The sequence below is a fragment of the Collinsella aerofaciens genome (assembly GCF_028206795.1).
Classification (GTDB): Bacteria; Actinomycetota; Coriobacteriia; order Coriobacteriales; family Coriobacteriaceae; genus Collinsella; species Collinsella aerofaciens_AX.
The window spans coordinates 1-44,943 of the sequence record NZ_JAQLFJ010000014.1 but is presented as its reverse complement, the minus strand read 5'-3'; the positions used below and the strand labels follow the sequence as shown (position 1 = coordinate 44,943).

The following is a 44,943-nucleotide window of genomic DNA, read 5'->3' as shown; positions in this document are numbered from 1 at the left end:
TTTCTCGGGGCCGCCTCTCGGCGGCCTTGCGAAAAACAAATCCAAGTTAGACCATTTCAAATGGTTCGATGTCTGCCTGGATGCGACACTTGAAGTGTCCATCCTCGCAGTATCCGGTTCTCAAGGTGCACGCTTTGCGGCTCATCCGGTTCCACCGGGCCGCGCGGCAAGGAGATATATTGCCAGACCGGAGGGGCCCCGCGGGCGGGAATCGCGCACTCCATAATTTGTTCACAAACGAATATGTCCCTCAGTCGCGTCCCTGAGGTTATAACTGAAGCATTGGCTTCTGATATTGGCGATGACCAGCTGGTTTATAGGTGTTAAGGCATCGGTCATCTCTGGAGCGCCACTTTACTCCAAAAGCATCAGCTATTTGTTTCCCGTCGGTAAAAGGCAGGTTTTGTTCGCCAAGCGTTCTTATATATAGAGAAGTTCGGGTTCGAACCCATGCACCGGCAACAAAAAAGCGATCAACCGGAGTTGACCGTCTCAACAATCTTTGGGTGGGCCGTCAGGGGTTCAGCCTGCTTCGCAGGCGGCCGCTGCGGCGCTTTCGCGCCTTGCGCGCTGCGCTGGCAAACGCTCACGCGTTTACTCAGCTCCGCGCCCCGACGGGTTCGAACCCATGAAAGGGCGACAAAAAAGACGGCCAACCGAAGTTGACCGTCTCAACAATCTTTGGGTGGGCCGTCAGGGGTTCAGCCTGCTTCGCAGGCGGCCGCTGCGGCGCTTTCGCGCCTTGCGCGCTGCGCTGGCAAACGCTCACGCGTTTACTCAGCTCCGCGCCCCGACGGGTTCGAACCCATGAAAGGGCGACAAAAAAGACGGCCAACCGAAGTTGACCGTCTCAACAATCTTTGGGTGGGCCGTCAGGGGTTCGAACCCTGGACCTTGGGATTAAAAGTCCCCTGCTCTGCCAGCTGAGCTAACGGCCCGCGGGTGGCATTGTACCACGGTCTGGGACTATTCCCAACTCCATTGGCCGTTCTGGAAAATCACAACTTCACGTCCATCAGGCGTAATGCCCGCAATATCGATGTCGTCCGTGCCGATCATAAAATCGACGTGCGTGCTCGAGACGTTAACGCCATGCTCCAGGAGCTCCTCCTTGGACATGTCATACCCACCCTCGATGCATTCGGGGAAACCGACACCTAGCGCGAGATGGCAGCTAGCGTTCTCGTCATAGAGCGTATCGTAGAACAGAACACCACTTTCGCGGATCGGCGTGTTCTTGGAAATGAGCGCGACCTCTCCCAGGTGAGCAGCGCCCTCGTCAGTATCGATGATACTTGCGAGCGTTGCCTTGCCCACGCGGGCGTCGTAGTCCACCACGCGGCCGCCCTCGAACTTAATCCAAAAATCGTCGACTTTATTGCCGTGGTGGATGAGCGGCATGGCCGAGTACACGATACCGTCGGCGCGCATGCGATCGGGCGAAGTGAAGACTTCCTCGGTGGGAATGTTGGGGAAGAAGGGGTGCCCATCGGGCGTCTTGCCCTTGCCGCCGGCCCACTCGTGACCTTTCGTCATGCCAATCGTCAGATCGGTTCCATTTGCCGCGGTGTAATGCAGGCAGTCGAAACGATTGTCGTTCAGGAAACGCAGGTTCTTTTCGAATGCGGCGTCATGGAGTTCCCAGTCGCTCTCTGGGTCCTGGCCATCGGCGCGCGCGGTGTGCAGAATCGCATTCCACAGCTTATAGATTGCAACCTCATCGGCGTCTCCCGGGAACACCTCGTGCGCCCAAGCCACGACCGGAGCGCCGGCGATGCACCACGGATTGATGTTGTAATCCAGTCCACGGCGGAAAACTTTGCACTGCGTATTCCTCGCCTTTGATGCCGCGGCCGGCTTGGCTGGATCGATGCCCTTGAGGGCCGCGGGATCCGCACCCTCGATAAAGACAAAGCAGGCACCATCCTGAGCCAAGGAATCCAGCTGCATGCGCTTCCACTCGGGTGTCTGCTCAAAATAGCTTTTCTCGACATGCTCGTACGTGAGCCTCGTCACGGCATCATCGGCCCAAATGACCGTCACGTGGCCAGCGCCGGCGGCATAGGCCTCCGCAACCACCACGCGGGCAAAGGGCGCGCACTCGACCGGAGACTGAACGACGACCTCCTGGCCGGGTTTGACGTTCACGCCCTTGCGGACGACCAGGCGCGCGTAGTTTTTAATCTTGGGCTCCAGGGCCTTCATGCCCTCCAGAGCCTCTTCGACCGTCAGGGCAGCTCGAATCATGTGCCACTCCATCTATCTATAGAACAGTAAAAAGGCGCGCCGCGAAAACGACGCGCCTTATATCTTAGCGATAAGTATGGATACAAACGCTACTTCTTCTTGGAGTCCTTTTTGTCCTCCTCGGCAGCCGCGCGCTCAATAAGAGCGTTGAGCTTGTTCTCGGACATGCCCTCGGCCTGCGTGCGGTACATGTTGCGCAAGGGACGAATGCGAACGAAGTCGTAGATAAAGTCACCCAGAATGATGACATAGGACAAAACGATGCCGACCATCTGGACGGGACTGGACACCGTGCCGCCGGGAGCGAAGTAGAGCGAAGCCCAAATTGCCACGACGAGCACCATGCCGATGGCGAGCACGGCCCACCAGATACGACGGCGCTTGGTGTAGTCCTCATCCTGCTTGAGGAGAATATTCGACACCGTGTAGATACGATCCTCGCGAGCACGCTGCTTGGCCTTGCGGGCGCGCTTCTCCTCCTTGGAAAGGCCGTCCAGGTTTTCACCCTTCTCAAGCTCTTTGCGGCGAGCTTTAGACGAAGCCGGCACGACGCGAACGGAGCTCGCTGCCTGGCGGGCGGGCTTAGCAGATGCGGCGGACTTGCGCGCAACCCCGGTAACTTCGTGGGATTGCGTGCGCTTGTTCGTGGCGCTACGGGTACTCACTTATGCGTTCTCCTTCATGCTTGTGAACTGGGAGCCCGTGATGATCTGGAAGGCTTCGCGATAGCGCTCGGACGTGCCATCGATGACCTCGGCGGGCAGGTGCGGGGTCTCCCCCGTCATATCCCAGTTGGCTTTGAGCCAATTGCGGACGAATTGCTTGTCGTAGCTGGGCTGAATCTTGCCCTCCTCGTAGCTGGCGGCAGGCCAGAAACGGCTGGAGTCGGGCGTGAGGCACTCGTCGATCAGCGTGACCTTGCCATCGATGACACCAAACTCAAACTTAGTGTCGGCAATGATGATGCCACGGGTCGCTGCATACTCGGCGGCAGCCTTGTAGATCTTAAGAGACAGATCGCGGATCTGCGTGGCGATGTCCTCGCCAACGATCTCGCAGCAACGCTCAAACGAGATATTCTCGTCGTGATCACCGATCTCGGCCTTCGTGGACGGGGTGAACAGCGGCTCGGGGAGCTTGGAGGCCTCGGTTAGGCCCTCAGGCAGCTGGATGCCGCAGACGGTGCCGTTCTCGTCATAGGTCTTCTTGCCCGAACCGGTCAGATAGCCGCGGACGATGCACTCGATAGGAATCGTCTGGGCCTTCTTGACCAGCATGGCGCGGCCTGCGAGGTAGTCACGATACTCGGCAAACTCCTCGGGGAAATCCGCCGGGTCGATGGAAACGAGATGGTTGGGGACGATGTCGGCAAACTTATCGAACCAGAATGCCGAGATGCGGTTGAGCACCTCTCCCTTAAACGGAATCTCGTCGGGAAGAATGAAGTCGAACGCAGAAATGCGGTCGGTGGCGACCATCAGCAGGTTTTCACCGGCATCATAGATATCACGAACCTTGCCACGGGAATCCGGACGACGCTCCATCGTTGTCACGTGAGTCACTCCTTACCAAAATACGACAGTAATGCGGGTTCTTTCCCGCACGTTTTCGCAAACTCGGAGCGGCAGGGACGAAACCCCTCCTTCACCGAATAGCGAAAAGCTAGTGCTCCATTGTAGTAGATGCCGCGTCCGCCGTGTGCTCGCGAGGCAGATGAATCGTAAAAGTCGTACCCTTTCCAAGCTCCGACTCCACGGATATGTAGCCGTGATGACGCTCGACAATCTGCTTGGTCACGGCGAGGCCCACGCCCAGGCCACCCGCCTCGCGGGCGCGACTGGCGTCGGCGCGCCAAAAACGACCGAAGATGCGCGACAAATCATCCTTGGCGATACCGATGCCCGTATCCGAAACCGCGATATCGACGTGCTTGCGGTCGCTGAGTACCGACACCACGACCCAACCCCCCTCGGGGGTATAGCGCATGGCGTTACTCAAAAGGTTGATGACGCATTGCGTGATCATGTCGGGATCTGCCTCGACAACGTCATCGTGGCCCTGCGTCTCATCTGCAAAACGCAGGCGCAGATCGCGGTCGACAAACAGGCGCTCCTGGGCATTGACGATGGAACGCACGAACGGAACCATGTCCACCGGTTCGAGATTGAGCGGAGCCGTGCTGTTTTCCATACGCGATAGGTCGAGCATCTGCTGCACCAGACGAGCCAGGCGACGCGTCTCGGAAGCGACCGTCTCCAGGTGTTCGTCGTCGGTGGGATACACACCGTCCTGCATGGCCTCGACCGTTGCAAGCATGGCCATGAGCGGCGTGCGCAGCTCGTGGGCAACATCAGAGGTCAGGCGCTTCTCGTGCTTCATATCTTTCTCGAGTGAGGTGGCCATCTCGTCGAAGGTCTCTCCCAGCTGATCGATTTCGTCATCGCCGCGCAAGCCCGTACGAGCGGACAAATCGCCGTCGCGAATCTGCTTGGCGGTACTGGTAATACGATGAATCGGCTTGGTGAGCATGCGCGACACGAACGATCCGATAACAACCGAGATGCAGACCGCAACAACCGCGGCAAGGGCCATGGCGTTAAAGGTCTTCTCCCTAAACGCAGAGTCCGCCTTGGTGAGCAGAGCGTCGGAGCCGATAGCCCACAGCTTTACCTGTCCGACGTGCTCGCCGGAAGACGTTACGATCTCGACGTTAGCAACGCTATCGGAGTCGGTTGGAGCAGACGAGACCGGGCTATGCGACGCCCTCTTGCCGCTCGTGTCGTCGGTCGTAGCCTGGTTTTCGCGTACATCGGCGGTGGCGCTTGCCGAGGGCCAGGAATCGTCATAAACGATCACACCCTTTTTATTGACGACCTGCATGCCCAGATCGTCGGAAACCAAACTCGACGTTGCGACCGTGCGCAGTTCTCCCGCGGTCCAAGAGCCGTTTTCCTCATATGAGGTCGCCAACTTCTCGGCAGCGGAATTTGCGATTTCGACGATATTGGAGCGTGTGTAATCCGAAAAGACCGTGCCCCACACAACAGAGACAACGCCCACCAGCACCAATACCGTCATGAGCGATGTCAGAGCAAAAGCAAGTGCCATGCGCGAGGGATAGCTCATCGTTGGCCGTGAATCGGAACGAGGCGTGTTCCAACTAGCCTTGGAACCCGCCTCGCTCTCCTGCTTGTGCTTTTGTCCGATTTCAAAGCGCGCAGGTGTCATATGTGATTTCCCTATTTCTCGTCCGACTTATCGGTCTTGGCCGGAGCCTCGAAGCGATAGCCGACACCATGGACGGTGTAGAGCCACTTGGGCTTCTTGGGATCATCGCCCAGCTTGGCGCGAAGATTCTTCACGTGGCTATCGATGGTGCGCTCATAGCCCTCAAAGTCATACCCGAGCACTTTCTCGACCAGCTCCATGCGGTTATACACACGGCCGGGATGACGGGCAAGTGTGGTGAGCAGCTTGAACTCGGAAGCCGTCAGATCGACTTCCTTGCCCTCGACCAAGATCTTGTGGCCCGAGATATCGATGACCAGATCGCCGAAGTCGAGTACCTCGACGGCGGGCTCGTCGGCCTGATGGGCACGGCGGAACAGAGCGCGAACGCGGGCGACGAGCTCGCGCGGCGAGAACGGCTTAATCAGATAGTCGTCGGCGCCGAGCTCAAGACCGATAATACGGTCCTCGATCTCGCCCTTAGCCGTCAGCATGATGATGGGGACATCCGAGGTATCGCGAATGGTGCGGCAAACGCGCTCGCCGGGGATCTTGGGGAGCATAAGGTCGAGCACGACCAGGTCGAACTGATGCTTCTCGAACTCCTCGATCGCGGACTGGCCGTCGCCGACGCCCACAACCCAGTAGCCTTCGCGCTCGAGATAGGCAGCGACGGCGTCACGGATTGCCTTCTCATCCTCGACCAGCAGAATCTTTTTTGCATCTGAAGCCATAACACGGCCCCCCTGTCTCAATTAGCTAAGAACAAGCCCATTTTAACGCACCTGAGCCCGCCAGATGCCGCTATGACGCGGCAGCTCGGCGGGCGGTACTCACAATTACAACGCGTTTATTCCCCTGTTGGCGCCTTTTTAACCCCTCTAAGCTTAAAGAGAGAATAGGCGTGCAGTGACCGTCTCTGGTATACCCTGGCTGTTGCGCACCGTGGCGTACGTAAGGAATGAGTCCGATTTTCCCGCCGTAGCTGGATAATCGCCATACTCCAAAGCGCGGTCGGGCGACAGCAGCGAGCCATAGGTCTTGGCAGAGGTGTCGATCAGGAAATGCGACGCCTGTACCTTAACAAGGTATTTATTCTTCTTGCCAGCCGCACATGCGAGCGGCTCGCGTGACAGGAAGAGGTACGGCCCTCCTTCATTACCGATATACGTGCCCATATTGCCCAGGCTGCCCACGCCACTATAGGCCGCCTCGATAGAAAACACGAAGGTATCGCCCATATATACGGCCTCGAAAGGCAAAACTGACGAAGGAAGGACCAACTGGGCACGCTTGGTGTTGTTGCCGTCGGTCAGATCGATTGCCGTTATGCCGTAGTAGACGCCCTCGTCGTTGCGGACACGCGGCGAGATGGTCAAAATGCCGTCGCTCGCGCGCGGGGCCGATGCAAAGCGGCCCGTCGATTTCCAAATTGTCTCGGCCTTGGATTCATCAAGTGAGCGACGATAGCAAAACGAATCGCTACTCGTTTTATTGCCACCTGCCGAGGGCATTTTATACCAGATGACTGATGACCCGAACGCCGTAAACAGCGGCGGATCATAGTCCTTGCCACCTCGATCGAGCTCAACCACGTCGCCAGAGAGCGAAGCGCCCGACAGATTTTGACCGTAGAGCTTCCACGATGAATTGGCAAAGTTCATCTCAACCCACGCGAATACGCTGTCGCCGGCACGGACATCGTAGAATGCATATCCCGTGCCCTCGATAGGATCCTCGATTAATGTGGTAAGCGAGCCATCGCCCAGGTTGAGCACACCGAGTGTGTTGGCGTGCAGTGCCGATGCGGGCGCCATCATCGCCGCGGCGTAATCGCCGTCGCAGTAGTACAGCAGCGTACCCAGAGGCAGCGTCCATGACGCCGCCGGCTCAAGATCGATGTCGACTGCCTCGTACTCATCCGTAATCGAGATGATTTTGGAATCATCCTTGATAACCTGCGGCTCGCCGGCGGCATCATCGCTGGTGCCCGTTTTTTTCGAGCATCCGGCAAGCACCGTGGCAGCGCCCGCGGCAGCCCCACCGAGTACAAAGCCGCGACGCGATATTCCGTTCTTGATGTGATCGGCGATACCCATTAGGCGATCTCGGTGCGAGCGGCCTCGATAGCGCGTGTAAGCTGGTCGGCGCAGGAGGTCTTTTTCATACCGCAGGTATTACCGGCGAGAACCTCGATTACGCGATCGGCAGGAGCGCCCTCGACCAGCTTGGAGATAGCCTTGAGATTGCCGTCGCAGCCGCCGGTAAACTCAACGCCCATCACCTTGTTGCCGTCATCGGAAAGATCAAGGTGAATATTGCGAGCACACACGCCCTGAGGCTTGTAATCAAACGAAATCATGCGATCCCCTCTCAGAATGTTATTCGAGACGACTATTATCCCCGTCTTTCCCTAAATGCAACGAGGCGCTTTGCCGGCAACACACATTACCAGCAAAGCGCCCTAAAAAGCTAACGTTATGCCCGAACCTACTCGAAGCTCAGCTGCTCCAGACGATCAAAGACCGTGTCGATACGGGTGAGGAAGTCCCACGGATCAAAGATCTCGTCGAGCTTCTCCTGACTGACGGTGCAGCGCGGGTCGGCCTCGAGACGCTCCTTAAAGGTGGGGCCGGAGACACAATCCTGTACCTCGTGCCAGGTTGCCATAGCGTTCTCCTGCACAATGGCGTACGCGTCCTCGCGGGTGATGCCCGTGTCGACGAGGGCGAGCAGTACCTTGGAAGAGAAGATGAGGCCGCGGGTCTTATTGAGGTTGGCCATCATGCGGGCGGGATACAGCTGCAGGCCGTCGATAACGCGGATGAGGCACTGGAACATGTGGTCGAGGGCGATGAAGCTATCGGCCTGGGCGACGCGCTCGGCAGAGGAGTGCGAAATGTCACGCTCGTGCCACAGGGCGACGTTATCGAAGGCAACCTGGGCGTTGGACTTCACGACGCGCGACAGACCGCAGACTTTCTCCATGGTGATGGGGTTGCGCTTGTGCGGCATGGCTGAGCTGCCCTTTTGGCCCTTACGGAACGGCTCCTCGGCCTCGAGCGTATCAGTCTTCTGCAGATTGCGGACCTCGGTAGCGATGCGCTCACAGGTGGCCGCTGTAGTGGCAAGCACGCCGGCAAGGTAGGCATGGTGATCGCGGCTGATGACCTGCGTGGACAGAGGATCGTGGACCAGGCCCAGGTGCTCGCAGACGTACTCCTCGACGAACGGCTCGATGGAGCTGTACGTGCCGACAGCGCCCGAGATGGCACCGAAGGCAACATTCTTGCGGGCGTCCTCAAGACGATCCAGATCGCGCTTGAGCTCCCAGGCCCAAGAGCCAAACTTCATGCCGAAGGTCATCGGCTCGGCGTGGATGCCATGAGTGCGGCCGGCACAGAGCGTGTTGCGCTCCTCAAAGGCGCGACGCTTGCAAATCTCGCCGAGCTTCTTGACGTCCTCGATGATCAGGTCGCAGGCCTGGGTGAGCTGGTAGCACAGGGCCGTGTCGCCCAGATCCGAGCTGGTCATGCCATAGTGAACCCAGCGGCTGGGCTTGGGGTCGCCCTCGGGAACATCGGCATCGATGTATTCCTTCATGTTGGTCAGGAAGGCAATGACGTCGTGGCGCGTGACTTCCTCGATCTCATCGACCTTCGCCTTCTCAAAGTTGGCATGGTCGCGGATCCACTGGGCCTCGTCTTTGGAAATACCGATCTTGCCGAGCTCCGCCTGGGCCTCGCAGGCCAGAACCTCGATCTCCTGCCAAATGGCGTACTTGTTCTCGAGGGAGAAGATGTGTCCCATCTCCGGGCGGGTATAGCGATCGATCATAGCGGCTCCTTTTTGGTTATTGGCACGTTGGTCGTAACCCAACCATTGTACCGTGCGCAGGTGCAAGTATGGGCAGCAGGCATTAACCTAACATTTTGGAATTGGAGCGGGCATGGGGACGTCCGCGTATTTGCTTCGCAAATACGCACCGGCTTCAGTGGCATACCGAGATCCGGGGAAGTGTGGGAGCAAAGCAGGCTGAATCTACCATTCCCGAAATCTTCCTTGCTCCATGGAGCGGGCAACGGGACGTCTGCGTATTTGCTTCGCAAATACGCACCGGCTGCGGTCGCCTATCGGCGACCTTGCCTGCTCGCTATAAACGCTTCGCGTTTATTTAACGCTCGCACCCTGTCGGGTTCGAGTCCCGGCACTTTATTGAAAAAGGCACGGTAACGAAACGTTACCGTGCCTGAAATTCGAATGGAGCGGGCAACGGGACTCGAACCCGCGAGTGTCAGCTTGGGAAGCTGATGCCTTACCACTTGGCGATGCCCGCATATGTGGGGGATAGTATAACGCGGTTGTCTTGTTCGATACAAGGGTGTCGATGCTTGTTTTAGCTGTGGAGAATCGTTTGAAAATCGCGCCAATTGTGGAGATGAGGACCTTTGTCTTTCTTTTCTTACCATCTTCTACCTGCACTTTTATCTGATTGTTGTATTTGAGCTCGATTTGTCAGAAATCGGGCAAGCTTTTGGTCAGGCTCCGGTACTTACCCGCATGAACCTCGGGGGTAGCCTCATCCTACGCGTCGCAACCTCCCCATGCGGCGCACGAGGGATAAGGAGCAGCCATGTCCAACGCACCCACGCACTCTGTCCACAGCGCAATCGCAACAGGTCCGCTGCTCCTGCTCCTCTTCCTGCTTTTCGGCTGCCTGGCACCAGGAGCCGCATTTGCCGTCGATGGCTACGACCAGCTCGGCTTCCGCACTATTAGCGATGATTGTGGGCCCTTCTTCATCGGCAAGTATGAAGCTCAAGACACCTCGATTGCCTACTGCATGAACCAGGAGCGCCCCGGCCCCACCAAACCGGGCGGCCCATGGCTCAACTTTGATCAAGGCTGGGTGTGGCTCGACGACGAGTTCGCGGCAATCGTTTGTCACGGATATCCCACCACCACGTCGTTTGGCGGTTACCATCTTTCACCCGATCGCGCCCGCGCCGCCACCCAGCTTGCCGTATGGATGCTCAACGGCACTACCCATGTCGACGGCACCTACTCCTACACGACCGCTCAGGGTAAAACCAAGAGCGGACACTTTACCGCCGACAATGAAGTCGTGGCGGCTGCGCGGTGGCTCCACGACAGCGCAAAATCAGGAAGCATCAAAGCCGCTCCGCACCGCGCGCGACGCTATCTAGGGGCCGTATCGGGCGGCAGCAAACGTCAAGACATGCTCTATGTACTGCCGGCGGTCTCTGTTTCCTTCCAAAAGCAGTCTGCTGACACCGTTATTACCAGCGGAAACAATACCTATCAGTTTACCGGGGCAACATTCGATATTTTTGAGAGCGCCAGCGGCGCGCGTGTCGGCACCATCAAGATGGACAGCAACGGTCGAGCGCAAGCAACACTTCTGCCCGACACGGCATACTACCTAGTTGAAACGAAGGCGCCGGCCGGCTATGTCCCCCGCCACGATCGTATTGCCTTTACCACGGGGAATGACGGCGGGCGGGTCGCCATTGATGAACAGCCCGGCACCATCAACCTGCGTATCGTAAAACTCGATGCCGCGACGAATGCCGGCCCCCAGGTGGGATCTTCACTCGCAGGAGCAGAGTTCACGTGTGTGTCGCAATCAACCCCTGGATGGGCGCAAATTCTCACGACTGACGAAAGCGGTCGGGCTACCCTCGTCGATGTCCCCTTAGGAACCTTTACCATCTACGAATCAAAAGCCCCCGAGGGCTACCTGCCATCCAACGACAGCTGGACCTATACCGTTGGAGCCGACCAGCTCGGCGATTCAGGCGTAGTCGAGATCGAATCTCGCATTTCCGATATCCCCATTGCGTTTGACCTTGAGATTTCCAAATTCAAGGATTACGGCAATAGCGACCAATCCGGCCTGGAGCAGCCGGCGGGTGGTGTTGTCTTTGAAGTTGTCAGCAACAGCTCTCAGCAGGTTGTTGGCACATTGACCACAAACATCTATGGCTTTGCCTCCACCAAAGATCAGCCCGAAGCATGGTTCGGCACAGGCAAGCGACCCGCCGGTGTCCACGGAGCCGTCCCATACGACCGTGCCGGCTACACGATTCGCGAGGTTCCGGAAACCGTCCCCGAGGGTTTTAAACGTGCAGGGGAATGGACCGTCGGGGCCAATCAGATTTCCAACGGCGCCGAGCTTCAATATATCGTGGACAACCACGCTCTGTCGACGCATCTCCAGATTGTAAAACGCGATGCCCAAACAGGCGCTTCTGTTCCACTAGCCGGATTCACCTTCCAACTCCTCGACAGCAATCACGAACCTGTCTCACAAACTTGCTGGTATCCAGCACATAACGTAATGGACACCTTTACGACTGACGCGACCGGGACCGTCACACTGCCAGAATCGCTCGTGCCGGGCACCTATTATGTACGCGAAGCCTCGGCCAAAGAGCCCTATCTTGTCGGCGAAGAGATCGAGGTAAACATACCCGCCGACATGAACCTAACGCCCGTTGTAATCGCCTCGTATTATGACCACGCCGCGACCGGAAACATCAGGATCGTTAAAACCGATGCCGTAGACGGCAGCAGCCTCGCGGGCGCCGTCTTTGAGATCCGTGCCTCGGGTGATATCGTGCGCCCCGACGGTAGCATTGCCGCGCTCGACGGTGAGACTGTCGCTGCCGTCACGACGGATGAAACTGGAGAAGCACGCGCGGACGACCTCCCGCTGGGATCTGGCACCGCACGCTACGAGGTTGTCGAGACTCAAGCGCCGGCAGGCTTCTTACTCGATCGGACATCCCATATTGTCGACCTTACTTATGCCGACCAGAAAACACCCGTTGTAGAAGCACGGCTTAACGTATCCGACGATTACACCAAGGTAGATATCTCCAAGGTCGATGCAAGCGGCGAGCAGGAAGTGGAAGGCGCACAGCTCACCTTATATGGTCCCGATAAAACCGAAATAGACTCCTGGACCTCATCCGACAAGCCACACCGCGTCGAACATCTTGCACCCGGCACCTACTCGTTGCGCGAAATGATGTCTCCGCGGACCTATGACCTTGCCGAGGAGATAACGTTTGAAATAAAAGATACGGGAGAAGTCCAATCCGTCGCGATGAAGGATGCGCCCATCGAGATCAAGGGGCAGGTCGACAAGCGTCAGGAACTTGTCCAGCCTATCGAAAAGGGCCTGTTGGCTAACGGCGATGGTAAAAACCGCGCCACGACGCAAACCAATAGTGATGGGCTTTTCTCCTATACCATCGATGCTCGAAACGATTCCGCTACTTGGGTTGATGAGTTTACGATTACCGATGATCTTGAGTGCGCCAAAGACGGCACGGCGAGATTCATCTCAATCGAAACCCCCGTCGCCATCGGCGACCTCAATGGTCTGTGCAACGTGTGGTATCGCACGACGCCGTTGGACTCGACAGACGTCGATGAGCCGGCAAACGCGACACTTGACGATGGGCACGAAAATCCTTGGCTTGAGTCCGACGAAGTAAGGGAAAGTCTGGGTGAGGATTGCCGCCTCGTCGATTACGACGGCTGGCACCTCTGGAAGGCGGATGTCTCGACCACGGAATCCACCACACTCGAGGCGAAAGAACTCGACCTTGCGTCCAATACCGTCGTAACGGGCATTCGCATTGAATACGGTGCGGTAGCCGCCGGCTTTACGACTCGAAGCGATGCGGATTCTTGGACCCGCGATGATCTCAAAGATGAGCACGACGACCTTGACGATGCCAAAGCAATCCTTGGCACAGACGCTCGGGGCGCAATCGTGCACATGCAGGCGACGTCGGCTTATACGCCCCAAACCGCACTCACCAACAGCGCACGCGTCGATCTTTGCCGCAACGGCGGCGGCGATAAACTTGAGTCACATGACGAGGACCGTGTCATTCAACGCTGTACCCTACCGCAGGACCTACCGGCAACAGGATCAGTTCCCATCGCCGCTTGCATCACCGCGCTCCTGACCTCGGGTGCCGCAGCCCTATGGTTCGCTCGCCTTAGGTCGACCCCAAAGAAGCGCTAGCGCGATGAAAAAGCGGGCGAGCCAGTCCCCCTGGCTCGCCCGCTTTCAATCATGTAAATCGCCGTATCTACTCTGCAGACGAAGATCCACCATCAACGATTGCCTGCTCGGACTCAGGAATCCCATCGGCACCCGTACTCTGTTCTTGCTCCACCTCTTCGCTGATTGCGGAGGCGGGGGTCGAGCCCTTTGCACCCACGATGTAGGCAGCCCCAAATCCTAACGCAATGGCAATCAAGGTCAAAATCACGTAGACAGGCCAATGGCGCTTAATATACGAAAACACGTTGACTCCTTAGAGCTCCGTCTACGAACGGCGGATAACCTCGGTCACGACCTCGGATACCGTGGCAATGTTCGTCGGGTTGACATTGTGGGGCAGGTCGTCCTCGGTACGAGCGCAAGCCAGACGCGTGCCGTCCACGCCGGCGATGGTGAGGGCTCGGCGGCTCGCCTCGAGCGCGGCATAGGCATCGGTCTTGGCATAGGGCATCTCGAGCGCGCCACAATCGACATGGAACGACTTGCACACCTTGCTGACCAGGTTCATGATGCGGCGATCGCCCTTGAGCAGCTGCTGTTCGCCCTCGACCGTCACCACCGAAAGCCTACCGGCGCCGACGGATTCAAGATTGATGAAGAATACGCCGCGGAGCTTATCGCGATGCGAAGCCAAGAAGGCCTTCATGCCGGCGCCATCACAATCCGAGGCGCCCGTTGCCACAAACCAGATATCGTGACCGAGCAGCTCATCATCGCCCATAGAAGCGACAGCCGAGAGCATATCTTCGGAAGAAGCGCCATCGGAAGACGTAGCGCCGCCCTTCCAGCCATCGTTATCGTCCTCGAAGTTATCCCACGAACCGATACCGCGACCGGACTTCTTGGCATCGTAATCGTCTTCGACGCCCAGCCAATCACTCATGCTGTCCTGCTCGTTTTTCCTTTTACGACCGAACAGGCCACCCAGGCCGCGTTTGCGAGACTTGGGTGCCGCTGGGGCGGGAGCCGAAATGGTCTCGATCGGCTGCGCGCCCGACGCAACGGGCATAGAAGGCGCAACGGGTGCCGATGTGGGTTCGGGACCCTGGGCAGTAGCAAAGGGGTCGTTGACCTGGGCAGAGGGATCGGGAAGGTCGAACAGCGACGTGCGAGACGCAACGTTTGCCTGCTTCATCGACGGTAGCGACGGATCGGGAACCGAAGCCAGCGGAGACGAGGAAGGTGCGGGCAACGGAGCCGACGCCGGATCGGGAACATTCATCTGCGGACGCGGTGATGCCTGGGAGGAAATCTGGGCCATAAGGGAATCGACCGTTTCGTCCTGGGTGGGAGCAGCATCGGCAACCGTGGCACCGGAACCGCTCGGGGTCGGCATGGTGAAAATCTGCGTGGAGTAAGGCCTCGACTCATCCGTCTCGGGAGTCTCGGAAACCGCAGGCACTTCCTCCTGCTCGACCTCGGTCGAATCATCTTGCTCGGCTGCCGCGTATTGCTCTTCGTCAGAGTTGGCCTCGACGGACTCGTCCTCGGCAGCATCCTGAATTTCGGCAGCATCAATGGGCTCGTCATCGTCTGCCGCGCCGCCCTGCTCATCGGAAACAGGAAGGGGCTCGGCAATCGCGGTGCCTTGCTTTTCAAACGTTATCGTGGAATCGAACTTCGCGGCATCAAACGACATGGTGCTATCGACGTGCTGCTGGGGCTCGAAAGACGTCGTCGCCTCAACAACATCCGCGGACGCCGGTTGCTGGGACTCAAAGGACGTTGTGGCTTCGGCGACGTCGACGGGCACGGACTGCATAGCCTCGTTCTGCTCGAACTCTTGCGCCGCGAGCTCACGTGCCGCCTCAGCTGCCTGCTGCTGAGCGATAGCCTCCTGCTCGGCAGCCTCGCGTGCGGCAGCGCGCTTCTCTTCGAAATCGTCGACAAATTTCTTGCCCTTTGCAAGCGCGCCCTTAAAGAAGTTGGAAGCGCTGGCGCCAATCGAAGAGAACGCGGATGCAATATCGGCATGAGGCGTTGCCGCGGGAATCTCGGCCGAGAAATCAGTATCGCTCTCGTAAGACACGCGCCTCGGCTGTTCAACGTAATCGTCGTCAGACTCGTCCGCAACGTCTTGCGCCGGCGCGGCGGGAGCCAAAATGTCCAGTCCTGCCGCGGGATCGATCGCAGACACCGCCTCGGGCTCGGCAACGGCAGCGGTAACCGCGGCAGACTCATCATCCGCAGCGACAACGGGCGCAGGCTCGGGCTCAAACGTCGGCTCCTCGCCCTCCTCGTAATCGAGCGTGCAGGACTCGGGAAGCATTCCGAGCGCACGGATGGCATCCGAACCAAAGCGGATGTTGCCGGCGGCGTTGCGATAGAGCTTGGGCTCGGGCTCGGCCGCGGCAGGCTCCTCCGCCGGCTCAGCAGCGGGAACCTCCTCATTGAACTCTTCGGCCTGGACAGCCTGATTCTGATCCTCGGGCACGATGGCGCCAATCAGCGTCTCGTCGGCAGACGCACCCTCAAAGCCCTCGATCTGCTCGTCAAAAGCCTCGCCCTGTTCGGGCTCGGTTTGAGCGTCGGGAGCAATCGGCTGACCGAACTCGTCCTCGGCGTAGGTAGGCTCTTCGTACTCGATGGTGTTGCCGTAGTCGTTTTGCTGCTGGGCCGCGGCATACTCCGCCGCCGCGCGCGCCATTTCCTCGGCACGACGTTTCTGCTCCCCAAAATAGGTATCGAACGGAACATCGTCGGGAAACTCGTTCTCGCCCTGGAAGGGAGCAACGTTGTCCATAACGCCGAGCATAGCGGCGACAGAAGACTTGTTGCACACCGCGCCGGACGTATAGGGAAGAATGTGGCGGTTAGAGATGATGTTTGCCGCGTTGGCAAGTGCAACGAGGGAAGCGAGGATCGCGACAATCCACAGCAGAACCTTGAGCGCGCCGGGGAGCGGCAGGATACGCAGGATGGCAACGGCAGCAGGGGCAACCGTGGCAACGGGCAACAGCTTGGCGATGAGCGCACGATACGAAGCATAGGGCTCGCGGGCGAGCAGCTCAGCACGGGGAGAGTCGTAGTGTGCGACAACGACCACCGGGCGGTTGCGCGGAGACGCGAGCGGGCCCGAGGCCTTGTGGTAGGCGATGACATTTTGGCTCACGCCCGTTTTGCCCAGGCGCGAAACCACGGGGTGGCCCGTGCGCTCGAGCACGTAAAGAACGGCGCCGACAATGGCCAGCAAGGTGCCGACCAAGCCGATACCGCCGCCGATGCCCATCAGCAGGGCGCCGGCAAACGCAAGAATACCGGTAACGGCAAATGCCAATCTACTGGGCGCCGGGGCATTGAACTCCTGAACCTCGGGGTCAAAGCCGTGGTTGCGGAAGATCTGAGCGATATCCTCGGCAGCCAAGCGCTCTTCTTCGCTGCATGCCGGCGTAATGCCGGTGTTCTGCAGCAGGTGGTTAATATAGTTCTGGGTGTTCGCCATGTGCGCTCCACATCCATAATCCGACAAATAGGCCCAATGCATGCACATTAGAACCGTATATAGTCGAAAGTATACCCCGAGCGAGCGCAAACGACCGAATTCGGGCCATCTTAACGCCTCGAGCGGACAAGGATATAGCCTAATCTCCATATCGGACTAAAATCATGGCAGCAAACCACCTTCTCATGCGAGGACTCTATGACGGCAAGCGACGCGACCGCAACAATTAAAAAGGGGAATTCGGAGCCCGGTTTCGATAAAACGGCTCAGCGCATCCTCAATCTTTTCTTTGTGCTCAACAGCTCCCCCGAACCGCTGACGACCGAGCAGATCGTCTTGGATTCTGACCTGGGATATGGCTCGGGCAATATCGACTCGGATAAGCGCAAGTTTCGGCGCGATCGTGACAAACTGCTCGAGCGTGGCATCTTAATCAAGGAGGTTCGCCCCGCCGGTGCGCAGGAGACCGAGGAAAGCTCGTGGACAATCGACCGCGAGCACACGTTTGCTGCAGGCGGCCTCATCACCGCAGACGACGCCGATATCCTACTCAACGCCATCGACCAGACGCTAGCGGCCGGCTCTTCCACCTTTGCCGCGCCGCTTGCCGATATTCGCTCCAAAATTGCCTACCTCACCGGCATGTCGGCGGTGGACGAAGTACCGATCCGCCGCTCTCCCACCGTCGATGCGGTATGGAGCGCCTTTGCCGAGCGATGCGCGCTGCGATTTTTATATCAGAACGGACGCGGCGAGCAGAAAGAACGTACCGTCTGCGTATACGGCATGTTCGAGCGCGAGGGCGTGGCGTACTTCTGCGGCCTCGACAACGTCACCGACGACATCAGGACATTCCGCTGCGACCGTATCGTTCGCGCTTGGCGTCCTTCGAAGGCCTACGTCACCCCCGCGGACTTCAATCTCAACGACTATCTGTTCTTTGAATTCGATTTTGCCGACCGACCGACCGTTGCAGCCACGTTCTCGTTCGCCCCTCAGACGCAGATCGATATGATCAACGGCCTCACGCGCGGGCGAGGCCAACTCACGCACGCCGAAGAAGGATGGACTTGGACCGTTGACGTGCGCAATCTTGAAGCCGCCGCCTCATTTTGCATGGCCCACGCCATGGACGGCATGAGGCCCATGGCCCCCAAATCGCTCAAGCAGGCGTGGAACCACCTCATTGAAAGGACGGTGCACGAGCATGCCCGTGCGTAAACTCACCAGCGAGCAGAGACTCTCGCGCGCCATCGACATCATGGAGGCCCTCTACGCCGCCGGCGAGAGCGGCATGACACGAACCGAAATTTGCGGCCGCTTTGACATCACGGGAGTATCGCTCGACGAGATTCTCGAGATCGTCTCGACGCTCGCGGACCGAGAATCGGGTGCGCGCATCATCTGCGAATGCCACGGCGAGCGTGTGGTCCTCACCGGTGACGCCGGACGTGTGCTACCGCTGCGCCTGAGTGCCGCCGAAGGCGCTGTGCTCAACCATGAACTTGAATCGTTGGGGATCGAGCCGCAGACGGCAGCTCGGATTCGACATGCCCTTCTGCCCGAAGAGCTCGGCTATAACCAGCGCGTCTTTGACACCGTCAACCACGGGTCGCACTGGCAGCAGCTGAGCTGCGCCATTCAGGATGGCGTTCGCTGCCGCATCTCGTATCGCTCGATGGACGATGCACGGCCACGCGAGCGTCTGGTCGACCCCTTGCGCATTACGGCAAACGGCGACCAAACATACTTGATTGCCTGGGACATCGCAGTCGATGAGCAGCGCATCTATCGCATGGATAAAATCGAGGGACTCACCTTGACGGAAGAATCCGTCGTGTCTCACGCACCGGACGTCGCATCCCTCCACGATTCCCTTGCCCGGACGCAGCGTAGCGCAAAGCTCTTGATGCCATTCGATATGGCGGAGCATCTGGACTGGGCCGGCATCACCCTAATCGAGCACAGCGGGGCAGACATGGCAACGGTAACCGTGCATTATGGCTCCGAGCGTTGGCTACTGAGCCAGATAATCGCAGCGGGCGGAGCCATCCGCATCTTGGATGACCCCGCCCTGTCAAAGCGTCTGTGCGATATGGCAAAAACCCTCGTCTGTCCGCTTTAGCGCCGCCGCTCGTGGTGTGCGCGCCACAGTTGCAGATAGTGACCGATCTGCGCCGATTCGATGCGCTGGTAGGAGCTCGTGGGCAGCGACGTTAAGAACTTCTTCCCGTAGCCCTTCGTCACCAGGCGCGGGTCGGCCAGAATCAGCACGCCGCAATCGGTCGACGAGCGGATAAGGCGGCCGGCCGCCTGCTTGACCTCGAGCACCGCCTCGGGCAGCGAATAGCGCGCCCAAGCGCGGTCCTCGCGCAGGTTGCGCTCGCACGAGAGCGGGTCCGTGGGGCTCGAGAACGGCAGCTTGGGAATGATGACGCAACGCAGCGTCTCGCCGCCGGCGTCAAACCCCTCCCAGAAGGCCTTAAGCGCAAAAAGCGACGAGGTCGGCTCATTGATAAACCGGTCGCGCAGGCGACGAGGAGATGAGTTGCGCTGCTGGCAGTTGAGCTCCAGACCCGCACGGGCCATCTTGGGCTCAACGCGGGCGTACAGGTCTTCCATGTCGCGCCGATTGGTGAACAACGTGAGCACCGATCCGCCCATGGCAAGATGGGCGTCGACCAGCACGCGCTCGAGCGCCGTAAGATAGCTCTCACGATCGCGCGGATCGGGGATATCGCCCGCAACGACTACAGCCATGTTCGAATCGAAGTCGTAGCTCGAGTCCAAGTGCAACGATGAGGATGTTGAAGCACCGATGCGATCGAGGCCGACCGCGTGGTTAAAGTGTTCAAAGCTTTTGGACACCGTCATGGTCGCCGAGGCAAAGATAGCCGTGTGAACCTCGGGCAGCCACTCGGTCGCCAAGGCCTCGCCAATGTCGATGCGCTCTGCGGTCATCGACTCTCCGCCGGCACGCAGCCTGCGATTGACCTGCAGCGAATACACGTAGTGTTCATCGGTGCCATCAATGATGAGTTTGAGGTTCTCGGCCAGCTCGTGCAGGCGGCGCGAGATATCACCCAGGTCGACAACAACCTCGGGCTTGTCGGCGGCGACGGCTTGCACCAGCGCTTCGACGCTCTTGTCAGCCTGTTCCAATGCGTCGATGGCAGCGTAGGCCGACTGTAAGAAATCATGCCAGTCGTCAGATTCGCGCAGCTCGGGGCCAATCCATAGATTGGCATTGTCATAGCCCCCACGGGCACGGCGACCGAGCTCGCGAACGCCATCGAACACGTCGGCGATTGCCATGCTCGCGCGCGCAACCATCGACGTTGCCTTGGCAGTAAGGCCCAGATAGAGCGTAGAGCCCTCGGAGGTTGCCAAATCACGGGAAACCTGGCTTAGCGCGCCGGTGCTCGAGCCACCCAGGCGCTCAAACAGAACGCGTGATTCGTCCGCCGACACCACGCGCGCCCACTGGCGGCGCGCCTCGCGCTCGATGGAATGGGCCTCGTCGATTACCCAATGACGAATCGGAGGTAAAATCCTACCCTCAGCCGCGACGTTGCGGAACAGCAGGGAATGGTTGGTGACCACCACATCGGCATGCGCCGCACGACGGCGAGCGCCGTGGACCAAACATTTATCAGGGAAAAACGGGCAGAGGCGACGAGCACACTCGCGCGAGGCCGTCGTAAAGTCGGGGCGGTTGACGCTGCGCCACCGAATGCCGAGCGAGTCGAGGTCGCCATCGGCTGATTGGCAGACGTACGCCATAATGACCGCGACCGCTGTGAGCGTGTCCGCCGGATCGCGCTTGGTGGTAATCTCGACCTGGCTGCGGCTCATGCGCTCAAGCTTGCGCAGACACGGATAGTGGTCATATCCCTTAAGAGCGCAAAATGACAGGCCACCGTCCAGTTGCTCGGCAAGTTTTGGCAGCTCATGGTACATGAGCTGGTCGGCAAGATTGTTCGATTTGGTCGCAATACCAACCGTGATGTTGTTACGGCGTGCTGCCTCGGCAAAAGGCACCAGATAGGCCATCGATTTGCCGACGCCCGTGCCCGCCTCAATTACGCGATGTGTGCCCGTGACCAGCGCATCGCGGACCTCGAGCGCCATCGCGATCTGCTCATCACGCGGCTCGTAAGTGGGATACATGCGATTGACCAGGCCACCCGGCGCATAGTCTGCCTCAATCTCCTCACGACTCGGCATCTTGAGGACCGGCAGTTCGTCGGCGTCCACCCGATCGTCGGCGCGATCGGCCTTGAGAACGTCAGCACGAGCGGCGCTGAGAGAGAAGATAGAACCAGGGTTCTGCCCCGCCAAGAATGAGAAGATAGGACGATAGGACCAAGGCACATCCGGATGCATGTCGGCTAGGCGCGCCATGAGGCCCTGGGGCAAGTCGGTGAGCGCCACGAGCAACACACGCCATACGCCACACAGGGCGTCGACGTCGGCATTGGCACGGTGTGATACCGAGTCACAGCCAAACAGATCGGCCATAAAAGACAGCTTGTGCGAGGCCAGGCGCGGAAGCGCGATGCGCGACAGCGCCAGCGAATCGATCCAAATATCGCTCACGTTGACGCCGCCTTTGACCGACTCGATAAACGAGCGATCGAACGTGGCGTTATGTGCGATCACCGGGCAACCACCGACAAAATCGGCGAGAGCGGCGACGGCCTCAACGGCCGACGGGGCATCTGCCACATCGGCATTTGTAATGCTCGTGAGCTCGGTAATCTCGGCGGGAATCAGTTGCTTGGGATGCACGAAGGTATCGAAGCGGTCAACGACCTCGCGGCCCGAAAGGCGGGCCGCCGAGATCTCGATCAGCTCATTGTCCTGCACCGAAAGACCCGTGGTCTCGGTATCGAGGACGATCACATCTTCCTCGATAAGGCCGAAGGACTGCGTTTTGGCGCGCTCGGCAAGCGTGGCATAGGAGTCGATGACAAACTGCGGCGTTCCTGACGAAACCGCGTCCTCGATTAGCATGCAATGCCCGCTCGACGAAGACCCATACGGATCAGGCTGTCACAGACCTGCGGGAACGTCATGTCGTCGGTGTGGCGGATCTCATCCGGATACAGCGACGTATCGGTCATGCCGGGAATGGTATTGGTCTCGAGGATAACGGGGCCATCCTCGCTCACGATAAAATCGCTGCGCGAGATGCCCAGGCAACCGAGGGCCTTGTGAGCGGCACAGGCAAGCTCCTGGGCACGAGCATAGTTCTCGGGTGAAATCTGCGCCGGAATGCGATGGATGTCCGTAGGGTCGACATATTTCACGTCCAGATCGTAGAACTCGCAGTCCTCGGGCTTACGGATCTCGACAATCGGCAGGGCGCGCACGTCGTTCTCGCCGTACACGCCGACGGTGATCTCGGTACCCTCGATGCACTTCTCGACCAGCACTTTGTCGCCGTACTCAAACGCCTTGGCGATTGCCGCGGGCAGCTCGGAGGGCTCATGGACCAGGGAAATGCCATAGCTGGAACCGTTGACGGCCGGCTTCACAAAGCAGCGCTCGCCACAAACCTCGACGATATGATCGATATCGACTTCATCGCCCACCTCGAGCGCAAGGCCGGGGGCAATGGGAATGCCCGCCTTGGCGTACAGGAGCTTAGAGACCTCTTTGTCGGCACCGCAGGCGCTAGCAAGCACGCCCGAGGCCGTGTAGGGGATACCCAGGGTCTCCATGGCGCCCTGCATGGCACCATCCTCGCCGCCGGCACCGTGCATGGCGATAAACGCCACGTCAAAGCCGCCGGTTGCCATGGTTACCATAAAGTCATCAGCGGCCGTATCGAGCAGCTCCACCGAGGTGTAGCCGGCTTCCTTCAGTGCCACCACAACGTTCTTTCCCGAATTGAGCGAGATCTCGCGCTCAGCGGAATGACCGCCCGCCAAGACCGCTACGTGCATGTTCTCTAGGCTTTTACCCGGCATGGGCAGACTCCTCCTCTATAATTTCTGCAGCTGATACCATATTGTAGCGATACCCTCTACGTTTCCCCAAAATCGAAAGGCTTCCATGAATCCCAGGACTAAATCTCAGGACATTCGCGACTTGAGCCAAAACGATATTCGCGAGCTCGTGGCCGAACTTGGCCAGCCCGCGTTCCGCGCGAAGCAGCTCATTGAATGGGTCTTCGAGAAGAACGTTTGTTCGTTTGACGATATGACCAACCTTCCCAAGGCTTTCCGCGAGCAACTTAAAGAGGCTTTTGCCTTTGACACGCCCACTGAACTCACCAAGCAGGTTTCCAAAGATGGCTCGCGCAAGTATCTGCTCGAGTACCACGACGGCGTTTCCGTCGAGACCGTCGGTATGCCCCGTCGCAACAAGCTTTCCGTCTGCGTGTCCACCCAGGCAGGCTGTGGCATGGGCTGCGCCTTTTGCGCTACCGGCCTCAACGGCCTCAAGCGTTCTCTGACCGCTCAAGAGATCGTCGACCAGGTACTTCATGTATCCAACGACTTTGGTGAGCGCGCCACGAGCGTTGTCTTTATGGGCCAGGGCGAGCCGTTTGCCAACTACGACGAGGTTCTCAAGGCGCTGCGAATCCTCAACGACTCCGACGGCATCGGTATCGGCGCTCGTCACCTCACCGTCTCTACCAGCGGCGTTATTCCCGGTATTCGCAAATTTGCCGACATCCCCGAGCAATTCACGCTTGCCGTTTCCCTGCATTCCGCCATCCAGTCGACGCGCAATAAGCTCATGCCCGGTGTTAAGAAGTACACGCTGCTTCGCCTTCACGAAGCGCTTCAGCTCTACACCGAGAAGACCGGCCGCCGCCCAACCTATGAGTATGCCATGATCGAAGGCGTCAACGATACGAATCCCGAGATGCAGGCGCTCTGCGACTTCTGCGAGGGAACGCTGTGCCACGTTAACCTCATTCAGCTTAACGACATCGAGGGCAGCCCGCTCAAGCCGTCGCCGATTCATAAGGTTGAGGATCTTCAGCGTCGTCTAGAGTCCCGTGGCATCGAGACCACGATTCGTAACTCCCGTGGTAACGATATTGACGCCGCTTGCGGACAGCTGAAGCAGCGCTTCAAAGTTCAGAAGAACGCATAGGGGAGTCGCACCCCAAAACGTTTCATGTGAAACATCGAACGGCCCCGGTTACAGGAGATGCAACCGGGGCCGTTTTATTTATTGTCCTTAATTTTGAATATGCTGCTACCTGTCCCATGTTTTACGGCCAAAATAAGAGGCCCTTGTCTCATGAATTAGACAAGGGCCTCTCAAAATATGCTGAGTAATTGTTAGGTACCTAATAGCCTACATTTTCCCATTGGTTGCTAACCCAACCTTGATTAATCTTGGGATTCTTCGTTACCTGAGCAGTACGTATGGCAACATCTTCGGTCATGACATCCATTTTCTTTTTGGAAGTATCGACGATATCTTGCGCACCACGAAGCAAACGACCTCGAAGTTCATCGTCTGTCGCGATCTTATAGCCGGCAAAGGCACCAGCTGCGACAGTCGTCGCCAATGCAATCGCTGTTAAAATCTTATTCCTCATCCTGGCCTCCTTGATCAAACTGAATCATTTCGCCAAGAATACGAGAGAGCTCTTCCTCGTCTTTAAACTCAATCTCAATCTTATTCTTTCCACGCGAGCTCTTCACACGCACGTTGGTATTAAATACCTGACGAAGCACACGGGCAGCCTTTTTAAAAGACTGAGGCGTTGCAGGTCTAGGCGTTTTAGGTGTCTCTCCGGCAGAAAACAACGGAGCAAGATTTTCTGTCGCTCTTACGGAAAGGCCCTCCGCAACAACTTTCTCTGCTAGTCGAATTCGTGCATCCTCATAGGGAACTGCAAGAATCGCACGTGCATGACCAGCAGTAAGTTTGCCCTCAAAAATCATCTGCTGAACAACTTCGGGGAGATCGAGAAGGCGTAGCGAGTTTGTAATTGCAGAGCGTGACTTGCTTACTGCCTTCGACAATGCCTCCTGGGTCATACCGCTGGCATCGATGAGCTGTCGATAGCCCTTAGCCTCTTCGACGGGATTCAGATCAGAACGCTGAAGGTTTTCGATAAGAGCAAGAGCCAGCATCTCTTCATCATTAACGTCTTTAATGATGACAGGCAGTTCCTCAAGACCAGCAAGCTTTGACGCCTGGTAACGACGCTCGCCAGCGATGATCTCATAGCCGTTTCCATGTTTGCGAACCAAAAGCGGCTGCAAAACGCCATGTTCTTGGATTGACTCGCTCAACTCACGAAGTTCAGTTTCGTTAAAGTGAATTCGCGGCTGATTAGGATTGGGAACGATATCCTCAATTGGTAGTTTTGTTTCAGATGCGGCATTTGAAGCCGATGTAGCCGAACTACCGGTCTCATACTCGGCCTCTGAGACCAAAGCATTGAGTCCACGTCCCAATCCGCCACGTTTCTTTGCACTAGGCACGCTTGATCACCTCTTTTGCAAGGTTCATATACGCTTTTGCACCCTTATTCTGAGGTGCATAGGTAATTACCGGTTCTCCAAAAGACGGAGCTTCGGAGATTTTAACCGTACGGGGGATCAGCGTCTTAAACGCCTTGTCACCAAAGTACGATTGAACCTCCTCAACAACCTGATTCGATAGAGAAGTTCGCGAGTCATACATGGTCATAAGCACACCATAGGTGTCCAAGCCCTTGTTCAGACGTGATTTAACCATCTTCATTGACTCAAGCAGCTTCGTTACGCCTTCGAGTGCGTAATACTCGCACTGGATCGGAATCAAAACGCTGTCTGCTGCGGTCAAGGCGTTGATAGTAAGCAGGCCGAGCGAAGGGGGACAGTCAATGAAAATAAAATCGAACTCGTCCTGAATCGGCTCAAGCAAATCTTTGAGGCGGGTTTCACGAGCAATTGCGCTTACGAGCTCAATTTCGGCACCTGCAAGCTGAATCGTAGCCGGAATAACGAATACCTTTTTGCAATTTGTATCAAGAACAAGTGATTCTGCCGGCACGTCATTCAACAATGCATCATAGATGCAGTGATCAAGGTCTTCTTTTTCAATTCCAAATCCACTGGTGCTATTTCCCTGCGGATCAAAATCGACAATCAGTGTCTTACGACCCTGCTCACCCAACGCTGCTGCAAGGTTTACAGCCGTCGTTGACTTACCAACGCCGCCTTTTTGATTGATGATTGCAATGATACGCGTGTCTTTTGCGCTCTTAGAACGCTTAACGTCGCGAAATCCCACGGTCCCTCCTGGTGTGTATTAAAGCTGTCAAACGGAGGATGTTTCACGTGAAACATTCCGAATCGATATCAACCGCCATGTTTCACGTGAAACACTGCAAGTTGTTAGTATCCATTATGTTTCACGTGAAACATCTAGGCAAGCGGATTCTTCTTTGCCATGCCATTTGCACGAGGTAATGAAACAGATGCTGGATGACTCTTCTTAAGAACAATGAACTCCCTGTGGCCCAAGCCCTCAGGCAAATCGATTGCGTCATTCAGAAGCGAAGTGAAGCCGCAAATCTTAGCTGCTGACATGCCGGAAGCAAGCTCCTCAGCCGAAGGATTGCCCTTGGTGATAACAAATAGACCTCCATCCTTGAGGAACGGAGCCGCATACTCAACAAGAATCGGTAGAGGGGCCAGTGCGCGGGCGGTTACGACAGAGAACTGCTTCTTATGGCTTCGAGCATATTCTTCAAGACGATCATGAACCGCATGAGCATGTTTTAATCCAAGAGCATGGACAAAGGAATTGACAGCATCAACCTTCTTGCCAACAGAGTCAATATAAGTAGCTTTACGATGCGTGGCTAGCGTTAACGGAATACCAGGGAAGCCCGCACCTGTACCCATATCGAGTAAAGCTCCCTCAGGAGCCTTATTGATATAGGGGAGCAAAACAAGTGAGTCGAGGATATGAAGTACGGCAGCATCTTCTACGTTAAGAATACGGGTGAGATTGGTTGTCTTATTTGTTTCCAGAACCAAATCCAAATGATGAATACATTTCCTCAGCTCAACATCAGTTACGCTCAAGGAATACTCTTTGCAATAGGAAGTTAGGCGACTCAACATCTCGTCAGCCTGCTGATCAGTAAGTACTAACAACGAAAGCTCCTTTCTGACAAAAATCAGTGTATCGAGAACTTTTGACAAAAAAAGGGGACGTGGAAACCACGTCCCCTTAGCATAAGCTCGAGTAGATTATCGAGCAACAATCACCACATGGCGATCAGGGTCAGAACCCTCAGAATGAGTATCGACGGCATCATTACCACGAAGTGCAATGTGAACCAGTCGGCGCTCATAGGCATTCATGGGCGGAAGCGAAACACTCTTATGAGTGCGGATGGCACGCTCAGCAGCAGACTGAGCCATGGAGGCAACCTTGTCCTGACGACGGCTCTTGTATCCCTCGACGTCCACTACAACCGGATACCTAAAGCCAAGCTTGCGGCTCACCAGCAAAGAGAACATAACCTGAAGGGCATCAAGGGTGCGACCATGACGGCCAATGAGAACGGCAAGATCGGGAGCCGTTACATCCAAAATCAGCTCACCCTCGTCACCCTCATACTCATCGATAGGAGAGTTGGCGGCATCGAAGTGCGAAAGGATGGAACGCAGGATGGAAATCGCAACATCGGCAATGGTGTCGAGCTCCTCATCGGTCAGCTCTTCACCAGCCTTGTAGCGCTGTGCAATCTCGGGATAATCGCCCGCGACCTGCGGGGCAACCTCCTCAAGCATATCCTCGATGATCTCTTCAGACATAACGTACTCCAAAAGTTAGGTACCTAAATAAGATTGATATCCCGCTACTTCTTCTTGTGCGGGCGCGGCTTCTTCTCGCGACGAGTGACCTCAACCTGCAGCGGCGCGTTCTTAAGACGCTCCTCCTCATCGGCCTTCGCCTTGTCGATGACCTTCTGCGTCACAAAAATCTGCTGGATAACCTGCCAAGCAGACGAGACGTCGTAGTACAGCAGAACACCAACGGGAAGGCTCCAGCCCATCCAAAGCATCATGACCGTCATGACAACGGCCATCATACGCATGCTCTGAGCCTGCTGGCCGGTCTGGTTGCGCGACATATAGAGCTGCGGAATCAGGGTCAGAACGGCGAACAGGATCAGGCAGACCAGCGCAGGCAGTGCAACCATAAAGCCATCGGCAAAGGAAGCGCTCGGCGTGGTGGTCAGATCGGGCAGGATGTTGAAGAACGAGAACGTGCCCTCGTTAAAGTACTGCGGCAGGTTACGCAGCAGCGTAAACAGGGCAAACAGGATAGGCATCTGAATCAGGAGCGGTAGGCAGCCGGACAGCGGATTAAACTTGTTCTCGCTGTAGAACTTCTGCATCTCCTCGGCCTGACGCTGAGGATCGTCGGCATAGCGCTCCTGGATCTCGAGCATCTTGGGCTGCAGCACCTGCATGCGAGCCGTCGACTTGGTCGACTTGAGCATGAGCGGCGTCAGCAGCAGACGGATGATGACCACCAGGATGATGATGGACAGGCCCCAGTCGACCGCAAAGGTCTGGATGAGCTTGAGCAGCTCGAAAAGGATGTTAACGATCCAATCCCACATGTAAGTTTTCCTCCGATAGCGAGTGCCCGCTAGGGCACAGGGTCATAACCGCCGACGTGCAGGGGATTGCAGCGAGCGATGCGCCTCACGGCAAGCCAGCAGCCTCTCAAAACACCGTACTTCTCAATCGCCTGGACGGCGTATTGCGAGCACGTTGGGTAATAAATGCAGGCGTCAGGCAATAAGGGCGAAATAACCTGTTGATATATGCGAATAGGAGCGATGGCAACACGTCGCAAAACGTGATTGCTCATCGCTCCTCCCCGGCAACGCCGGCGCGTTTCATAAGCGAACGCAACGCCTTGTCCATCTCCTGCGGCGAGGAAACCCTCGTCTTGGGAGTTGCGAACAAGATGATGTCATAACCCGCAACGGGAAATCCACAGCTGCGGGCGGCCTCGCGCATCACACGCTTAGAACGGTTGCGCACGACAGCACAACCGAGCCGTTTAGCACCAACGAAGGCGACCCTTCCGGAGTCGCCTTCGCCAACCGATTCACATATGGTCATTCGAATCAGAGGGTGATTGAAACGACGCCCCTGACTGAACACATGCTCGAAATCTTGCCGAGACTTAATAGTCTTCATGCGAGATGTGTGTATCGCTGCTAGACAGTGAGACGCTTGCGGCCCTTGGCGCGACGACGGGCGAGCACGGCACGACCACCCTTAGTGGCCATACGGGCACGGAAGCCATGGGTCTTGGCACGCTTACGCTTATTAGGCTGATACGTACGCTTCATCTTAAGTTCCTCCTGCTGCATTTCGAGTGTCCGCGGGGGCGCGGACGCAGATATAGACACGTGAGCTTGAAGATTGTAGGGAAATCAATGTTCAAATGTCAAGAAATCAAAGGTAAAAGGTTGCGCAGTTCACACGGTTCCCCCATAAGCCAAGCTCGATTTAGCGGTGCATGGCAACTTTTCATGATATTTCATCGAGTTTTCAACAGGTCATGTTGGCAATGTTGATAACTTTTCGTCCGTTTTCCAAAGTTTTCAACAGGTTTTGAAAAGTTGTCGAAAGATGAGAAACATTGCACAGTGAGCTACTATTTGTTCGAAACCTTTTGAAAGATTGCGAGCGGCATGTCTGACGACTTTTACACCATGGTCGATTCCGGAGACCCGGCACCCGACAACGAGCACATCACCGGCGTGCGCGAAGAGCGTGAGGAAGGCGAGCAGACGACCACGCAGGCGCCAAAAGCCATGTACGCCGCGCGCATCGCCGTCTACGACGATATGCTGTCGACACCGCGTGTGATCGTCATTGATCCGCAAGATGTCCGCACGTATTTGGAAGAGACGACCAACACCGTCTACCAGTGCATGAAAGAACAAGGTGGCCATATCTCGCTCATGGTCATCCGCGAGATTGTCGAAAACTTTATCCACGCGCACTTTGCCGAGCCCATCATCTCGATTCTGGACGGCGGAGACACCATCCGCTTTGCTGATCAAGGACCAGGCATCGACGACAAGGAGCGCGCTTTCGACTTTGGCGTTACCAGCGCAAACAGCAAGATGAAGCGCTATATCCGTGGAACCGGAGCGGGGTTTCCCATGGTGCAGGAGTATTTGGAAAACGCCGGCGGTGCCGTATCCATCGAGGACAACATGGGCAACGGCACCGTGGTTACGGTAAGCCTGAACCCTAAACGCGTGCAGGAAATCGAGCGTGCCGGCGGACGCGGCGCTGCCGTGCGGCCCGAGACGGAACAGCCCACATATCCCCTGCCGGGAGCTTTTGCGCAGCAGCCCATGGCAACGCAGCAGATGCAGCCCCACGTGGGACAGATGCAGCAGCCCGGAATGCTACCTACACAAGAGCCCCGGGCGGCATCGATGTCGATGCCGCCAAACACGCCAGAGGTCATGCCGCTGGCGGATCAGGATGCAGCAGCAATGCAGCAGGCGACGGGGGCACCGGGTGGCCAACAAATGGGCTATCAGCCGTACCAACAGGGATATCCATATCAGCAGATGCCGCCACTGGGGTACGGCCAACCGTTCCCGCAGCAGTACCAGCAGGGATATCAGCAGCCGTACCAGCAGATGCCGCAGCAGCAGTACAACCCCTGGGCCCAGCAGATGCCTCCGCAGCCTTACCAACAGTGGCCTCAAAGTTTTCAACAGCAAATGCCGCCGATGCAGAGTTCTCAACAACCAGCAGCTCAAATGATGTATCCTAATGCATCAAATCAGTATGCACAGCCACAACCGGACGTGTTCGTAAGCGATCGCGGCAACGCCGCGCTGGGCTATCTGGCGCAAAATCAAGCGTGCGGTGCAACCGATCTGGCGAGGGCGTTTGGAAACTCGGCCCCCACTTGGTCACGCACGCTCAATGACTTGGCGCAGGCCGGCTTGGTCATCAAGCATGGCCAGAAATACCACCTGACCGAACTCGGCGCCGCTCGCGTGCGAGCTCAGAGCTAAAGAACGGGAGAGACAGTGGACGAGGAAGCAAGCATCATCCTGGGGGATGCCATCGCCTTTTGCCAGCGCGACGGCCAAGATGCACGCCTCATCAACATGCTGGGGCAATCGCGCGCCATAAGCCTGACCGAAGATACGCTCACGATCGAGGCCCCCTCGCGCTTTGCCATCGCGCAGCTCAAAAAGCATCAGCCGACTATTGAGGCCTATCTGGAAGAAATCGCCTTTGCACCGATTGCTCTCGACATCGTGGCACCGCAAGGCGCCGCAGCGGAATCCGCTGCCACGACGGCGCCCGCCACGGCTCCCGCCGCTTCCCCGGCGATGCCGGCCTCCGCAGGCGACGTACCGACGATCGAGCACCAGCACAGCGATGTTTCCCGTGAAACCATGGCACCGTTGCCGACCGCGGCGACGACGTCAACGAACGTACCCGTCACGCACATGCCCATCGCTCACGACGCAGCGGCGGGCGCTGATTCGGGCATTGCAATCAAGAACACGCTCTCGGCCGATGATTTTCGTCGCATGATGAACCAGATGAATGGCGGAGCGCCGACTAAACCCACGCAAGCTGCGCCCCCCACTTCACCCATGCCTGCACCGACCGTGCCGGCCGAGCAGAATACGGATGGAGCCCCGCTCGCCGCGAACTCAAAATTTACCTTTGAGAACTTTGTCTACGGCCCCGAGAACAGCCATGCCTATCGCTCGGCACTCAAGTTTGCCGCCCTCGCTGACGAGCGCGGCACGTGCACATCACTGTTCATCTACGGCAAATCGGGCCTGGGCAAGACGCACCTGCTACTTGCCATCAAAAACGAGCTCGCCGAGAAGTCGCCCGAGATCAAGGTCAAGTATGCCAACTCCCAGGCATATCTGGACGACCTGATGACCGAGTTCGACCGCCAAAAGAAGAGCAACGCCCCCATCATGCAGGCGTACCACGGCGTGGACGTGCTCATCATCGATGACATCCAAAACATCATCGGCAAGCGCGCGAGCGTGGACTACTTTTTCCAGCTCATGGACGAGTTCATCCGCAACGACAAGAAGGTCGTCATCGCGGCAGACCGCGCCCCCAAGGACCTGAGCATGGACGAGCGTCTGACCAGCCGCTTCAACGCCGGCATGCTCTGCCTGGTCGCAGAGCCCAGCTACGAGATGAAATACAAGATCTTGCAGCGCTATTACGAAAACACCATCGTCGCCGCTCCCGAGGCAGGCGACGACTCGCTGCTGGCGGCCTATGGGGGCGACGGCGGACACCTGACCGACGAGCACTTTAAACACATGGCCGAGGTCTCGGGCACCAACATCCGCGAACTCGAGAGCTTTTGCGAGCGCTGCGCCGGCGAGGCGGGCGACCGCGAGCGCGAGGGCGGAGAGCTCACCTTTGACGATATCGACGCCATCGCCGGCCAGTACTTCGACACATCGGCCAAAAAGATCAACGTGCAAACGGTTCAGTCCGTCATTGAAGAGCAGTACGGCGTGACGCACGAGGAGCTCATCGGCCCGCGACGCAACGCCAATATCGCCAAGGCACGCCACATTGCCATCTATCTGGCCATCGAGATGTGCGAGATGACGACCACGGCGGTGGGCGCCGAATTTGGCAACCGCAACCACTCGACCGTCAGCACGAGCTACAAAAAGGTCCAGAAGATGATCCAGGAAGACCGCACCGTCACCGAAGACCTCAAATCGTTGCGCGATAAAATTACACTGCGCTCGTAGGGAAATAGAGACACCTGTTGAAAACTTGTCGAAACCACGGGCATAAGGTGTCTAAAACCCAGACCGCGGTGATGAAAAGTTTTGCGCAGGTTTTGAACGTGGAAAACCACCCCTGTTGCACACAGGTTGCTGTCGATTCTCTTTCTGGGTCTGACCTGCGTCTTTGGGAGTAATCAACAGTTTCGTCAGTGCTATTACTATTATTAAGATATTTATATCTATAGAAAGGTATTAAAAGATGAAGTTCACCGTCAGCCAGAGCTCGCTTACACAAGCCATCGGCGTCGTTATGAAGGGTGTCGCTTCGGCATCCACCCTTCCCATCCTGTCGGGCGTGCTCGTCAAGGCGCAAGACGGCATCTTGGAATTCCAGACCTCTAACTACACCATCTCGATCCGTCATCGCATTGCGGCGCATGTCGAAGAAGAGGGCGAGATGGTCATCCCCTGTAAGATGCTCTCCAATATCACCAAGACCCTCCCCGATGCCCCGGTCACCTTTGAGCTGTCCGAGCGCCAGGTGTTGATTAGTTGCGAGAAGAGCTCATTCCGCCTGAACACGCTCGATGCCAATGACTTCCCCGAGTTTCCGGCCTATGCCATCGAGAGTGCCGTGGAGCTGCCGACCGATATCTTGTCCGAAATGGTCGGCCGCGTGTGGCGCGTCACCTCGACCGACAAGGCCCGCCCCATCCTGGGCGGCGTGCACATGAAGGTCGAGAACAACACCGTGCGCCTGGTGGCGACCGATTCCTTCCGCTTGGCCGTGTGCGATACGCAGGTCGAGACCTCGACCCTCGAGGGCTCCTTTGAGCTTAACGTTCCGGCCGACGCCTTTAACGACGCGCTGAACATCATGGCCAGCCAGGCGACCATCATGATCGGGGCTACCGACACCCAGGTCGTCTTTGAGGCCGGCAACACCACCTACGTGTCGCGCCGCATCGAGGGCGTGTACCCCAACTACAAGCAGCTCATCCCCGATTCGTGCGTGACGAGCGTCAAGATCGACGTCGCCGCCTTTAACGCCGCCCTCAAGCGCGTGGCCGTTATCGCGAGCGCCAACCCCGCCGTCAAGTTCGAGATCGATGTCGAGAACGGGCAGATGGGTCTGTCCTCCATTTCCAATGACCAGGACCTTGCGCAGGAGACAATCGATGTCGAGGCCGAGGGCGAGTCGGGCACCATCGCCTTCAACTACCACTACATCTTCGGGTGCCTCAATGCCCTGTCCAAGGAGAAGGAGATCACGCTGGAGCTCAAGAGCTACTCGCAGGCGGGCATCTTCAAGTCCTACGACAAGATCAACTACCTGTACCTGGTCATGCCGGTCCGCATCTAGCGCTGCGCCATGACCATGTTCGCCCGCGATCTTTCCGTCGCGCACTACCGCAGCTTCGATAGTTATCGCCTTGCCCTGGACGAGGGCGTGACGATACTTGCGGGACCCAACGCGGCGGGAAAGACCAATCTCATAGAGGCGCTGCAGCTGCTGACGAGCGGCGCCTCGTTTAGGCATCCGACCGCAGCCGAGCTCGTCCATGACGGCGTGGGCTCGTGCAAGGCCGAGCTGAGGCTCGAGGGCGACGGCCGCGTGCTTGATATGGGATTGAGCGCGGAGGACGGTAAACGCTCGTTTAGCCGCAACGGCAAGAGATGCTCCGCCGCCGGTGTGCGCGGGGTTCTGCCGAGCGTGCTGTTTTGCCCCGACCATCTGGACATGGTTAAGCGAGGCGCCAGTGTGCGCCGCGCCGCCCTCGATGAGTTTGGCATGCAACTGAGCGCACGCTATGCCGATCTTGCGAGCACCTATGGGCGCTGCGTGACTCAGCGTAACGCCTTGCTCAAGGAGACCTGGTGCTGCCGCGAGATGCTCGGCGCGTGGAACGATTCGATTGCCCGCGCGGGCTCGGCCCTGCTCGTGCACCGGTTGGCCCTGCTCGACCGGCTGGCGGGCCATGTGCGCACTGCCTACGGGCAAGTGGCGTCCGGCGAGGCTGCCAACGTGGCCTATGCGTCTACGCTGGGGGATTTGCCCCAGGTCGAGGATCGCGAAGAGCTGAAGGGCTGGGCGTACGAGCGCATGCTGGCCGCGCTTGACGAGCACGCCGACGAGGAAATTCGCCGCGGCGTGACGTTGGTGGGACCGCATCGCGATGAGATTGAGTTTACCGTGGCGGGTCGTTCCGCTCGTTCGTTTGCCAGCCAAGGTCAGCAGCGAACGTTGGTGCTGGCCTGGAAGGTGGCGGAGGTGGCCGTGGCTCGCGATGTCCTGGGCACCGCCCCACTGCTGCTTTTAGACGACGTGATGAGCGAGCTCGACGGCGAGCGTCGCGGCGCTTTTCTGCGGCTGATCGGCGATGATATCCAGGCGGTCATAACCACGACCAACCTGGGGTACTTTACCGATGACCTGCTTGATCGAGCCAAGGTGGTGAGCATGGGTGAGACGTGCTAATTACGAGCGCGAGAGCGAAACGGTTGCCTTCAGTGGATTTTTGAACGCAGAGCGCCAGCGCATCCTGGCGGCCGCGACACCTGAGCGCCGCGCGCAGATGGAGGCTGCCGAGGAGTCGCGCGCGGTCTATCGCGCGTGGAACGCGGTGTGCTCGGGCACGCGCGAGGGGCGGCATGTGACGGGTCTGCGCTACCTGCCCGAGTCCAATGAGCTGCTGGTATATCTCGATTCGCCCTCGTGGACGCAGGAAATGACGCTGTTGCGCGAGATCATCCGTGCGCGCATGGAGCGCGCCGGTGCGCATGTGGACGGCCTGGTGTTCAAAACCACCGCGCCCGGTCACACGCCGCCCGCCGCCAAGGAGCGCCTGCGCCCGGCGACGACCGAGCGCCCGTCGGCCCCGCACACCGACCTAAGTGAGGCCGAGCGCACCGAGATTGAGCGCCAAGTGGCGCCCATCGAAGACCAAAAACTGCGCGAGGCCCTCGAGAATGCCATGAGAGCCAGTGCCGAGTGGGCCAAGGGCGTGCAAAGCAAAAAAGAGCCTTAAATCGCATCTGGTGGCCTTGTAGAGCCAAATACCCTCGTTCCCGAGGGTATTTTTTTACGATAAACTAGTAAGGCTGTACACATTTTCTTGACTGAAGGAGGACGTGTGGCAAACGAAAACGATTACGATGGCGGCGAGATTAAGATTCTCGAAGGTCTCGAGGCCGTTCGTAAGCGCCCGGGCATGTATATCGGCTCGACGAGCGCCAGCGGTCTGCATCACCTGGTGTGGGAGATCGTTGACAACTCCGTCGACGAGGCCATGGCCGGTTTCTGCACCGAGATCCAGGTGACGGTCCACGCCGACAACTCCATCACGGTCGTCGACAACGGGCGCGGCATCCCCGTCGACGAGCACCCTGTTAAAAAGATCCCGACGCTCGAGGTCGTCATGACGATCTTGCACGCCGGCGGTAAGTTCGATAACTCGGCCTATAAGGTTTCGGGCGGCCTGCACGGCGTTGGTATCTCCGTCGTCAACGCACTGTCCAAGCGCGTGGTCGTTCAGGTTCGTCGCGACGGCAACACCTACGAGATGGAGTTCTCGCGCGGCAAGACCGTCAAGAAGATGGAGGTCGTGGGCACCTCGGATTCGACGGGCACCACCGTCACCTTCTGGCCCGACGACGAGATCTTCGAGACATGCATCTACGATTTCGATACGCTGCACAACCGTCTGCAGGAGACGGCGTTCCTCAATAAGAACCTCAAAATCGTGCTGACCGACGAGCGCGAGGCGACTCCCCATGTGGAGGAGTTTTGCTACGAGGGCGGCATCATCGACTTCGTCAAGTTCCTCAACGAGGGCAAGGACGTCCCCGAGGCCTTTAAGGAGCCCATCTACATCGAGGGCAAATCGGACCCGGACGCGCCTGTGACCAAGATGGGCGAGGTTGAGGTTTCCCTGCAGTGGAATAGCGGTTACGGCGAGAACGTCATGTCGTTTGCCAACGACATCTACACCCCCGAGGGCGGCATGCACCTTGAGGGCTTCCGCACCGCGCTCACCCGTGTGATCAACGACTACGCGCGCAAACAGAACCTGCTCAAGGAAAAAGACGCCAACCTGACCGGCGACGATGTGCGCGAGGGCCTTTCGGCCGTTATTTCGGTCAAGCTGCCCGACCCGCAATTTGAGGGCCAGACCAAGGCCAAGCTCGGCAGCTCCTATATGCGCGCGCTGACGCTCAAGATCGTGACCGACGGCCTCGCCGATTACCTCGAGGAGCATCCCAAGCCCGCTCGCGAGATCGTCAAGAAGGCCCAGCAGGCATGCAAGGCCCGCAACGCCGCCCGCAAGGCGCGCGAAGCGACCCGTCGCAAGAGCCTGCTCGAGACGGCGTCCCTGCCCGGTAAGCTCGCCGACTGCTCGGTGCGCGATGCCGAGCTGACCGAGCTCTTCATCGTAGAGGGTGACTCGGCAGGCGGTTCAGCCAAGGACGGCCGTCGCCGAGACATCCAGGCGATTCTGCCCCTGCGCGGCAAGATTTTGAACGTCGAACGCGTTGGTGACCATCGCGCGTTCTCGAGTGACACCATCCAGTCATTGATTACCGCGATCGGCTGCGGCGTCACGACGAGTGCCGGCGACGGCGGCGACTTCGATATCACCAAGGCGCGCTACCACAAGATCATCATCATGACCGATGCAGACGTCGACGGCGCGCATATCCGCATTCTGCTGCTGACGTTCTTCTACAAGTACATGCGTCCGCTGATCGATGCCGGCTACGTCTATGTTGCCTGCCCGCCCATCTTTGGCATCAAGGTGCGCAACAAGATCCACTACGTGTATCCCAACGGCCGCCAGCCCGAAGACGAGATCCTGCGCGACACCATCCAGAGCCTGGGCCTGAACCCCGACGATAACGACGAGGATGGCAAGGCCAAGGACGGCAAGATCACCAAAAAGCGCAAGGGCTATACCGTCCAGCGCTACAAGGGCCTGGGCGAGATGGACCCCAAGCAGCTTGCCTCGACGACGATGGACCCCAAGACCCGCATCCTACAGCGTGTGTCGATCGAGGACGCCGTGGTGGCGGACCGTGCCGTGCGCGAGCTGATGGGTTCCGAGGTCGGCTATCGCCGCGAGTACATTGAAAAACATGCGCATGACGCGCGTTTCCTTGACGCTTAAGAGGAGGTAACGTGGCAGACGATATCAATAATAACGGGGGTATGGACGAGGCCGGCGATGCCGGCATGCCCGACGATCTGAAGCGCCTCCTCGCCCGTGCTGAGCAGGGCGAGGACGGCGACCCGGACGCCTATAACCCCGATGCCGATGATGATGAGGAAGAGGACGACGACGGCGAGCTCGAGGAGAGCTTTGGCGAAGTCGATCGCGGCGCCTCGGCCGGCGAGGATATCAATGGCGGCCAGCTCCAGATTTCGGAGTTCGGTCGCGAGATGAAGCAGTCGTTTATCGAGTATTCGATGTCGGTTATCACGGCGCGCGCCCTGCCGGACGTGCGCGACGGCTTAAAGCCGGTGCACCGCCGCATTCTGTACGCGATGAACGAGAGCGGCATCTACCCTAACCGCCCGCACAAGAAGTCGGCCTGGACGGTCGGCGAAGTTATCGGTAAGTACCACCCGCATGGTGACTCTGCGGTCTACGAGGCCATGGTCCGCCTGGCACAGTGGTTCTCCATGCGCACGCCGCTCATCGATGGTCATGGCAACTTCGGCAACATCGACGGCGACGGCGCGGCAGCCATGCGTTACACCGAGAGTCGCCTGGCCAAGCCCGCCATGGAACTGCTGCGTGACTTGCAGAAGGATACCGTCGACTGGCAGCCCAACTACGACGAATCGCTCGCCGAGCCCGTGGCGCTGCCTGCGCGCTTCCCCAACCTGCTGGTCAACGGCAGCCAGGGCATCGCCGTCGGCATGGCCACCAACATCGCCCCGCATAACCTCACCGAGGCGATTGAGGCTACCTGCTACCTGATCGACAACCCCGACGCCACCGTCGACGAGCTCATGCAGATCATGCCCGGTCCGGACTTCCCCACCGGCGCCATCATCATGGGCAGCGCCGGCATTAAGCAGAGCTACGAGACCGGCCGCGGCTCCATTACCGTGCGTGCCAAGGCGCATGTGGAGTCCACCAAGACCGGCCGCAGCCGCCTGGTCTTTACCGAGATTCCCTACATGGTCAACAAGGGCACCCTGCAGGAGAAGATCGCCCAGCTCGTCAACGACAAGCGCATCGAGGGCATCTCGGATATGCGCGATGAGTCCAACCAGAAGGGTATCCGCCTGGTCATCGAGCTCAAGAAGGGCGTCATTCCGCAGGTCGTGCTCAACAATCTGTATAAGTACACCTCGCTGCAGACGACCTTTGGCGCCAACAACCTGGCACTCGTCAACGGCGTTCCCAAATGCCTGAGCCTGCGCGAGATGCTGCAGCACTACATTGACCACCAGGTCGACGTGGTCACCCGCCGTACCCGCTTCGACCTTAAGAAGGCCCAGGCCCGCGCGCATATCCTTGAGGGCTACTTGATGGCTCTCGACCATATCGACGAGGTCATTAGCATCATCCGCTCCTCGCAGACCGACTCCGAGGCCAGCAGCCGCTTGATCGAGCGCTTTGGCTTTACGCCCGAGCAGACCACGGCCATCCTCGAGATGAAGCTGCGTCGCCTGACCGGCCTGGAGCGCGACAAGATTCAGGAAGAGCTGGACGGCCTGCGCCGCGCCATCGCCTACTACGAGGACCTGCTGGCGCATGAGGAGAAGATCCTGGGCGTCATCAAGGAAGAGATGCGCGAGATCTCCAAGAAGTTCGGCGACAAGCGCCGCACCGAGATCAGCCAGGTTGAGAAGGACCTGGATGTCGAGGACCTCATCGCCGACGAGGATATGGTCGTGACTATCACCCACACCGGCTATGTCAAGCGCATTCCGGTGGCCGCCTACCGTGCCCAGAAGCGCGGCGGCAAGGGCGTGTCGGGCGTCAACCTCAAAGAGGACGACGTTATTGATGAGATGTTCATCGCGTCCACGCACGAGTACGTGCTGTTCTTCTCGAGCAAGGGCAAGGTCTATCGCCTGAAGGTGCACGAGCTGCCGGTGGGTACGCGCCAGGCGCGCGGTACCGCGATCGTCAACCTGCTGCCCTTCGAGGAGGGCGAGAAGATCGCGAGCGTCATCAGCTGCCGCGAGTTCCCGGCCGACGAGTACCTGATGTTTGCCACCAAGAGCGGCATGGTCAAGAAGACCGTGATGAGTGCATACGACCGCAGCCGTCGCGACGGCCTGATCGCTATCAACCTGCGTGACGACGACGCGCTGCTGAACGTGCGCCGCGTGCGCGAGGGCGACAAGATTATCCTAGCCACCACCGCGGGCAAGGCGATCATGTTCTCCGAGGAGCAGGTGCGCGCTACCGGCCGCGACACCAGCGGCGTTCGCGGTATCGGCATGAAGGACGGCGTGAGCGTTCTGGGCATGGAAGTCACTAACGGCAACGGCGATCTGTTCGTCATCACCGAGCGCGGCTACGGCAAGCGCACGCCGGTTGCGGACTACCCGGAGCAGAATCGCGGCGGCCAGGGCGTCTACACCATCCAAATGACCGAGCGTAAGGGTAACCTCGCGGCCATGAAGACGGTGGGCCCGCAGCACGAGCTGTTCATCGTGACGGAGGGCGCGACGGTCATTCGCGTCAAGACCGATGAGATCAGCCAGACTGGCCGCGCCACCCAGGGCGTCAAGATGATGACCGTCGACGACAACGACCGCATATGCGCCGTGGCCCGCATGACAGCCGCCAAAGAGAAGCCCGAAGGTGAAACCACGGAAAACGGCTCTGCCCCCGAAGAAACCCCTGTCGATCTAGGCGACGGCAACGACATGCCAGAAGATCTCCTAGACGAGTAAGAGGCCCTAGCTGGTAAAAATTATCAGACCCCATATATCGGCGGTCGGCGCACTGCGCGTCGACCGCTTTTTTGAAAACCTTGGGACTCGCGTTCGCGCCGGCCGCCCGGCGGCATGTGAAGTCGATCGCGAGTTCCGCACGAGCCAGAGAGCACTTAATGTGCTCTCCGTGCGAGCCAGGACTGTCCGAGCAGGCGACTTCATGTGCCGCCATGCGGCCGGGGCGAACCCCTCCCAAAGATTTTCAAAAAAGTTGTTGACGTGCGCGTAACGACTCGTCTAATATATCCCTTGCGCGATGGACCTGTAGCTCAGTTGGTTAGAGCGTCCGGCTGATAACCGGGAGGTCACAAGTTCGAATCTTGTCAGGTCCACCACTTTCTTTCGCAATAAACACCCCAGCGAGAGCCGAGTCGCCGCTGGGGTGTTTATTACTGTCTCCGTGGGGGTTTAGCTCAGCTGGGAGAGCGCGGGCTTTGCAAGCCTGAGGTCAGGGGTTCGATCCCCCTAACCTCCACCATGATGGACCTGTAGCTCAGTTGGTTAGAGCGTCCGGCTGATAACCGGGAGGTCACAAGTTCGAATCTTGTCAGGTCCACCATCAAAACTGTGAAGAGCCCTGGGGCGTTGCCTCGGGGCTTTTTTCTTGTCTGCGATAAATCTCATTTTGGTTTTGTGTGCCGTGCGAAAGATTGGGTAGTATAGCTATTCAATGCGGCGGTGCCGCCGCGTGTTAACCGCTACGTACCGGAGGTGTTCCATGGTTCGTGTCGACATAGAGACCATCGTCATGGCCGCCGGTCCCGTGCCATCGCTTATCGTGCTTCGCGAGCGCTGCAGCAAATCGGACTCGCCCGCGCCACTGCGTTCCCTTTCCATTCAGACTGGTTCGTTTGAGGCTGCTGCCATTAGCCGCGGCATCGATAGCGGCCGCGCCGAGCGCCCGATTACCCATGACCTGTTGCTCGATACTGTTGGCGCCCTGGGCGCCAAGCTCGAGCGCATCGAGATCGTTCGCGCCGAGCCGCCGGTGTTCTACGCGACGATCGTCGTACTGGCCGATGGTGACGAGCGCAAGATCGACGCCCGCCCCAGTGATGCCATTGCCCTTGCCGTGCGCAGCAATGCCCCCATGTTTGTGGAGGACGACATCATGAATCGCCTGGGCACCGTTTCTGCCCATGCCGAGGAAGTCGACGACGAGCAGGAGTTCGAGAAGTTCGACGAGTTCGTCCATACGCTCTCCCCCGATGACTTCTAAATGCTCGACAAACACGCGACGGAGTGCGCTCTCATGAGCGCCGGAGTTTCTGCCGAGGCGGCTGCGATCGCCCGCGAGGCCCAGATGCGCTCGGAGGCTTCTGAGGCGGCTCGCATTGCCTATGTGACGCAGGCCCGCACGCTTCGCGAGCGCCGCGGCTCGTTTATCAAGATGGTTGTCGTCTCCGCCCTTGTCGCGGCAATCTGCTCGCGCCTTCGTGGTACAGTTGGTGCGCTTGGGTTTTCGATCTCTACGGGCTTGGTGATCTGGGGCGTGGTCGATGCGGTAATGCTGACAAACCAGATCAAGGTGCTCGACAAGCGCGCGGCGGACATGATGCGCGCCCGCGACGCTGCCGCCAAGATTGCCGCCGAGGCACAAGAACTGTAATGACACCAGACTCGATGGGAAGGTCTAAAGATGGCACAGGATATGCAGGACGCCGGTAACGTCTCCGCCGAGCTCGACGCCATGGTGTGTGACCTGATTGGTGCGTTCTTGGACGACCTTGCCGCCGGCGAGAATCCGGGCGTAGTTGTGGCGATCGAGGACGTTGCTTCCAACCGATATCTGGCCGCGCTCGACGAGGACGGCGAAGAGGCGTGCCTGGAGGCGGCCACCAACTTTATCTCCGAGCACAAGATGGGTCTTAAGGACGAGGGCCTGGGCCGTATCGCCCGATATGCCATCGGCTACACCGGCTGCGTCGAGATTGACGGCGGCTATCACGACGCTCTGCTCGTGAGCTTCTTCGAAACCACGCTCGAGAGCGGTTTTTCGGCATATGTGCTGTATGAGGGCATGGGCGCCGGCGATGGTTTTATGTGGAGCGACCCTGAACCTGCAGGTGAGGAAACCCCTCTCATCTAAAATCGCTAAAATAAACGAGTTTTCGGTAAAAGGCTCAATATTCCCGCCGAGCGTTGCATTGCTGGGTGGGTCGCATACGCGTGCCGGTTGTATATGGATAGAAGATAGGGGAACTACATGCGCGTAGACAATCTGAGGAACATCGCCATCATCGCCCACGTCGACCACGGCAAGACGACGATGGTCGACAAGCTCCTGCGTGCCACGGACGCTTTCCGTGCCAACCAGCAGGTCGAGGACCGCGTCCTGGACTCTAACGACCAGGAGCGCGAACGCGGCATTACGATTCTCGCCAAGAACATCTCTATCGAGTACAAGGACGTTAAGATCAACGTCATCGACACCCCGGGCCACGCCGACTTTGGCGGCGAGGTCGAGCGCGTGCTGCGTATGGCCGACGGCGCCCTGCTGCTGGTCGACGCTTTTGAGGGCCCCATGCCCCAGACCCGCTTCGTCCTGCGTCACGCTATCGACACCGGCCTCAAGATCATGATCGTCATCAACAAGATCGATCGTCCGGGCGCCAACCCCGAGAAGGCCTACAACGACTGCCTGGACCTCATGGCCGACCTGGGCGCCACCGACGACCAGCTTGAGTTCGCCATGGAGCATGTGGTCTACGCTAGCGCCATGAATGGCTTTGCCCGCCTTGACCCCAACGACGGCAACATGGACATGTATCCGCTGCTCGATATGATCATCGACGACATGCCCGCGCCCGAGGTCGACGAGAACGTCCCGCTGGCCATGCAGTGCGTGACCATCGACCATTCCAACTTCGTTGGCCGTATCGGCATCGGTCGCGTGTATTCCGGCGCCATCCATCAGGGCGACCAGATTCTGGTTGTGAAGAACGACGGCTCCAGCGCCACCGCTACCGTCAAGCAGCTCTTTACCTTCGACTACCTGGGCCGCACCGAGTGCCAGGAAGTCGGCGCCGGTGACATCGCCGCCGTCGTGGGCATCGACCGCACCGATATCGGCGATGTCTACACCGATCCCGAGAACCCCGTCGAGCTCGAGCCCATCGAGATTGACCCGCCGACCCTGTCCATCGTCTTTGAGGCTTCGACCTCCCCGCTCGTCGGCCGCGATGGCGACATCGTGGGCGCCCGTCAGCTCAAGGAGCGCCTGTTCAACGAGGCCGAGAACAACGTGACCATGAAGATCGAGGAGCTCGAGGACAAGAGCGGCGTCGAGGTCTCGGGTCGCGGCATTCTGCACCTGTCCGTTCTGATGGAGTCCATGCGCCGCGAGGGCTTTGAGTTCCAGGTCGGCCGCCCCCGCGTTCTGTTTAAGAAGGACGAGAACGGCAACAAGATGGAGCCTGTCGAGCAGGCCGTCGTCGAGTGCCCGGACGAGTACTCGGGCAAGGTCGTTGAGGTCTTCGGTACCTCCGGCGGCATCATGACGAGCATGGATACCTCGGGCATCGTGACGCACCTCGAGTTTAAGATCCCGACCCGCGGCATCATGGGTCTTAAGAACCGCATCATGAATGTCACCCACGGCGAGTGCGTGTTCTACCACACCTTCTTGGAGTACGGCCCCTACGCCGGCGAGATCGGCAACCGCCAGAACGGCGCCATGATTTCCATGACCACCGAGAAGGCCGTTGCCTATGCTCTGGGTACGCTGCAGGAGCGCGGCCAGCTGTTTGTTGAGCCGGGCACCGAGTGCTACGAGGGCATGATCGTGGGCGAGCGCAGCAAGGCCGGCGACATGGTCGTCAACATCGCGCGTACCAAGAACCTGGGCAACCAGCGTTCCTCGACCTCCGATATCTCCGTCCAGCTGGTGCCGCCCCGCACCTTCTCGCTGGAGGAGGCGCTGGAGTACATCGCCGACGACGAGCTGGTAGAGATCACTCCCAAGAACATCCGCCTGCGCAAGCGTCTGCTCAACGCCACCGACCGCAAGAAGGCCGCCGTCCGCGCCGGTCAGGTCAACAAATAAGCACTGGGCTTTATAGCGACTAACAATAAAGGGCGTCGACCGCGATGGTCGGCGCCCTTTTTGGTGCAGGGGGTGTTCCTATAGTTTTGTCAACGGTTTTCTCCGTTGAGCTACCTAGATTCTCTCCATGCTGGCGCCAGCCCAT

The 44,943-nt window shown here is 58.4% G+C and carries 36 protein-coding genes and 5 tRNA genes; 18 read left to right on the top strand and 23 right to left on the bottom strand.

Translation table 11 applies throughout. The annotated features are described in order from the left end of the window. Positions 1–865: 865 nt before the first annotated feature. From PMX70_RS08985 to PMX70_RS08940, 10 genes are all read right to left on the bottom strand, one after another. Positions 866–938, bottom strand: a tRNA-Lys gene (locus PMX70_RS08985). Between the two features lie 28 nt (positions 939–966). Next, entirely contained in the window at positions 967–2,247 is a 1,281-nt protein-coding gene (locus tag PMX70_RS08980) for an aminopeptidase (protein ID WP_271740459.1), read from the bottom strand. 89 nt (positions 2,248–2,336) lie between these two features. After that, entirely contained in the window at positions 2,337–2,912 is a 576-nt protein-coding gene (locus PMX70_RS08975; RefSeq protein WP_271740458.1) for a hypothetical protein, read from the bottom strand. Further along, a complete protein-coding gene (locus PMX70_RS08970; RefSeq protein WP_035136481.1) occupies positions 2,913–3,791 on the bottom strand; it encodes a phosphoribosylaminoimidazolesuccinocarboxamide synthase in 879 nt (292 codons plus the stop codon). A gap of 118 nt (positions 3,792–3,909) precedes the next feature. Further along, positions 3,910–5,475, bottom strand: coding sequence for a sensor histidine kinase (locus PMX70_RS08965; RefSeq protein WP_271740457.1), 1,566 nt, complete (start codon positions 5,473–5,475; stop codon positions 3,910–3,912). An 11-nt stretch (positions 5,476–5,486) separates the two neighbouring features. Next, positions 5,487–6,209 (bottom strand): response regulator transcription factor, encoded by a 723-nt coding sequence (locus tag PMX70_RS08960; protein ID WP_006236208.1) that lies wholly within the window; start codon positions 6,207–6,209, stop codon positions 5,487–5,489. A 153-nt stretch (positions 6,210–6,362) separates the two neighbouring features. Further along, positions 6,363–7,574, bottom strand: a complete 1,212-nt coding sequence (locus tag PMX70_RS08955) for a twin-arginine translocation signal domain-containing protein (protein WP_148331778.1) — start codon at positions 7,572–7,574, stop codon at positions 6,363–6,365. After that, positions 7,574–7,837, bottom strand: a complete 264-nt coding sequence (locus PMX70_RS08950; protein WP_006236206.1) for a TIGR03905 family TSCPD domain-containing protein — start codon at positions 7,835–7,837, stop codon at positions 7,574–7,576. The genes PMX70_RS08955 and PMX70_RS08950 overlap by 1 nt, the downstream gene beginning before the upstream one ends. A 128-nt stretch (positions 7,838–7,965) precedes the next feature. Further along, positions 7,966–9,312, bottom strand: a complete 1,347-nt coding sequence (gene purB, locus PMX70_RS08945; protein ID WP_055251306.1) for an adenylosuccinate lyase — start codon at positions 9,310–9,312, stop codon at positions 7,966–7,968. Positions 9,313–9,736: 424 nt separating this feature from the next. After that, positions 9,737–9,811 (bottom strand) — tRNA-Gly (locus PMX70_RS08940). A gap of 297 nt (positions 9,812–10,108) precedes the next feature. Here PMX70_RS08940 and PMX70_RS08935 point away from each other — a divergent pair. Continuing rightward, positions 10,109–13,540, top strand: a complete 3,432-nt coding sequence (locus tag PMX70_RS08935; RefSeq protein WP_271740456.1) for a SpaA isopeptide-forming pilin-related protein — start codon at positions 10,109–10,111, stop codon at positions 13,538–13,540. Positions 13,541–13,607: 67 nt separating this feature from the next. Here PMX70_RS08935 and PMX70_RS08930 read toward each other — a convergent pair whose 3' ends face one another. Further along, positions 13,608–13,826, bottom strand: a complete 219-nt coding sequence (locus PMX70_RS08930; protein ID WP_022094153.1) for a hypothetical protein — start codon at positions 13,824–13,826, stop codon at positions 13,608–13,610. 21 nt (positions 13,827–13,847) lie between these two features. Continuing rightward, positions 13,848–17,024, bottom strand: a complete 3,177-nt coding sequence (locus PMX70_RS08925; RefSeq protein WP_271740455.1) for a hypothetical protein — start codon at positions 17,022–17,024, stop codon at positions 13,848–13,850. Between the two features lie 198 nt (positions 17,025–17,222). Between PMX70_RS08925 and PMX70_RS08920 the strand changes: the two genes are divergently transcribed. Both PMX70_RS08920 and PMX70_RS08915 read left to right on the top strand, forming a co-directional pair. Beyond that, positions 17,223–18,245, top strand: a complete 1,023-nt coding sequence (locus tag PMX70_RS08920) for a helix-turn-helix transcriptional regulator (RefSeq protein ID WP_271740454.1) — start codon at positions 17,223–17,225, stop codon at positions 18,243–18,245. Next, positions 18,232–19,149, top strand: a complete 918-nt coding sequence (locus tag PMX70_RS08915) for a helix-turn-helix transcriptional regulator (RefSeq protein ID WP_271740453.1) — start codon at positions 18,232–18,234, stop codon at positions 19,147–19,149. Before PMX70_RS08920 ends, PMX70_RS08915 begins: the two co-directional genes overlap by 14 nt. On the opposite strand, the gene PMX70_RS08910 is transcribed toward PMX70_RS08915, so the two are convergent. Together PMX70_RS08910 and PMX70_RS08905 are read right to left on the bottom strand one after the other, a co-directional pair. Further along, positions 19,146–22,040: a helicase C-terminal domain-containing protein gene (locus tag PMX70_RS08910; RefSeq protein ID WP_271743392.1), complete on the bottom strand. Its 2,895-nt coding sequence runs from the start codon at positions 22,038–22,040 to the stop codon at positions 19,146–19,148. The genes PMX70_RS08915 and PMX70_RS08910 overlap by 4 nt on opposite strands. Further along, the gene (locus tag PMX70_RS08905; RefSeq protein ID WP_271740451.1) at positions 22,034–22,999 is read right to left on the bottom strand and encodes a D-alanine--D-alanine ligase family protein; all 966 of its coding nucleotides are present in this window, start codon (positions 22,997–22,999) and stop codon (positions 22,034–22,036) included. The genes PMX70_RS08910 and PMX70_RS08905 overlap by 7 nt, the downstream gene beginning before the upstream one ends. Before the next feature lie 85 nt (positions 23,000–23,084). On the opposite strand from PMX70_RS08905, the gene rlmN reads away from it, so the two are divergent. Next, a complete protein-coding gene (gene rlmN / locus PMX70_RS08900; protein WP_271740450.1) occupies positions 23,085–24,137 on the top strand; it encodes a dual-specificity RNA methyltransferase RlmN in 1,053 nt (350 codons plus the stop codon). Positions 24,138–24,336: 199 nt separating this feature from the next. Here rlmN and PMX70_RS08895 read toward each other — a convergent pair whose 3' ends face one another. From PMX70_RS08895 to rpmH, 9 genes are all read right to left on the bottom strand, one after another. Next, the gene (locus PMX70_RS08895; protein ID WP_271743391.1) at positions 24,337–24,591 is read right to left on the bottom strand and encodes a hypothetical protein; all 255 of its coding nucleotides are present in this window, start codon (positions 24,589–24,591) and stop codon (positions 24,337–24,339) included. Continuing rightward, positions 24,581–25,486, bottom strand: coding sequence for a ParB/RepB/Spo0J family partition protein (locus PMX70_RS08890; RefSeq protein WP_271743390.1), 906 nt, complete (start codon positions 25,484–25,486; stop codon positions 24,581–24,583). The genes PMX70_RS08895 and PMX70_RS08890 overlap by 11 nt, the downstream gene beginning before the upstream one ends. Continuing rightward, on the bottom strand, positions 25,479–26,279 hold the full coding sequence (locus PMX70_RS08885; protein WP_022093800.1) for a ParA family protein: 801 nt from the start codon (positions 26,277–26,279) through the stop codon (positions 25,479–25,481). The genes PMX70_RS08890 and PMX70_RS08885 overlap by 8 nt, the downstream gene beginning before the upstream one ends. A 134-nt stretch (positions 26,280–26,413) precedes the next feature. Beyond that, on the bottom strand, positions 26,414–27,079 hold the full coding sequence (gene rsmG, locus PMX70_RS08880) for a 16S rRNA (guanine(527)-N(7))-methyltransferase RsmG (protein WP_271743389.1): 666 nt from the start codon (positions 27,077–27,079) through the stop codon (positions 26,414–26,416). 168 nt (positions 27,080–27,247) lie between these two features. Beyond that, positions 27,248–27,817, bottom strand: a complete 570-nt coding sequence (locus PMX70_RS08875) for a Jag family protein (protein WP_022093802.1) — start codon at positions 27,815–27,817, stop codon at positions 27,248–27,250. 44 nt (positions 27,818–27,861) lie between these two features. Continuing rightward, positions 27,862–28,632 (bottom strand): YidC/Oxa1 family membrane protein insertase, encoded by a 771-nt coding sequence (locus tag PMX70_RS08870; RefSeq protein ID WP_124786671.1) that lies wholly within the window; start codon positions 28,630–28,632, stop codon positions 27,862–27,864. Between the two features lie 29 nt (positions 28,633–28,661). After that, the gene (gene yidD, locus PMX70_RS08865; protein WP_022093804.1) at positions 28,662–28,886 is read right to left on the bottom strand and encodes a membrane protein insertion efficiency factor YidD; all 225 of its coding nucleotides are present in this window, start codon (positions 28,884–28,886) and stop codon (positions 28,662–28,664) included. Continuing rightward, positions 28,883–29,221, bottom strand: coding sequence for a ribonuclease P protein component (gene rnpA, locus PMX70_RS08860; protein WP_006236191.1), 339 nt, complete (start codon positions 29,219–29,221; stop codon positions 28,883–28,885). Before rnpA ends, yidD begins: the two co-directional genes overlap by 4 nt. A 20-nt stretch (positions 29,222–29,241) precedes the next feature. Beyond that, positions 29,242–29,376, bottom strand: a complete 135-nt coding sequence (gene rpmH / locus PMX70_RS08855; protein WP_019127408.1) for a 50S ribosomal protein L34 — start codon at positions 29,374–29,376, stop codon at positions 29,242–29,244. 345 nt (positions 29,377–29,721) lie between these two features. On the opposite strand from rpmH, the gene PMX70_RS08850 reads away from it, so the two are divergent. The 14 genes from PMX70_RS08850 to typA all read left to right on the top strand — a co-directional run bounded on the left by PMX70_RS08850 (position 29,722) and on the right by typA (position 44,798). Continuing rightward, a complete protein-coding gene (locus tag PMX70_RS08850) occupies positions 29,722–31,074 on the top strand; it encodes an ATP-binding protein (RefSeq protein ID WP_271743388.1) in 1,353 nt (450 codons plus the stop codon). Positions 31,075–31,089: 15 nt separating this feature from the next. Further along, on the top strand, positions 31,090–32,814 hold the full coding sequence (locus tag PMX70_RS08845; protein ID WP_334203836.1) for a DnaA ATPase domain-containing protein: 1,725 nt from the start codon (positions 31,090–31,092) through the stop codon (positions 32,812–32,814). 238 nt (positions 32,815–33,052) lie between these two features. Next, positions 33,053–34,156 (top strand): DNA polymerase III subunit beta, encoded by a 1,104-nt coding sequence (gene dnaN, locus PMX70_RS08840; protein WP_006236186.1) that lies wholly within the window; start codon positions 33,053–33,055, stop codon positions 34,154–34,156. 9 nt (positions 34,157–34,165) lie between these two features. Next, positions 34,166–35,272, top strand: coding sequence for a DNA replication/repair protein RecF (gene recF / locus PMX70_RS08835; RefSeq protein ID WP_271740448.1), 1,107 nt, complete (start codon positions 34,166–34,168; stop codon positions 35,270–35,272). Beyond that, positions 35,259–35,822 (top strand): DciA family protein, encoded by a 564-nt coding sequence (locus tag PMX70_RS08830; protein WP_271740447.1) that lies wholly within the window; start codon positions 35,259–35,261, stop codon positions 35,820–35,822. Before recF ends, PMX70_RS08830 begins: the two co-directional genes overlap by 14 nt. A gap of 105 nt (positions 35,823–35,927) precedes the next feature. Continuing rightward, on the top strand, positions 35,928–37,958 hold the full coding sequence (gene gyrB, locus PMX70_RS08825; protein WP_055310298.1) for a DNA topoisomerase (ATP-hydrolyzing) subunit B: 2,031 nt from the start codon (positions 35,928–35,930) through the stop codon (positions 37,956–37,958). 41 nt (positions 37,959–37,999) lie between these two features. After that, positions 38,000–40,711: a DNA gyrase subunit A gene (gene gyrA, locus PMX70_RS08820; protein WP_271740460.1), complete on the top strand. Its 2,712-nt coding sequence runs from the start codon at positions 38,000–38,002 to the stop codon at positions 40,709–40,711. A 300-nt stretch (positions 40,712–41,011) separates the two neighbouring features. Then, positions 41,012–41,088 (top strand) — tRNA-Ile (locus PMX70_RS08815). A gap of 67 nt (positions 41,089–41,155) precedes the next feature. Then, positions 41,156–41,231 (top strand) — tRNA-Ala (locus tag PMX70_RS08810). Between the two features lie 4 nt (positions 41,232–41,235). Then, positions 41,236–41,312 (top strand) — tRNA-Ile (locus PMX70_RS08805). Between the two features lie 159 nt (positions 41,313–41,471). Then, complete coding sequence (locus PMX70_RS08800; protein ID WP_271740446.1) at positions 41,472–41,972, top strand: bifunctional nuclease family protein; 501 nt, start codon at positions 41,472–41,474, stop codon at positions 41,970–41,972. A gap of 33 nt (positions 41,973–42,005) precedes the next feature. Next, entirely contained in the window at positions 42,006–42,362 is a 357-nt protein-coding gene (locus PMX70_RS08795) for a hypothetical protein (protein ID WP_271740445.1), read from the top strand. Between the two features lie 30 nt (positions 42,363–42,392). Beyond that, positions 42,393–42,842 (top strand): hypothetical protein, encoded by a 450-nt coding sequence (locus tag PMX70_RS08790; protein WP_271740444.1) that lies wholly within the window; start codon positions 42,393–42,395, stop codon positions 42,840–42,842. A gap of 117 nt (positions 42,843–42,959) precedes the next feature. Continuing rightward, positions 42,960–44,798: a translational GTPase TypA gene (gene typA / locus PMX70_RS08785; RefSeq protein WP_271740443.1), complete on the top strand. Its 1,839-nt coding sequence runs from the start codon at positions 42,960–42,962 to the stop codon at positions 44,796–44,798. Positions 44,799–44,943: the final 145 nt, after the last annotated feature.

What these genes read in the sequence shown, in the direction of transcription:
- PMX70_RS08980 (WP_271740459.1), bottom strand. Translation starts at nt 2,247, where the DNA reads ATGATTCGAGCTGCCCTGACGGTCGAAGAGGCTCTGGAGGGCATGAAG.
- PMX70_RS08970 (WP_035136481.1), bottom strand. Translation starts at nt 3,791, where the DNA reads ATGGAGCGTCGTCCGGATTCCCGTGGCAAGGTTCGTGATATCTATGAT.
- PMX70_RS08965 (WP_271740457.1), bottom strand. Translation starts at nt 5,475, where the DNA reads ATGACACCTGCGCGCTTTGAAATCGGACAAAAGCACAAGCAGGAGAGC.
- PMX70_RS08960 (WP_006236208.1), bottom strand. Translation starts at nt 6,209, where the DNA reads ATGGCTTCAGATGCAAAAAAGATTCTGCTGGTCGAGGATGAGAAGGCA.
- PMX70_RS08955 (WP_148331778.1), bottom strand. Translation starts at nt 7,574, where the DNA reads ATGGGTATCGCCGATCACATCAAGAACGGAATATCGCGTCGCGGCTTT.
- PMX70_RS08950 (WP_006236206.1), bottom strand. Translation starts at nt 7,837, where the DNA reads ATGATTTCGTTTGATTACAAGCCTCAGGGCGTGTGTGCTCGCAATATT.
- purB (WP_055251306.1), bottom strand. Translation starts at nt 9,312, where the DNA reads ATGATCGATCGCTATACCCGCCCGGAGATGGGACACATCTTCTCCCTC.
- PMX70_RS08935 (WP_271740456.1), top strand. Translation starts at nt 10,109, where the DNA reads ATGTCCAACGCACCCACGCACTCTGTCCACAGCGCAATCGCAACAGGT.
- PMX70_RS08925 (WP_271740455.1), bottom strand. Translation starts at nt 17,024, where the DNA reads ATGGCGAACACCCAGAACTATATTAACCACCTGCTGCAGAACACCGGC.
- PMX70_RS08920 (WP_271740454.1), top strand. Translation starts at nt 17,223, where the DNA reads ATGACGGCAAGCGACGCGACCGCAACAATTAAAAAGGGGAATTCGGAG.
- PMX70_RS08915 (WP_271740453.1), top strand. Translation starts at nt 18,232, where the DNA reads ATGCCCGTGCGTAAACTCACCAGCGAGCAGAGACTCTCGCGCGCCATC.
- PMX70_RS08910 (WP_271743392.1), bottom strand. Translation starts at nt 22,040, where the DNA reads ATGCTAATCGAGGACGCGGTTTCGTCAGGAACGCCGCAGTTTGTCATC.
- PMX70_RS08905 (WP_271740451.1), bottom strand. Translation starts at nt 22,999, where the DNA reads ATGCCGGGTAAAAGCCTAGAGAACATGCACGTAGCGGTCTTGGCGGGC.
- rlmN (WP_271740450.1), top strand. Translation starts at nt 23,085, where the DNA reads ATGAATCCCAGGACTAAATCTCAGGACATTCGCGACTTGAGCCAAAAC.
- PMX70_RS08895 (WP_271743391.1), bottom strand. Translation starts at nt 24,591, where the DNA reads ATGAGGAATAAGATTTTAACAGCGATTGCATTGGCGACGACTGTCGCA.
- PMX70_RS08875 (WP_022093802.1), bottom strand. Translation starts at nt 27,817, where the DNA reads ATGTCTGAAGAGATCATCGAGGATATGCTTGAGGAGGTTGCCCCGCAG.
- PMX70_RS08870 (WP_124786671.1), bottom strand. Translation starts at nt 28,632, where the DNA reads ATGTGGGATTGGATCGTTAACATCCTTTTCGAGCTGCTCAAGCTCATC.
- yidD (WP_022093804.1), bottom strand. Translation starts at nt 28,886, where the DNA reads ATGAGCAATCACGTTTTGCGACGTGTTGCCATCGCTCCTATTCGCATA.
- rnpA (WP_006236191.1), bottom strand. Translation starts at nt 29,221, where the DNA reads ATGAAGACTATTAAGTCTCGGCAAGATTTCGAGCATGTGTTCAGTCAG.
- rpmH (WP_019127408.1), bottom strand. Translation starts at nt 29,376, where the DNA reads ATGAAGCGTACGTATCAGCCTAATAAGCGTAAGCGTGCCAAGACCCAT.
- PMX70_RS08850 (WP_271743388.1), top strand. Translation starts at nt 29,722, where the DNA reads ATGTCTGACGACTTTTACACCATGGTCGATTCCGGAGACCCGGCACCC.
- dnaN (WP_006236186.1), top strand. Translation starts at nt 33,053, where the DNA reads ATGAAGTTCACCGTCAGCCAGAGCTCGCTTACACAAGCCATCGGCGTC.
- recF (WP_271740448.1), top strand. Translation starts at nt 34,166, where the DNA reads ATGACCATGTTCGCCCGCGATCTTTCCGTCGCGCACTACCGCAGCTTC.
- gyrA (WP_271740460.1), top strand. Translation starts at nt 38,000, where the DNA reads ATGGACGAGGCCGGCGATGCCGGCATGCCCGACGATCTGAAGCGCCTC.
- PMX70_RS08800 (WP_271740446.1), top strand. Translation starts at nt 41,472, where the DNA reads ATGGTTCGTGTCGACATAGAGACCATCGTCATGGCCGCCGGTCCCGTG.
- PMX70_RS08795 (WP_271740445.1), top strand. Translation starts at nt 42,006, where the DNA reads ATGAGCGCCGGAGTTTCTGCCGAGGCGGCTGCGATCGCCCGCGAGGCC.
- PMX70_RS08790 (WP_271740444.1), top strand. Translation starts at nt 42,393, where the DNA reads ATGGCACAGGATATGCAGGACGCCGGTAACGTCTCCGCCGAGCTCGAC.
- typA (WP_271740443.1), top strand. Translation starts at nt 42,960, where the DNA reads ATGCGCGTAGACAATCTGAGGAACATCGCCATCATCGCCCACGTCGAC.